We start from the raw sequence: 45,724 nt of genomic DNA, 5'->3' as shown, positions 1-45,724 counted from the left end.
TTGCCGCGCGCGGGCACGTCCACGCGGTACAGAGGCGGGCGCGCCACGTACACATGCCCGGCCTCGATGAGCCTGGGAAAGTGGCGAAAAAACAGCGTGAGCAACAGCACCTGGATGTGCGAGCCGTCCACGTCGGCGTCGCTCAGGATGCAAATCTTGCCGTAACGCAGGCCCGACAGATCCGGCGAATCGTGGGGGCCGTGCGGATCGACGCCGATGGCCACCGAAATGTCATGCACCTCGGTGTTGGCAAACAGCCGGTCGCGATCCACCTCCCAGGTGTTGAGCACCTTGCCGCGCAGTGGCAGCACGGCCTGGTTTTCCTTGTCGCGGCCCATCTTGGCGCTGCCGCCGGCCGAGTCGCCCTCGACCAGAAAGACCTCGTTGTAGGCGGTGTCGCGGCTTTCGCAGTCGGTCAGCTTGCCAGGCAGCACGGCCACACCCGAGCCCTTGCGCTTTTCGACCTTCTGGCCGGCCCGTTGGCGCGTCTGCGCGGCCTTGATGGCCAGTTCGGCCAGCTTTTTGCCGAAGTCCACATGCTGGTTGAGCCAAAGTTCGAGCGCCGGGCGCACGAAGCCTGACACCAGCCGCACCGCGTCGCGCGAGTTCAGCCGCTCTTTGATCTGCCCCTGGAACTGCGGGTCCAGCACCTTGGCGGCCAGCACATAGCTGGCGCGTGCGAACACGTCCTCGGGCATCAGCTTCACACCCTTGGGCAGCAGGCTGTGCAGCTCGATAAAGCTCTTCACGGCCTGGAACAGTCCGTCACGCAGGCCGCTTTCATGGGTGCCGCCGGCGCTGGTGGGGATCAGGTTGACGTAGCTCTCGCGCACCGGGGCGCCCTCTTCGGTGAAGCCCACACACCACGCTGCGCCCTCGCCTTCGGCAAAGCTCTCGTGGTGACGGTCGGCAAAGCCTTCGCCTTCGAATAGCGGGATCACCGGATCGGCATTCAGGGTCTGCGCCAGGTAGTCGCGCAGGCCGCCCTTGTACTGCCAGGTCTGGGTGTCGCGGGTTTTCTCTTGGACCAGCTGCACCGTGACGCCCGGCATCAGCACCGCCTTGCTGCGCAGCAGGTGGGTGAGTTCCGTCAGCGGCAGCTGGCTGGATTCAAAGTATTTGGCGTCGGGCCACACGCGCACGGTAGTGCCCTGCTTGCGCTCGCCCGTCTGCAGGGGGCGGGCCGCCAGAGGCTCGATCACATCGCCGCCCGCGAACACCAGGCGCGCCACCTGGCCCTCGCGGTGGGTGGTCACCTCCAGGCGCGTGGCCAGGGCGTTGGTCACGCTCACGCCCACGCCGTGCAGGCCGCCCGAGAAGCTGTAGGCCCCGCCCTTGCCCTTGTCGAACTTGCCGCCCGCGTGCAGCCGGGTGAACACCAGCTCAACCACCGGCGCGTTCTCCTCGGGGTGCAGGCCGAAGGGAATGCCGCGGCCGTCGTCCTCGACGCTGACCGAGCCGTCGGCATGCAGGATGACCTTGATCTTCTTGCCAAAGCCCGCCAGCGCCTCGTCGGCGGCGTTGTCCAGCACCTCCTGGATGATGTGCAGGGGGTTGTCGGTGCGGGTGTACATGCCGGGCCGCTGCTTGACGGGCTCCAGGCCCTTGAGGACGCGGATCGAGCCTTCTGAATAGTCGCTGGCCGGAGTGGATGCGGGTTTGACTGCCATGGCGGCGCATTGTAGGGCTGGATATAAAGCCAGGATAAAGACCGACGGACGTCGTTTTTTGGCTGACACGAGGCCTCGAGCAGGTGTCACCGGTTTTTCGCTACAGTCGCCGGATGCACGATGCCACCCGAAAACTGTCCATGGCCCAGGTCTTGATCTGCGGCGCCGCCATCGTCACCCTGTCCATGGGTATTCGCCACGGCTTCGGCCTATGGCTGCAACCCGTCACCCAGGACATGGGCTGGACGCGCCAGACTTTTGCGCTGGCCATGGCCATCCAGAACCTGTCGTGGGGGCTGTTTGGCATTGTCGGCGGCATGCTGGCTGATCGGCTGGGCGCCTTTCGCGTGCTGATCGGCGGTGCGGGGCTTTATGCGCTGGGGCTGGCCGGCATGGCGCTGTCGCCCACGCCGCTGCTGTTTGCGCTGACCACGGGCGTGCTGATCGGCGCGGCGCAGGCGGGCACCACCTACGCCATCATCTACGGCGTGCTGGGCCGGCAGATTGCGGCCGACAAGCGCTCATGGGCCATGGGCGTGGCTGCGGCGGCGGGTTCGTTCGGGCAGTTTCTGATGGTGCCGCTGGAGGGCCTGCTGATCTTGCGCCTGGGCTGGCAGGAGGCACTGCTGGTGCTCTCGGCCATGGTGCTCTTGATCGTGCCCCTGGCCTTCGGCCTGCGCGAGCCCGGCTTTCACGGCAGCGCGCCCCTCAAACGCACCCAGTCCGTGCGCGAGGCTTTTGCCGAGGCGCTGCGCTACCGCAGCTTTTTGCTGCTCACCGCGGGTTACTTTGTTTGCGGCTTTCAGGTGGTTTTCATCGGCGTGCACATGCCCAGCTATCTGCGCGATCAGGGTCTGACGCCCCAGGTGGCCAGCTATGCGCTGGCGCTGATCGGGCTGTTCAACGTGTTTGGCACCTACATTGCGGGGTCGCTGGGCCAGCGCATGCCCAAGCGCCACATACTGGCCTTCATTTACTTTGCGCGCGCCGTGGCCATCAGTGTGTTTTTGCTGGTGCCGCTGTCGCCCATGTCGGTCTATGTGTTCTCGGCCGTGATCGGCGCGCTGTGGTTGTCCACGGTGCCGCCCACCAACGCCCTGGTGGCGCAGATTTTCGGCGTGCAGCACCTGTCCATGCTCAGCGGCTTCGTGTTCTTCAGCCACCAGCTAGGCAGCTTCATGGGGGTGTGGCTGGGCGGCTACCTGTATGACCGCACGGGCAGCTACGACATCGTGTGGTGCCTGGCCATCGCGCTGGGGGTCTTGGCAGCGCTGGTCAACATGCCGGTGCGCGAGGGCGCCATAGCGCGCACCGTACCGCATGGGGCCGGGGCATGAAAGCGCGCGCCACCGCCTTGAAATGGCTGGGCGCCGCCACTGCCCTGCTGGTGTTGCTGGCGGTATTCATGCTGTATCTGCAGCCAGACTTCATGCTCACGCTGGCCGACCAGGTCTGGGCGTGCTTCTGACTATGCAAGTCACCGCCACGCCCGCGCACCACGGCGCACAAGCCCCGTCCGACTGGATACAGCGCTGGTCGCACCTGGTGCCGCCGGGCGGCGCCGTGCTGGATGTGGCCTGCGGACTTGGGCGCCACATGCGCTGGTTTTATGAGCGGAATCACCCTGTAACCGGCGTAGATAAATCGCAAGAAGCTATTAATTCAATAGCACATCTGGGCGAAGCCATTGCAGCCGACATCGAGGCCGGCCCCTGGCCCCTGCCCGGGCGCCACTTTGCCGGCGTGGTGGTCACCAATTACCTGTGGCGGCCGCTGCTGCCCACCCTCGTGGACAGCGTGGCGCCCGGCGGCGTGCTGCTGTACGAAACCTTTGCGCAAGGCAACGAGACCGTCGGCCGGCCCGCGCGGGCCGATTTTTTGCTGCAACCGGGCGAGTTGCTGCAGGTCTGCCGGGACTTGCGCGTGGTTGCCTACGAAGACGGCTATCTGGACAACCCCGCACGCTTCGTGCAGCGCATCGCCGCCGTGCGCGAACCAGCATCGCACCATGGCCCCATTCGCTTGCCGCTGCACGGCGCTCCCTAGTTAGAATGCCCTTTTACCGTTTTTGAACACGGACATGACCTCTTCCAGCGCCACCCTTACGGGCAGCATCGTCGCCCTCGTCACCCCCATGCATGACGACGGCAGCGTGGACTACCCCACGCTTCGCAAACTCATCGACTGGCATATCCAGGAAGGCACGAACTGCATCGGCGTCGTGGGCACCACGGGCGAGTCCCCCACGGTGAATGTGGACGAACACTGCGAAATCATCCGCGTAGCCGTCGAGCAGGCTGCAGGGCGCGTGCCGGTCATGGCGGGCTGCGGTGCCAACTCCACGCACGAAGCCATCGAGCTGGCGCGCTTTGCCAAGAAGGTGGGCGCAGACAGCCAGCTGCAGGTCGTGCCCTACTACAACAAACCCACGCAGGAAGGCCAGTACCGCCACTTCAGATCAATAGCCGAGGCCGTGGGCGACCTGCCCATGGTGCTGTACAACGTGCCTGGCCGCTCGGTGGCCGACATGCATCACGAGACCGTGCTGCGCCTGACCCAGGTGCCTGGCATCGTGGGTATCAAGGAAGCCACCGGCAACATCGAACGCGCGCAGTGGCTCATCCGCGACGTGCCCAAGGGCTTTGCCGTGTATTCCGGCGACGACCCCACGGCAGTGGCGCTGATGCTGTGCGGCGGCCAGGGCAACATCAGCGTGACGGCCAACGTAGCACCGCGCCTGATGAGTGAGTTGTGCGTGGCGGCGCTTGCCGGTGACACCCGGCGCGCCATGGAGATCCAGTTTCGCCTGATGCCGGTGCACAAGCACCTGTTTGTCGAAGCCAACCCCATTCCCGTCAAATGGGCCATGCAGCGCATGGGCCTGTGCGGCGGCACCCTGCGCCTGCCCATGACACCCCTGAGCCAGGGCAACGAAGCCGTTGTCGAGGCGGCCCTGCGCGCCGCAGGCCTGCTCTGAGGGCCCGCTCCAATTCACCCAGCCTGACGCCAGACCGCAGCGGTTTTCGACGCACCCTGGCCGCACTTGGATCAATGAGGATTTTCGCGTGAACGCTACCACCCGCCTGGGCCTGCTGGGCCTTGCCATGACCCTGTCCGCCTGCTCCGTGCTGGAGACCGACAAGATCGACTACAAAAGCGCCACCAAGGGCGCCACGCTGGAGGTCCCTCCGGATCTGCGCCAGCTCTCGCGCGACACGCGCTACGCCGTGCCCGGCGGCGTGGTGTCGGCGGCGGCCTTCGAAGCCGGCCAGGCGCAGCAGCCACGCGGCTCGGCCAATGCAGCGCCCAAGTCCATCGGTGACGTGCGCATTGAACGCGACGGCAACCAGCGCTGGCTGGTGGTGGACCGCCCCGCTGACCAGCTCTGGGATCCGGTGCGCGACTTCTGGCTGGAAAACGGCTTCGTCTATACCCTGGAGCAGCCCAATCTGGGCATCCTCGAAACCGATTGGGCAGAAAACCGCGCCAAGCTGCCGCAAGACATCATCCGCTCGACCATCGGCAAGGTCTTCGACTCGCTGTATTCCACGGGCGAGCGCGACAAATTCCGCACCCGCCTGGAACGCGGCGCCACCGGCAGCACAGAAATCTACGTCAGCCACCGCGGCATGGTCGAGGTCTATACCAGCAGCCAGAAGGACAGCACGGTCTGGCAGCCGCGCCCGTCCGACCCCGAACTGGAAACCGAATTCCTGCGCCGCCTGATGGTGAAACTCGGCGTGAGCGAAGAGCAATCCAAAGCCGCCACAGCCGCTCCCCTTCCCGCCACGCCTGCCGCACGCATGGCCACGGTCAACAACGTGCCGGTGGTGCAGCTGGATGAAGGTTTCGACCGCGCATGGCGACGGGTTGGCGTGTCGCTGGATCGCACAGGCTTCACCGTGGAAGACCGCGACCGCAGCCAGGGTGTTTACTTCGTGCGTTACGTGGCCCCGGCAGAAAAGAAAGAAAAGGGCTTTTTCGGCAAACTCTTCAGTCGCTCTGCCGACACCGCATCGCCACTCAAATACCGCATCGTGGTGCGCAGCGAGGACAACCTGAGCACGGTTTCGGTATTGAACGCAGCCGGCACCCCCGAATCTTCCGCCGACGCCCAGCGCATCCTGCGTGTGCTGGCCGACGATCTGAAGTAACCTCCCATCACCGCCGCACCAGAAACCCTCAAGGAACTGGTGTGGTTTTGCGGCCGGTTCAGACCGGCCTCAGAACATGTCAGCGCCCCCATGTACGTGCTGCGCTGAACGAGAAAAAGACAATCCAAAAATAAAAAGCCCCGGCCGTCAGGCTGGGGCTTTTTACGCTTGCGTGCCAGGCCATCCAGCCCGGCAACAGCGGGCCAATTACTTGGCAACAGCAGATGCAGCGCCAGCGGCAGCAGCAGCGGCAGCGGCAGCGTCCGCGGCGGCCTTGGCTGCGTCAACAACGTCGCTGGCCGCGCCAGCAGCTGCCTGTGCAGCCTCGGAAGCGGCTTCGACCGCTGCAGAAGCGGCAGCTTCTACAGGAGCGGGGGCGGGAGCGGCAGCAGGAGCTTCCACAGGAGCCGGCGCCGGTGCGGGCTCTTCTTTTTTGCCGCAAGCGGCCAGGGCAGCAGCAGCGATCAGAGCAGCCAGGACGACAGAGTTCTTCATTTGGATTTCCTATAAGGACAAAAGATTGTTGTGAAATGCCACGACACCCGCATTTTGCGGCGGTAGCCCTCGCAATAACGCACGACCCGATCAACAGGCCTACATCAAGGGCGGTACCAGCCGGAAATTATAGGAAGTTTTCGTCAATAGTGGATAACGCCAAATGCTGACCTGGCCTTTACCAGGATTGCAATAAAACACAGACTCCCCGAAGGTACCTGACGGCCGTCGGATCTGACGCAGCGATTAGCGAAAAGCATCTGCATCAAAGACGGTTTCCGCCGCATTTGCGGCCCCTGTCACCCTCATAGCCCCAGCACCGAAGCCGGAAAGGCCGGGGTGCTCTTGCGATCCAGCCACTCATCCAGAGATTCACGCATCAGCACGCATCGCTCGGGCTCGCTGCTCGTCACCCCGTTGCAGCGCAGCGGGTCAAGGCGCTGCAGCACCCAGCGCTGCGACCAGAGGGCACTGGGCAACTCTTGCGGGTCGGCCACGCTGGCCTTGCGGCAAACGATGATGTGGTCCCAGCGCACGCGCCATTGCACAAAACGGGCATGCCTGCGAACGATCGCGTTGAAATCCGCCGCAATCATGACGAAATGCCGGCCGGTGCGCGCCCATTGCTGCAGCGACTCGGTCACCGCCCGCTCACCCAGTGGCCAGTCATGGAAATTGGGGTCGCACAGCAGCAATGCAGGCCAGTCTTCGGCTGCAGCGCAGGCGATGGCGTCGCGCACCAATTGCTGAAACGCCTCACGCCCCTCGAATCGCCCCGAGGGCAAGGGCTGCGGCTGCGCAGCTGCGCTGTGTTCATCCATGTTCGTCACACCCCCTGGCCTGCATCGTCAACACCTTACCAGGCCGTCGTGCGGGCCAGATCAACCCGACAGACCGGCGTGCGCCCAGCCTGACTCACACCACGACGACAACAGCTCCAGCGCATCATCGCTGGCCTTTGCCAGATCACCCGGCATCAACCGCCGCTCATCGGCCAGGCGCCGCATCAGCGCGGCATCCGGCCCCGACGCCAGGTAACTTTCGCCATTGATAAACACATGCTGGTCGTCATACATCATGCAGGTGCGCCGGTCCAGCACCACGCTCTCCAGCATGCCCGCAGCCTCTGCGGGCTCGAACCACACATTGGGCTTGGGCTCGGTCAGCGCCTCGCCCAGGGCGCACTCCAGCGCCAGGGGCTGCTGCAGCGCGTGCTGCACGGCCTGCCTTGCAAAATCCTGCAACTCAGCAGGAATGGCGCCGGGGCCTGCAACGGCCTGCTGCCCGGGGTCGCGGTAGATGGGCGACGCCTCCTCGTCCACTGCAGCGTCAGCCAACCGCAGCAGTACTTCGTGGGCCAGCCCCGCGCGGTTGGGCGAGCGAAAACCAATGGAATAAGTCATGCACGCGCCCTCTGCGATACCGTCGTGCGCCCAGCGCGGCGGCAGATACAGCATGTCGCCTGGCTCCAGCACGTACTCCTCTTCGGGCTCGAAGCTGGCCAGTATCTTGAGCGGCAGCCCCTCGCGCAGTGCCAGGTTCTTTTGCCGGCCGATGCGCCAGCGCCGTTTGCCATGGGCCTGCAGCAAAAACACGTCGTAGCTGTCAAAGTGCGGCCCCACGCCGCCTCCGTCGCTGGCGAAGCTGATCATCAGGTCATCCAGCCGCGCCTCAGGCACAAAGCGAAACTGCTGCATCAAGGCGTGCGTGGCATCGTCATGCAGGTCCACGCCCTGCACCAGCACAGTCCACTCAGGCGTAGTCAGCGAGGGCAACGAACGCCGCGCCAAAGGCCCGTGGCGCAGCAGCCATTGCCCTTCCTTGTGCTGGATGAAGCGGGACTCGACCTCTTCGCGACCGGCCAGCTCGAACAGCGCCGCACGGCCCACCGTCGGTTTGAAACCCGGGATGGCCTGCCGCACCAGCAAGGGCTTCTTGTGCCAGTGACGACGCATGAATTGCGCCGGGCTCAGGCCCCCGAGCAAGGCCAGCGGTTGTTGAACGTCCATGAAATTGAATAGCCGCGCGCGCGGCAAGGCAGTGAACTGCGACAATTCTCCTATGGAAATTACCGAACAATGTGTGGTCGCTTTGACCTGGGTCCTGAAAGACACGCTGGACGAAGAGCTGGACGTGCTCGACGATCCCGTCGAATTCCTGGTGGGCGGCGACGACCTGCTGGCGCGCATCGAGCAGGCGCTGCAAGGCCACGGTGTGGGCGCCACACTGTCGCTGCACCTGGAGCCCGAGGAGGCTTTTGGCGACTACCAGGACAAGCTGCTGTTTCTGGAGCCGCGCCATTTCTTTCCTGCGGACATCGAAGAAGGCATGACCTTCGAAGGCACGTCCCTGCCTGCCGGCATCAACCCCGAGGCGCCCCGCGATGCGCTCTACACCATCGCGCAAATCTACCCGGAGCATGTGGTGCTGGATGGCAATCACCCCCTGGCGGGCATTGCGCTGCGCCTGCAGCTCAAGGTGCACGCCGTGCGCGAAGCCACTGAAGAAGAAATCGGCCGCGGCACGGCAGGCACGGGCTTCTTTCGCGTGCAACCGCAAGCGCCCGGCAGCGACCTGATTCACTGAAACCCGCACTAGAGCCGCCACCGCGTTGGTAGCGGCGAGTCTGCATGGGCTTCAATGCTTGCCCGTGGAGCCGTATCCGCCCTCGCCGCGCTCGCTGGCCGGAAAGTCGGTCACCACGTTGAACTGCGCCTGCACCACGGGCACGATGACCAGCTGCGCCAGGCGCTCCATGGGCTGCAGGGTGAAGGCCTGGTCGCTGCGGTTCCAGGCGCTGACCATGAGCTGGCCCTGGTAATCGCTGTCGATCAACCCCACTAGGTTGCCCAGCACGATGCCGTGCTTGTGACCCAGGCCCGAGCGCGGCAAGATCAGTGCAGCGTAGCCGGGGTCTTTAAGGTAGATGGCAATCCCGGTGGGCACCAGTTGCCATGCGTTGGGCTGCAGCGTGAGCGGCGCGTCCAGGCAGGCACGCAGATCCAGCCCCGCGCTGCCGGGCGTAGCGTAAGCAGGCAGCTGATCCGCCATGCGCGGATCGAGAATTTTGACGTCGATTTTCATGATGGGGTTTGCAGTCGCCGCGCGATCTCGGTGACGAGCTGCCGGCCCAGTTCGGCCTTGCTCGCGCGCGGCAGTTCATGGCTGCCATGCTCGTCGATGAGCAGCAGTGCGTTGTCGTCCTGGCCGAAGGTCGCAGGACCGATGTTGCCCACCAGCAGTGGCACGCCCTTGCGCTCGCGCTTGGCGCTGGCGTGCTGCAGCAGGTTTTCGCTTTCGGCGGCAAAGCCCACGCAGTACAGCTGGCCGGCGCGCGCGCGCTGCGACTGCGCGACGGTGGCGAGGATGTCGGGGTTCTCCACAAAGGACAGCGCGGGCACCTGACCCGATCCGTCCTTCTTGATCTTCTGGTCGGCAGCCCTGGCAGGTCGCCAGTCGGCAACGGCTGCTGTCGCTATAAATACAGTAGCTTCCTGCGTCTGTCCGACAATGGCTTCAAGCATATCTTGCGCAGAAATCACATCGATGCGCCGCACGCCCCGCGGCGTGGGCAGGTGCACCGGCCCGGCCACTAGCGTGACCTCGGCGCCCGCCTCGCGCGCAGCGCGCGCAATGGCAAAGCCCATCTTGCCGCTGGACAGGTTGGTGATGCCGCGCACCGGGTCAATCGCCTCGAAGGTAGGCCCTGCCGTGATCAGTACCCGCTCGCCCGCGAGCCGTTTGGGGGCAAAAAAGGCCGCCAGCTCTTCCATGAGCTCCTCGGCCTCCAACATACGGCCGTCGCCCGTCTCGCCGCAGGCCTGATCGCCATTGCCCACACCCAGCACGAAAGCCCCGTCCTGCTCCACCTGGGCCAGGTTGCGCCGTGTGGCGGGGTGGGCCCACATCTCGCGGTTCATGGCGGGTGCGACGAGCAGCGGCACGCGGTCAATGGGCCGCGCCAGGCACATCAGGCTCAGCAACTCATCGGCCCGCCCCTGCACCAGCCGCGCGATGAAGTCAGCGCTGCAGGGCGCGATCAGGATGGCGTCGGCCTCGCGGCTCAGGTTGATGTGGGGCATGTTGTTGGCCTCACGCGTATCCCACTGCGACGCGTACACCGCCCGCCCCGACAGCGCCTGCATGGTCACGGGCGTGATGAACTGCTCCGCCGCCTCGGTCATCACCACCTGCACGCTGGCACCGGCCTTCACCAGCAGGCGGCACAGCTGCGCAGATTTGTAGCAGGCCACGCCGCCGCTCAGGCCCAGAACAATGTGTTTGCCAGCAAGTGCATTCATGGGGGCGCAATTTAGCAGACAGAAAGGCGGGGCAAGGCCACGGCACGGCAGGACGCAAGCGGGCTCAACTCTATAATTCCGATTTCCCACCACCATCAAAGACATGACCAAATTCGTCTTCGTCACCGGCGGTGTGGTGTCTTCCCTGGGCAAGGGAATCGCCTCAGCCTCCCTTGCCGCGATCCTCGAATCGCGGGGTCTCAAAGTCACCCTCATCAAGCTCGACCCCTACATCAACGTGGACCCGGGCACCATGTCGCCCTTCCAGCATGGTGAGGTCTTCGTGACCGACGACGGGGCCGAAACCGACCTGGACCTGGGCCACTACGAGCGTTTCATCGAAACGCGCATGAAGCAGGCCAACAACTTCACCACTGGCCGCATCTACCAAAGCGTGCTCGAAAAAGAACGCCGCGGCGACTACCTGGGCAAGACGGTGCAGGTGATCCCGCACGTGACCAATGAAATCCAGGAGTTCATCAAGCGCGGCGCCGGCATCGGCACGCCTGACGCGGTGGATGTAGCCATCTGCGAGGTTGGGGGCACGGTGGGCGACATCGAGTCGCTGCCTTTCCTGGAGGCCGTGCGCCAGCTGTCGTTGAAGCTGGGGCCCAACAACTCGGCCTTCGTGCACCTGACGTACCTGCCGTGGATTGCCGCGGCCGGCGAACTCAAGACCAAGCCTACACAGCACACGGTGCAAAAGCTGCGCGAAATCGGCATACAGCCCGACGCGCTGCTGTGCCGCGCCCTGCACGCGGTGCCCGACGAAGAGCGCGAGAAGATTTCGCTCTTCACCAACGTGCCCGCCTGGGGCGTGATCTCCATGTGGGATGTGGACACCATCTACAAGGTGCCGCGCATGCTGCACGAGCAGGGCCTGGACGGGCTGATCTGCGACAAGCTGCGCCTGAACACGCCGCCCGCCCAGCTCAAGCGCTGGGACGACCTGGTTCACGAGACTGAGCACCCGCAGGGCGAGGTGCAAATTGCCATGGTGGGCAAGTACGTGGAACTGTCGGACGCGTACAAGTCCGTCAACGAAGCGCTCAAGCACGCCGGCATGCAAAGCCATGTGCGCGTGAAGATCACCCATGTCGATTCGGAGACCATCACCGACGACAACGCCGCGCAGCAGCTGGCAGCGTATGACGCCATCCTGGTGCCAGGCGGCTTTGGCAGCCGCGGCGTGGAAGGCAAGATCTCCGCCGCCCGGTATGCGCGGGAGCACAAGGTGCCCTACCTGGGCATCTGCCTGGGTATGCAGGTGGCCACCATTGAATATGCGCGCCATGTGGCGGGCCTGACGGGCGCCAACTCCACCGAGTTCGATGCGCACTGCAAGCACCCGGTGATCGCCCTCATCACCGAGTGGCAGGACGAGGACGGCACCATCAAGACACGCGATGCCAACTCCGACCTGGGCGGCACCATGCGCCTGGGCGCGCAGTCCTCCGACGTGCAGCCGGGCACACTGGCCCACCGCATCTATGGCGAAGTGGTGACCGAGCGCCACCGCCACCGCTACGAAGCCAACGTGCAGTATCTGGACAAGCTGCGCGCGGCCGGCCTGGTGATATCGGCGCTGACGCAGCGCGAGCACCTGACCGAGATCGTCGAGCTGCCGCAAAGCGTACACCCCTGGTACATCGGCGTGCAGTTTCACCCCGAGTTCAAGTCCACGCCCTGGAACGGCCACCCGCTGTTCAATGCCTTCGTCAAGGCGGCTGTGGATCACCAAAAGCAAGCGAAAGTCTGAGGCAGGCCCCTATGCAACTGTGCGGATTCAACGTCGGCCTGGACCAGCGCTTCTTCCTGATTGCGGGCACCTGCTCCATCGAAAGCCTGCAGATGTCGCTGGACGTCGCGGGGCACCTGAAAGAGATTTGCTCGGCGCTGGACATTGCGCTGATCTACAAAGGCTCTTTCGACAAGGCCAACCGGTCGTCGGGCACCAGCCAGCGCGGCGTGGGGCTTGAGGCCGGGCTGAAGATCCTCGATGAAGTGCGCCGCCAGCTGCAGCTGCCTATCCTGACCGATGTGCACGAAGTCTCCCAGGTGCCTGAGGTGGCCAGCGTGGTCGATGTGCTGCAAACCCCTGCCTTTTTGTGCCGTCAGACCGACTTCATCCGCGCTGTGGCCCAAAGCGGCAAGCCGGTGAACATCAAAAAGGGCCAGTTTCTGGCACCCTGGGACATGAAGAACGTCATCGACAAAGCGCGCGCTGCCGCCGCCGAGGCGGGCCTGTCGCAAGACCGCTTCCTGGCCTGCGAGCGCGGCGTGAGCTTTGGCTACAACAACCTGGTCGCCGACATGACCAGCCTGGCCGAGATGCGCAAAAGCGGCGCGCCCGTGGTGTTCGACGTGACCCATTCGGTGCAAAAGCCCGGCGGCCTGGGCGCCGTGAGTGGCGGCGCGCGCGAGATGGTGCCTGTGCTGGCCCGCGCTGGCGTGGCCGTGGGCGTGGCGGGCCTGTTCATGGAAACCCATCCCAAGCCCGCAGAGGCCTGGTCGGACGGGCCCAACGCCGTGCCGCTCAGGCACATGAAGGCCTTGCTGGAGACGCTGGTGCAGCTGGACACCGTCACCAAGCAGCACGGCTTTCTCGAAAACGACTTCAGCGCCTGATCCGCGGTATATTTTTGATAGCTGGCAGCGCTTATTAGATAAGCGCTACAGGCCAAAATGGCCTGAGAAATTTAAAACTTCCCATCAAAGGAAAACCATGAGTGCCATTGTTGACATCGTAGGCCGTGAAGTATTGGACAGCCGCGGCAACCCCACCGTCGAGTGCGACGTGCTGCTGGAATCGGGCGTGATGGGCCGCGCCGCCGTGCCGTCGGGCGCCTCCACCGGCAGCCGCGAGGCCATCGAACTGCGCGACGGCGACAAGAGCCGCTACCTGGGCAAGGGCGTGCTCAAGGCCGTGGAACACATCAACACCGAAATCAGCGAAGCCGTTCTGGGCCTGGATGCATCGGAACAAGCCTTCCTGGACAAGACCCTGATCGACCTGGACGGCACCGACAACAAGAGCCGCCTGGGCGCCAACGCGATGCTGGCGGTATCGATGGCCGTGGCCCGCGCCGCCGCCGAAGAATCCGGCCTGCCGCTGTACCGCTACCTGGGCGGCATGGGCGGCATGCAGTTGCCCGTACCGATGATGAACGTCATCAACGGCGGCGCGCACGCCAACAACAGCCTGGATCTGCAAGAGTTCATGATCATCCCCGTGGGCGCCCCCTCTTTCCGCGAAGCCGTGCGCTGGGGCGCCGAGGTGTTCCATGCGCTGAAAAAAATCATCCACGACAAGGGCATGAGCACGGCAGTGGGCGACGAAGGCGGCTTTGCTCCCAGCGTCGAGAACCACGAAGCCGCGCTGCGCCTGATTCTGCAGGCCATCCAGGATGCGGGTTACACCCCCGGCGAGCAGATCGCCCTGGGCCTGGACTGCGCCGCCAGCGAATTCTTCAAGGACGGCCACTACGTGCTGGAAGGCGAAGGCGACCTGAAGCTCACGGCCCAGCAGTGGACCGACATGCTGGCCACCTGGGTGGACAAGTACCCCATCATTTCCATCGAAGACGGCATGGCCGAGGGCGACTGGGATGGCTGGAAGCTGCTGACCGAGCGCCTGGGCCAGAACGTGCAACTGGTGGGCGACGACCTGTTCGTCACCAACACCAAGATCCTGAAGGAAGGCATCGACAAGCAGATCGCCAACTCGATCCTCATCAAGATCAACCAGATCGGCACGCTGACCGAGACCTTCGCCGCCATCGAGATGGCCAAGCGCGCCGGCTATACCGCCGTGATCAGCCACCGCTCGGGCGAGACGGAAGACAGCACCATTGCCGACATTGCCGTGGGCACCAATGCTGGTCAGATCAAGACCGGCTCGCTGTCGCGCTCGGACCGCATCGCCAAGTACAACCAGCTGCTGCGCATCGAGGAAGACCTGGGCGACATCGCCCACTACCCCGGCCGCGCTGCGTTCTACAACCTGCGCTAAGCCCCGGCTCCGCCACCGGCGTGCTCTGACATGGGCCCACGCATCGTTCCGATCGCCCTGCTGGTGCTGCTCGTGGGCATTCACGCGCAGCTGTGGACGGGGCGTGGCAGCGTCGGCCACGTCGAAGAGCTGCGCCGCCAGATCGCCGCACAGCAGGCCGCCAATGACCGGGCCATGCTGGCCAACGAGCGCCTGGCCGCCGAAGTGCAAGACCTGAAAGACGGCCTGGAGATGGTCGAAGAAAAAGCGCGCAGCGAGCTGGGCATGGTCAAGCCCGGCGAGATTTATGTGCATGTCACCCCGGCCCGCAAGTGAGCACCGCACACGGCCTGGCCGCGGTGCGTGTCGCCATCCTGGGCTCGGACGCGGACGCCTGTACCGCCTTGGAGCGTGCCCTTGCGCTGCAGCGCCCCAGCCTTTGTGTCACCGCGACCGGCCCTGACCTGCCGGGATCGCTGCCAGACCTGACACTGCTGTGCGCCCGCGACATCCCCGACGCGCAGGAGTTGCAACTGCGCGCCGCCCTGGCCAGTGTCGGCACGGCCTACCAGGTGCTTTATGGGCCTGCCCCGACGCAGTTGCGCAATGCCTTGCAAGCTACTGATTTAATAGCTGGCAGCGCTGGTATTACAAGGGCTAGAGCCACTTTTGACCACAAACCCATCGGCCAGCAGCAAGACCGCCTGACGGACGAATGCAATGACCGTCACAGACTGCGCGTACGGGGCTGCGAGGACTGCGTGCAACCACAGTGCGAGCACCGACTGTTCACCGCACTGCGCGGCCTGGAGCCCGCCGTCTGAGGCGGCGGCAGACCGGCTGCTCACCCGCCCTTACTGCACGCGCGATGGCGCAGGCGGCTGCTTGCCCGGTTCGGTGAACAGCTGCGCCGCATCCACCGCATCAAAGTGGTACTGCTGGCCGCAGTATTCACAGCCCACATCGACGGCGCCGCGCTCGGCCAGGATGCTGTCGATTTCCTCGGCACCCAGGCTGCGCAGCATGTTGCCCACACGCTCGCGGCTGCACGAGCACGCAAAGCGGGGACCGCTGTCGCCCTGCTGGGGCGCAAAGCGCAGCAGTTTCTCCTCCCAGAACAGGCGGCGCAGGATGGTGTCCACGTCCAGCGTCAGCAGCTCGCTGCGCGTCAGGCTGGCTGCCAGCGTGGCAATGCGGTTGTAGTCCTCGCTCAGGCCAATCTGGTCCTCGTCGCCGCGGCTGCGGCCACCGGCCAGGTTGGCCTCGCCCTTGATCGGCATGCGCTGAATCAACAGGCCCGCGGCCACCTGGTCGTTGGCGGCCAGCACCAGCGTGGTGTCCAGTTGCTCGGACTGCAGCATGTAGTGCTGCAGCACGTCGCTGAGTTTGTGCAGTTTCTCACCCCGGTCGCCGTGCAACGGCACCACACCCTGGTAGGGCTGCTGGCCGGGCAGGCGGTTCTTGGGGTCCAGCGTGATGGCGCAGCGCCCGCCGCCGCCCACGTTGACCATGTCGGACAGGCTGGCACCGGCAGGCAGCTCGCCCTGGATCGATGCGGTGGCGCGCAGGCTGAGGTCTGACTGCACCTCGGCCACGGCCAGCTTGACCGGCCCGTCGCCAAACACCTGCAGTACTAGCGCGCCGTTGAACTTGATGTTGGACTGCATCAGCACGCCAGCGGCGGCCATCTCGCCCAGCAGCTCGCTCACGGGCTGGGGGTACGGGCCCGTTTCGGTGTTGTCCGCGCGGCGGCGCAGCAGCTCGGTCCAGGCGCCGGTCAGGCGCACGATCATGCCCCGCACGGGCAGGCCATCGAACAAAAACTTGTGCAGTTCAGACACGCGGTGTTTCCAGTCAGTCAATTGCCAGGCGCTCAACCCAGCTTGCGCAGACCCGCCTTGAAGCGGTGCGCGTTGTCAATGTAGTGCTGCGCGCTGCGGCGCAGCCCCTCGATCTGCTCGGGCGTGAGCTGGCGCACCACGCGCGCCGGGCTGCCCAGGATCATGGAGCCGTCAGGGAACTCCTTGCCCTCGGTGACCAGGGCTCCAGCGCCAACCAGGCAATTGCGGCCGATGCGGGCGCCGTTGAGCACGATGGCACCGATGCCGATCAGCGACTCGTCGCCAATCGTGCAGCCATGCAGCATGACCTGGTGGCCCACGGTGACGCGCTCGCCAATCACCAGCGGCTGGCCCAGGTCGGCGTGCAGCACGCTGGCATCCTGCACATTGGTGCCGGCGCCAATGCTGATGCGCGCCGTGTCGCCGCGCACCACAGTGCCAAACCACACGCTGGCATCGCCCGCCAGTTGCACGTCGCCGATCACCTGGGCACTGTCGGCCACCCAGGCCGATGCAGCCACCTGCGGCGCCACGCCATCCAGTTCATATATCGCCATCGTGTTGATGTCTCCGTTGGTTACGCCTTGGTTACGCGTTAAGTATGTACGTCACCCTAGAATTGTAGGGATGGAGCTTCGCCAACGTGCCCTGGAGGTCTTGCATCTCACCAGTCCTGAGGAAAAATCGTCTGCAGCCCTTGATATGCAAGCGCAATCAGCTATTTTTTCAATAGCAAACCAGGCAACCATCACACCGCCGCACGCGCACACCCTGCCCGGCCGGCCCGCCCGGCCCGAGCTGCTGCACCACACCGCCGTGGCACGCCGCTCGCCTGCCACGGCGGGTGGCCGTGCGGTGCTGATTCACGCAATCGCGCACATCGAGTTCAACGCCATCAACCTGGCTCTTGACGCCATCTGGCGCTTTGCCGGCATGCCCGATCAGTTCTACCGCGACTGGCTGCGCGTGGCAGCCGAGGAAGCCAAGCACTTTCGCCTGCTGCGTGACCATCTGCGCCAGCACCTGGGCCATGACTACGGGGATTTTCCCGCGCACCAGGGTCTGTGGAGCATGTGCGAGAAAACCGCCCATGACATCGTGGCGCGCATGGCGCTGGTGCCGCGCACGCTGGAGGCGCGCGGGCTGGACGCCACGCCACTGATCCAGCACAAGCTGCGCCAGGTGGGCACGCCCGACGCGCTGGCAGCGGTGGACATTCTGGACATCATCTTGCGCGAGGAAGTCGGCCATGTCGCCATCGGCAACCACTGGTACGGCTGGCTGTGCGCCCGCCAGGGGCTTGACCCGGTTGCGCACTACGCCACGCTGGTAGAGCGCCACGAGGCGCCGCGCCCCAAGCCGCCGCTGAATGGCGCAGCACGGCGCGCCGCGGGTTTCACCGAAGCGGAAATGCTTTGGCTGCAACAAGCTTGATCGATCGCCGACAGCCGGGGTTCTTCCCTACAATCAATGCACTGCCATGTCCCAACTGTCCCCCGCATCTCCACCACCCGGCCCCGCGCCGAGCAGCAACATCAGCGCGATGATCGCGCGCCAGGCCATCATGAACGGCCAGCAGGCGGTCGTCGGCTATGAACTGTTCAACCGCTCTCGCTCGCATGTGGGGCACACCGCCGCCAGCGACGTGGTGCTGGTGTTCACCGCGCTGTCGCACGCAGGTACCGAAGAGCTCGTGGGGCGCTTTCTGATCTTCGTGAACTGTACCCACGAAAGCCTCACGGCCGGCCACCTGGAACTGGTGAACCCCGACAAGCTGGTACTGGAAGTCCCCCCCCTGGGCCATGCGGCAGCCGACGAGGTGCAGGCGCGCCTGCCGATTCTGACCAGCCTGCGCGAGCGCGGCTTTCACCTGGCCTTCAACCACACGGTGCTGGAATCCATCTACGCGCCCTGGCTGCCGTTGGCCGACTACATCAAGCTGGACATGTCAGTGCTTGCGCGTGACCAGGTGGCCGTGCTGGTGAACTACGCCGGGCGCCACTGCCAGGCCGAACTGATCGCCGAGAAGATCGAGTCCGCTCAGCAATACGACATGGTGTCTTCACTGGGGGTGGAGCTATTTCAGGGGTTTTGGTTCTCGCGCCCCACGCTGGTCGAGGCCCGGCTGCTCACGCCCGGGCAGACCCATGTGGTTCAGCTGATCAACCTGGTGCGCAAACAGGCCAGCACCGACGAGATCGAAGAGGTGCTCAAGAAAGACGCGGGTCTGGCTTTCAACCTCATGCGCCTGATCAACTCCGCTGGCCTGGGCCTCACGCGCGAGATCACCTCAGTGCGCCAGGCGGTGTTGCTGCTGGGCCTGAAGAAGCTGTTTCGCTGGGCGGCGCTGTTGCTTACGATGACGCGCTTTGGCGGTACACCTCCGGTTGTAGGACACACGGCTGTCGTGCGCGGTCGGCTCATGGAACTGCTGGCCCTGGAAATACTGCCCCCCGAGCAGGCTGATCAGGCGTTTGTGATCGGCATCTTTTCCATGCTTGACCAGATGCTGGGCATCCCGCTGGAGGCCGCTGTCGGTCTGCTACACCTGCCTGAAGACCTGCGCGCCGCGCTGCTGCAGCACAGCAATGTGTACGGCCAGCTGCTGACGCTGGCCGAGGCCTGCGAAAGCAGCGACGACGACACCTTTGACCAACTGGCGCACTCGCTCAATCTGACAAGTCAGCAGATCAACTGGGCCCACCTGCAAGCACTGGCCTGGGCCGACGAGATCCAGCAAGACTGACCGCAGGCCAGCCTGCCAATGCAGTGCACCCTTTGAACCCCGTAAACATCCCCAGACCCATGTCGAGCCCACCAGACACAGCCCTTCAGCAGCCACCCAACGCCACCGCGCAACCCGCTCAAGATGATGCTGACAACCAGGTGGTCATCGCGCGCCAGGCCATCCTGGACGAGCATCGCGCGGTGTTCGGCTACGAACTGTTCGACCGGACCACGTCCGCTGACTCGCATACCGCGTCCAGCGACGCGGCGTTGCTGTTCAACGCTTTGTCCTATGCCGGCTCGGAGGCGCTGGTCGGCAAGAAGCTCGTCTTCATCAACTGCACACACGCCAGCCTGGCAGGCGGCCACCTGGAGCTGATCCATCCAGAGAAAGTGGTGCTGGAAGTCCCCACGCTGCCTGCAGACGCCGCGCCCGAGCAGATCGAACAGATGGTGCACACGCTGCAGGCGTTGCGCACGCGCGGCTTTCGCATCGCCTTCAGCCAGGACGTGCTGCGGCGTGCCTACGCCAGCTGGCTGCCGCTGGCCTCGTTCATCAAGCTGGACATGCAGGCCTTCAAGCCCGAACTGGCCGGCCCCCTCGTGAAATTTGCACAAACCAATTCCCAGGCGGCCGTGGTTGCCGAAAAAGTGGAAACTGCCGAGCAGCACGCGATGATGGCGTCTCTGGGGGTGAAGCTGTTCCAGGGCTACTGGTTCGCCAAGCCATCGCTGGTCAAAGCGCAGACCATCCGGCCGTCGCAGGCCACCATCATTCAGCTGATCAACCTGGTGCGCCAGCAGGCAAGTACGGCCGAGATCGAAGACCTGCTCAAGAAAGACCCCACCCTGTCTTTCAACCTCCTGCGTTTCATCAACTCGTCGGGCTTCGGGCTGTCGTGCGAGATCACATCGTTTCGCCACGCGGTGATGATCCTGGGACTCAAGAAACTGTTTCGCTGGGCTGCGCTGCTGCTGACCACTTCGCGCAAAGACGGCGCTCCGCCAGCCGTCGGCCAGACGGCCGTTGTGCGCGGCCGCCTGATGGAACTGCTGGCCGCCGAACTGCTGCCCCCCGAGGAGTGCGACAACGCCTTTGTGGTGGGGGTGTTCTCGCTGCTGGACGCCATGCTGGGCATTCCGCTGGAGCGCGCGCTGGAGACCGTCGCCCTGCCCCAGCCGGTGCTCGATGCCCTGCTGCACAAAAGCGGCGTGTTCGCCCCATTCCTGGAGCTCACACGCGCTTGCGAAAGCGGCGACGACGAGGCCTTTGCGCGCACGGCCGAGGCGCTGCACCTGTCCAACCGCCAGGTGAACTGGGCTCACCTGCAGGCACTGGCCTGGGCCGAAAGCATCAACGACGCCTGACAGCCTTTACGCCTCGGGCCACCCCTGTGGCCGCCCCCTTCAGCCGCGCGGATGGTGCGCCGCGTGCAACGCCTTGAGCCGTTCTCGCGCCACATGGGTGTAGATCGTGGTGGTGGAAATATCCGCATGCCCCAGCAGCAGCTGCACCACGCGCAGATCCGCCCCGTGGTTGAGCAAATGCGTGGCAAACGCATGGCGCAGCGTGTGGGGCGACAGCGGTGCGGTAATGCCCGCAGCCCTTGCGCACTTCTTGACGATCACCCAGAACATCACGCGCGACATGGCCGCGCCCCTCTGGGTGACGAACAAATCCTGCGTCTGCTGCCCGCCCAGGATGGCGCTGCGACCCTGTTCCAGATAGCGCTCCAGCCAGCGCCGCGCCTCGTCCCCAAAGGGCACCAGCCGCTCCTTGCCGCCCTTGCCCATGATGCGCAGCACCCCTTCGCCCAGCCCCAGGTGGAAGGTCTTGAGGGTGACCAGCTCGCTCACGCGCAGGCCGCTGGCATACATCAGCTCCAGCATGGCACGGTCGCGCAGGCCCAGCGCGGTGGAGTCGTCGGGCGCGTGCAGCAAGGCTTCGACCTGCGCCTGCGACAGCGTGCCCGGCACGCGCAGGGGCTGCCGTGCAGCCTGCAGGCGCACGGTGGGGTCGGCGGTGATGCGCCGCTCGCGCAGCGCCCAGTGAAAATAGCGCCGCAGCACCGTCAGGCGCCGATTGGCGGAGGTGGCGCGCGTCTGCGCATGACGGGCTGCGAAGTAAGCCTGCAAGTGATGCTCTTCCGTGGCATCCAGAGATAACGCTGGCGCCTGCTGCGCCAGCCATCGCGCGTACAGCGTGAGGTCGCGCCGGTAAGCTGCCAGCGTATTGCGCGACAGCCCGTCCTCCAGCCACAGCGCATCGATGAACTGGTCTATGGCGTTCTGGTTGTCGGGCGGGCAATCGGACGGGCTGTCGGCAAGCATGTGGAAAACCATAGCACCAAAAAAGCCCGGCCAGGGCCGGGCGGTGGCTGGCGGATGATTACAGGCTCAGTCCAGCGAAAGCTTTTGTTTTTGCACCACGCCTTTGTACACGTCGAACTCGGCCTTGATCTGATCGGCAAATTGCTCGGGCGTGTTGGCGATGATGATCGAGCCGGTATCCTCGATGCGCTTGCGCACGGCAGGCTCTTCCAGCGCTTTTTTCACCCCGGCGCTGATCTTGTCCACCACGTCTTTGGACAAGCCCTTGGGGCCAACGATGCCGTAGTAGGCCATGCGGTTCACGGGCTCCAGGCCCATTTCCTTGAAAGTGGGCACATTGGGCAGGGCCGCCACGCGCTGCGGTGCGGCCACCACGATGGGCACGAGACGGCCATCCTTGATGAAAGGCAGCGCCGAAGGCAGGTTGTCAAAGATGATCGGCACCTGGCCGGCCACGGTGTCGTTCAGCGCCGGGCCCGCGCCGCGATAGGGGATGTGCGTGACGAAGAGGCTGGTCAGCCCCTTGTACAACTCCATTTGCAGGTGTCCGATGCCGCCCGTGCCCGACGACGCGTATGAATATTTGCCCGGTGATCTCTGCACCTCGGCCACGAAAGACTTGTAGTCCTTGGCCGGAAAGCTGGGGTGCACCGCGATGATGTTGGGCGTGGCCGCGATGTTGACGATGGGCGTGAAGTCGGTCAGCGGGTTGTACGGCGTCTTGGGGTTGATGGCCGGGTTGGCCGCCGTGGTGGACACCGTGGCCATGCCCAGGTTGTAGCCATCGGATGCGGCGCGCGCCGTTTCCTGCGCTCCAATCACACCGCCCCCGCCGCCACGGTTTTCCACTACCACCGACTGCCCCAGCGCGCGCGCAAGCGGGTCGGAAATTACCCGGGCAATGATGTCGGTGGTGCCGCCCGGAGCAAAAGGCACCAGCAGCTTGACGGGCTTGACGGGATAGGCCTGGGCAAAAGCCGTTCCCGCAGCGGCCGCCAATACCAGTGCCAGACAGTTGCGACGTTGCATGCAAAAGCTCCTTATCGATGCGCGTTGGACAGGAAATGCGTGGGTAGGCGTTGATCCTACGGCGCAAGGCCCCTTTGACCAACCCGCGCCAGCGTGGATTTGCCAGTGTTTTCCCCAATAAGCGCAGCTGTCAGCCCGTGTCCGCTGCTGGCCCCGTCGGGCACGGCAACGTCATGACAGGCAGGGGCGATGACGGCGCCGTGGGTCGCTTTGTGCCGTTGGACAATAACGCTGCGCACAAGCACCTAGCGCAGCTATCACGCTGCCCCCCGCACGGGCGCCGCCGGGCGCTGTGCGCCGTCCACCTGGCCGCCGCAAAAGCGTGTCTGGGATTTGCTCATGGCCCTTTTCAGCTCAGGGCCCGGCAGTGCTACAAAGGCCAGCCTGACCCGCAATGAGGCGGCGTATCCGCGGGCTCGGGGGGTGGCGCTGGTATGTCGGGCTCTGCGGGCTGCCGGGCAGGGTCGCGGGGGATGGATGCCATGCATGCAATCATGATCCGGGTTCTCCTGGTACAGGCCAGGGCCATGGCGATGGCAGCGCCAAGGCCGCCATGCTTCAGTTGTCTTGCCGGCGAATGAGCTTGCGACCTGTCTCGGTGATGACGTACTCGCCTGACTGCGACTTGCTGATGTAGCCCCACTCCAGCAACCGGCCGGACAGGTGCTGCTTGAGCGCTTCGGGCACGCGGATGACTTCGCCCAATTCAAGCTGTTTGAGGGTGGCGATCTCGTCCACGGTGGGGTCGAACGTGGGTGCGTGGTACTGGGGTTGGACGGTGGCCATGGCTGGTTCTCCTGGTTCGGTCGGATTGCATGGTGCCATGTCCGTTTGAAGATGGCCTGGCGGGCACAGTCACCACGCATGCGCAAGGGTATTGCGCCCAGGCCGATTGCGCAATTGCCCAGACACCGGACAGCATTCATCACCGCGTACGGGCACACGCGCCACACCGCCTCAGATCGTGAGCACGGTCTCAGGCGGACGGCGTGGGCGTTGCGCCGGTGCCGGCCGTTTCAGCGCCCGCTACTGCCTGCAGCCAGCGCGCAAATGCGGCCAGCACCGGGGGCTGGGGCTGGGCTGGGCTGACCAGGTAATAACCGCGCTCGCCGCGCAGTGGCCGGGCGCAGGCGATGACGAGGTCGCCACGCGCGATCTCGGCGTCGATCAGCATGGGCGGCATCAGCGCCACGCCCAGCCCGTGCGCGGCGGCAGCAGCCGTCATCGAAAAAAGCTCATAGCGCGGGCCATCCAGCGCGCGCGGCGCGTCGTGCACGCCCACGGCGTCAAACCACTGCTGCCAGGCGTAGGGCCGCGTGCTTTGCTGCAGCAGCGGCAGGCGGGCCAGCACTTGCGGCGGCAGGCCCTGGTGAGCGCGCCCGGTGCCGCGCGGCATGCCCGACTGCTGCGCGGCCATCTCCAGCAGGCGCGGGCTGCACACCGGCACCACGTCCTCATGCATCAGCAACTGCGCCTGCACGCCGGGCCAGTTGGCCACCTGCTCGGGCGTGCCGGCATACAGCGCAGCATCAAAAGCCGTGTCAGAAAACAAAAAAGGACGGGTGCGCGTTTCGATGTGGACGATGATTTCCGGGTGCTTTTGCGCCAGCAGCGGCAGGCGCGGAATCAGCCAGCGTGTGGCAAAAGTGGCCACCGCCGCCAGCGACAGCGCGCCGCCGTGCCCCTGATGCGCCATCACGTCCAGCGTGCCCTGCTCCAGCGCCTGCAGCCACCGCGCCACCTGGCGCCCGTAGTGCTGCCCCGCGGGGGTCAGCACCACGCCATGGCGCGTACGGCGAAACAGCTGCACGCCCAGCTGATCCTCCAGCGCCAATATCTGGCGCGAAACGGCGCTTTGCGTCAGCGCCAGCTCTTGCGCGGCGCGGGTGTAGCTCTCGTGGCGCGCAGCGGCTTCAAAGCAGGCCAGGGCCTGGGTGGAGGGCAGGTTTCGTCGCATGGCCTCATATTACCCAGATATTCATCATGCGCATTTCTGGATGCAAAGAACTCGCTTGCCAGCTTTTGTGCTGTACCAATACCATCGGGCCCAGCACTCTTTTCATGCCTTCAACGCATGTTTAGGGTTTACCCGACCACCTCTTCACCCGCATCGGAGATATCCATGACCCGCACCGCCTTCCAATGGGACGACCCCTTCCAGCTCGACCAGCAGCTCACCGATGACGAGCGCGCCATCCGTGACGCCGCGCGCGCTTACTGCCAGGACAAGCTGGCGCCGCGCGTGCTGGAGATGTTCCGCCACGAAAAGACCGACGTGAGCATCTTTCGCGAGATGGGCGAGCTGGGCCTGCTGGGCCCCACCATTCCCAGCGAGTACGGCGGCGCCGGCCTGAACTACGTGAGCTACGGCCTGGTGGCGCGCGAGATCGAGCGCGTGGACTCGGGCTACCGCTCCATGGCATCTGTGCAGTCGTCGCTGGTGATGGTGCCGATCAACGAATTTGGCTCCGAAGCGCAAAAGCAAAAGTACCTGCCCAGGCTGGCCAGCGGCGAGTTCATCGGCTGCTTCGGCCTGACCGAGCCCGACCACGGCTCCGACCCCGGCAGCATGGTCACCCGCGCCCAGAAGGTCGCTGGTGGCTACAAGCTCAGCGGCGCCAAGATGTGGATCACCAACAGCCCCGTGGCCGACGTGTTCGTGGTGTGGGCCAAAGAGGTGTCTGAAGGCGGCAACGTGGGCCAGATCCGCGGCTTCATCCTGGACAAGGGCATGAAGGGCCTGACGGCGCCCGCCATCCACGGCAAGGTGGGCCTTCGCGCCTCCATCACCGGCGAAATCGTCATGGACGAAGTGTTCGTGCCCGAAGAAAACGCCTTCCCCGAAGTGCGTGGCCTCAAGGGCCCCTTCACCTGCCTGAACAGCGCGCGCTTTGGCATTGCATGGGGCGCCATGGGCGCGGCCGAGTTCTGCTGGCACACCGCCCGCCAGTACACGCTGGACCGCAAGCAGTTTGGCCGCCCCCTGGCCGCCAACCAGCTGGTCCAGAAAAAGCTGGCCGACATGCAGACCGAAATCACCCTGGGCCTGCAAGCCGCCCTGCGCGTGGGCCGCATGAAGGATGAGCACCAGAACGTGGTCGAGATCACGTCCCTCATCAAGCGCAACAACTGCGGCAAGGCCCTGGACGTGGCCCGCCTGGCGCGCGACATGATGGGCGGCAACGGCATCAGCGACGAGTTCGGCGTGGCGCGTCACCTGGTGAACCTGGAGGTGGTCAACACCTACGAGGGCACGCACGACGTGCACGCCCTCATCCTGGGCCGCGCGCAGACCGGCATCGCGGCATTCGCCAACTGATAAAAACCATAGCTGCCAGCGCTTGATGGATATGGGCTGGCAGCGTTTTTGATCTAAAAAACCACCGCAAGCCCCACAGCCAACCCGGTCAGGCGCAGACGGCACGCCTTGGCACACATCAGCACGTGCCAGCCAATGCACTGCAAGCCCCGCCCGCCTCGCGCCGGCGGGGCTTTTTTGTCATGGCCGCACCGCGAAACAACCCGACACAACGATGAAGCCCCGGCAAAGCCTGACGAAGCCCGCAGCGCCTGGTCAACCACCATGTCGGCAGCCGCGTCACAGACTGGCACCCCCATTGCACGTGAAGCGCAGCCCTTACCATCTCCACGCCGCGGGGCCCTGCCCGGCGGGCCCACCACGAAAGCCACCATCATGCCCCTGACCCGCTGGACCCCATTGCGCATCGTTGCCGCAGGCCTGATCGGCGCGCTGGCGGCAGGCTGCGTAGCCGTGCCGGGCGACCCCTACTACGACACGGGCAGCAGCAGCTACCCGTACTACTCCACACAGCCATCGGTCACCATTTACGAGCAGCCCGGCGTGATCTACACCGCGCCGCCCATCGGCTGGCGCAACTACCCGCCCGCCCCACCCGGCTGGCGCGAAAATGCCTGGCGCGAGCGCCAGTGGCACCTGGCCCGCGAACGCGAGCGTGAAATGCGTGAACGCGAATCGCGCGAGCGCGAAGCCCGCGAACGCGAACGCCGCCTGGCCGATCAGCGCCGCGAAGCCGACCGGCGTGAATTGGAACGCCGTGAATTTGAACGCCGTGATGCCGAGCGCCGCCGTGATGCCGAGCGCAGAGACATCGACCAGCGGCGCGAATGGGATCGCCGCCGCAACGAAGAGCGTCTGCAGCAACACCCCAACCCCGACGTGGCGCGCGAGCGCCAGCAACAGTTCGATCGCGACCGCCGCGCCGAACGACGGGCCGAACGTGAACGCGGCGACCACGGCGACCGCGGCGCGCAACAGCCGCCGGGCGAGCGGCAAGGCAATCGGCCCGGCCAACGCCCCGACTGGCGCTAAGCTACCGCCACCGCCCGTCCACCACACCCCCTGAAGACCCGCACATGCCCGCTGCCCTGCCTGCCCCTGCCCTCGCCGCCCTGGTGCTGACGATCACCGCCGCGTGTCTGCCCTTGCCTTCAACTGCGCAGGTGGTGCGCTGCACCGACCCGGCCACGGGCAAGGTGACCTACACCGACGGCGACTGCGGCCGCGGACAGGCCGCGCGCGAGGTAGAGGCGCGCAAAACACCGCAAGAGATACAGCAAGAGCGCGAACAGGCCGCCCAGGCCCTGCAACGCAAACAAGACCGGCAACAGCAAGCGCTGCAGCAGCGCCAGAGCACCGCGCCGGCCCCGACCGCCGACCCGCCCCGCGCCGCAGCCCCTGCTGCCGACCCGGCGCAATCCGCCGACTGCCAGCGCGCGCGCAAAAATCTGCAAGACGTACTGGCCACCCTGGGCCGCGGCATGTATGACGAGCAAACGCGCCTGGACGCCGCGCAGCGCCAGGCCGACCTGGCGTGTCTGAGCCCCGCAGACTACGCCCGCGCAGAAAGCGCCCGCACCAGCAGCCAGGCCAGCCCTGTGCCTTATGCCGTGCCTTATCCGGCTCCCTATCCGGCGCCTCATTGGGGGGCCTATCCGCACCCACCGCGCCCTCACCCTGCCCCGCCGCCAGCGGCTGCGCCCGGCCGGCCCGCGCCGCCGCCCGGACGCGACATCACCCACTGCAACGTGTTTCGCTGCTACGACAGGCAGGGCAACACCTACCCCCGCTGATCAGGGCTGCAGCCCCTCGCGCACCGTGGGGTAGCGCAGGCGCAGGCGCAGCTCGCGCCGCATGCGGGTGGTGAGCAGCCGCCGCGACTCGCCCATGAAACTCAGCAGCGACACGGGCAATTGCTGCTGCGCGGTGCTGCGCGGCACGCGCGGCGGGCGCGGCAGGTCGAACAGGTCGGCCGCCAGGTCAAAGTAGTCCCCCATCTTCAACTGGCTGTCGTCGGCCAGGTTGTACGTGCGCTGCGCGCGCCCGCGCCATAGCGCCAGCGCGCAGGCGCGTGCCAGGTCGTCGGCGTGGATGTGGTTGGTATAGACGTCATCGGGCGCAGCCAGCACCGGCGTGCCGCGGCGCAGCCGCGCTTCGGGCGTGCCGCCCTCGCGATCAGGCGCATAGATGCCGGGCACCCGCAAGATGCTGGCACGCACGCCCGCACGCCCCAGGTGACGCACCACGCGCTCGGCATTCACCCGGCGCTGCGCGCGCGGCGTGGCCGGTGCCACCGGGCGCGACTCAGGCACCCACGCGCCCGCACAGTCGCCGTACACCCCGCTGGTGGACGCATACACCAGCGCCTGCGGCAGCGTGCGCCGGCGCAGCGCCCGCGCCAGGGCCGCGCTGCGCGGGTCCAGCCACCACTGCGGCCCCACTTCACGCTCGCCCGGCGGGGGCGCCAGGTGCAGCACGCGCGTGGCCAGGCCCGCCAGGCGCGCCAGCGTGGCTGGCCGGTCCAGGTTGCCCACCAGCGGTGTGACGCCCGCGGCGCGCAGCAGCGGCACGCGCGCGGGCGAAGAAGTCAGCGCGAGAACACGCGGGCGGCCGCTGCCGGACTGGAGCGCGCCCAGACTGCGCGCCACGCGCAGGCCGACGTCACCGCAGCCGATGATGAGCACGCGCTCGCGCCTGAAACGCGCTGGCAAGGCGCCAAGGGGGTTTTGGTTTGAGGGCAAAATCGACCGTTTTGCTTGGCTAAAGACGACCCCGAGGATACCCACAGAAATGACCCGCGCCGACACCGCATTCCAGATCACCGTGCAGCCCAGCGGCCGCGCCTTTGAGGCGCAGGCCGGCGACACCATCCTGGCCGCCGCCATACGTGCCGGCGTGGGCTTGCCCTATGGCTGCAAGGACGGCGCCTGCGGCTCGTGCAAGTGCAAAAAGCTCAGCGGATCGGTGCAGCACGGCGAGCACCAGCACAAGGCGCTGAGCACCGGGGAAGAAGAAGCCGGCTTCGTGCTCACCTGCTGCGCCCAGCCTTTGACCGACGTGGTGCTGGAGTCGCGCCAGGTGACCGACGAGAGCGCCTACCCCATCAAAAAGCTGCCGGTGCGCGTGGCCTCACTCACGCGCGCATCGCACGACGTGATGCAGGTGCGCCTGCAACTGCCCGCAGCCGACACCTTCCGCTACCACGCGGGCCAGTACATCGAATTCATCCTCCGCGATGGCTCCCGCCGCGCCTACTCCCTGGCCAATGCGCCGCACACGCAAGAGGGCGCACCGGCAGCAGAGCTGCACATCCGCCACATGCCCGGCGGGCGTTTTACCGACCATGTGTTCGGCGCCATGAAAGAAAAAGAAATCCTGCGCGTCGAAGGCCCCTTCGGCAGCTTCTTCCTGCGTGAAGACTCCGACAAACCCATCGTGCTGCTGGCCTCGGGCACGGGCTTTGCGCCCATCAAGGCGATGATCGAACACATGCAGTTCAAGGGCATCACCCGACCGGCCACGCTGTACTGGGGCGGGCGGCGCCCTGCCGACCTGTACATGCACGGCTGGCTGCAAGAGCGCGTGGCCGAAATGCCCCACCTGCGCTACGTGCCCGTGGTGTCCGATGCGCTGCCTGAAGACGGCTGGAGCGGCCGCACGGGCTTTGTGCACCAGGCCGTGCTGGACGACTTTGCCGACCTGTCGGGCCACCAGGTCTATGCCTGCGGCGCGCCCATCGTGGTGGACTCGGCCCGCGCCGCCTACGTGGATCAGCGCGGCCTGCCGGCCGACCAGTTCTACGCCGACGCGTTCACGTCAGAGGCCGACAAGCACGCCGGCTGATGCGCGCCGGGCTGCGCCGCGGCAGGCCGATCTGGTTTTTTTGCACAATGGGGGGCTATGAACCGCAGAAACCTGATCCTTTCGGCCGCCGCCCTTGGTGCGGCACTCGCAACCCCCTTCGGTCATGCACAGGATGGACCGATCCGCCTGGTTGTGCCCTACGCGCCCGGCGGCCCGCTGGACGTGACGGCCCGCGCACTGGCCGAGCGCGTGCGCGACAGCCTGGGCGTGGTGATCGTGGACAACAAAGCCGGCGCGGGCGGCAACATTGGCGCCGACCTGATCGCCAAGTCCGCGCCGGACGGGTTCACCATCGGCATCGCCGCTACCGCCACCCACGCCGTGAACCCCTGGCTGTACAGCCGCATGGCCTATGACGCTGCCAAGGACTTTGCCGGCATCACACAGATGGTGCGCGTGCCCAATGTGCTGGTGGTGAACGCCGCGCGGGCCGAGCAGCTCAAGATCAACAACGTGCAAGACCTGATCGCCTACGCCCGCGCCAACCCGGGCAAGCTCAACTACGGCAGCGGCGGCAACGGCAGCGCCGGCCACCTGGCGGGCGAGATGTTCAAGCAAAAAGCCGGCATCTTCGCGCTGCACATCCCCTATCGCGGCGCCAGCCCTGCGCAGCTGGCACTGCTGGCCGGCGAGGTGGACTTCAACATCGACAACCTGGCTGCCGCGGCGCCCAATATCCGCGCAGGCAAGCTCAAGGCACTGGCCGTCACGTCGCTGCAGGCCAGCCCCATGCTGCCCGGCGTGCCCCCGCTGTCGCAGACCTTCAAGGGCTTCGCCATCGACACCTGGTGGGGCCTGGTGGCGCCAGCCGGCACACCCAAGCCCGTGATCGCCAGGCTCAACAAGGCGTTCACCGACGCGCTGCGGGCGCCCGAGACCAAGACCCGCTTTGAAGCACTGATGGCCGAGCCCGTGCCCACCACGCCCGAGCAGTTCGACGCCTTCATGGCCGCCGAGCGCGCCAAGTACCAGCACCTGGTGAAGGCCTCGGGCGCCAAGGTTGATTGAAAACCCGCAAAAATGATAGCTGTCAGCGCTTGCTTTATAAGCGCTGCAGCCTGATTTGATACCCAAAAAACTGCCCAAAGGCTTGCGCTGACACCCCTGGGCAGGTCAAAGCGGCGCATGCGGCGCCCTGGGCCACCCTGCAGCCCGTTTTTTTCAAGTCAAATCAGCCACAAACCCAGGTAAATCAAGCGCTTGCAGCTATGAATTCAGGAGTCAATCCGTAAGCCAGTCCTGGGCGCCCTGCAGGCGCTCGATGCGCTGGCTGGCCGCCTGGGCGCGCTGGCTGGCCGTACCGATCGACTGCGCCAGTTGCGGCGCCAGCTCGGCCAGCGGCATGAGCACGAAGGCGCGCTCGCCCATGCGCGGGTGGGGCAGCGTGAGGTCGGGGCTGTGCAGTTGCACGTCGCCATAGACCAGCAGATCCAGATCCAGCGTGCGCGGGGCGTTGCGGTAGGGGCGCTGGCGGCCTGCGGCCTGCTCGATGGCCTGCAGCGCGTGCAGCAGCGCCAGCGGCGCCAGCGTGGTCTGCAGCCGGACCACGGCGTTGAGGTAGTCGGGCCCGCCCGCATCCACCGGCGCGCTGCGGTACAGCGACGAGACTTGCGCCAGCTGAGTGCCGGGCAGCGCCGCCAGGGCATGCACGGCCGCGCGCAAAGCAGCCCGCGCGTCACCCAGGTTGGCCCCCAGGCCGATCCAGGCGGTGGCGGGCTGGCCGGGGGGTGGCGCTGCGCTCACTGCTGGCTGGCGCCCGGGGCACCGGTCAGCGCATCACCGCCGCTGTTGCCGCCATCAGGAGCGCTGCCGCCTGCAGGTTTGCGGCGACGGCGGCGGCGTTTTTTGGGGGCGGCCTCGTCCACTGCTGCCTGCGCTGCATCGTCGGCGTCATTGGCAAGCTGGGGCGCTTGGCCGGTGCTGGCGCCGGCCTCTGCGGGCGCGGCCTTGGGCACGCGCCGGGCCGTGGGTTGCGCCTTGCGCTGGCGGGCGCGCTGCTCTTCGCGCACCTGCTCGATCATGTCGTCGCGGCGCGCGTCGTCGGCCAGCGAGAACTCTTGCCACCACTCGGCCAGTTCTTCGCCCACTTCGCCGATGTCGGCGCGCAGGCGCAAGAAGTCAAAGCCTGCGCGAAAGCGGATGTGGGCGATCATGCTGAAGGGCGTGCTGCCCATGCGCTTTTCAAAGCGCGGCTGCATGACCCAGATCTCGCGCATGTCCGCCGCCAGCTTGCCGCGGCCAGACACATCGCCAATGCGCTGGTCAAACACATCGTCGATGGCGTCCTGCAGCGCCGGGAAGGGCTGCTGGCGCGCCAGGCGCTGCTCCCAGCCGGCCTTGACGTCCTGCCACAGCACGCAAGCCAGCAAGAAGCTGGGCGCCACGGTCTTGCCCTCGCCCACGCGGCGGTCGGTGTCGGCCAGCGCGGCCTGCACGAAGGGGGTGTCCGCACGCTCCACCACCACGTCCAGCAGCGGGTAGATGCCTTTTTGCAGGCCCAGCTTTTGCAGTTGCGCCACCGAGGCCAGCGCGTGGCCGGTCTGCAGCAGCTTGAGCATTTCGTCGAACAAACGGCTTTGTGGCACCTCCTGGAGCAGCGTCTTGCACTCCGTGAGGGGCTTGGCGGTCTTGGGCTCCAGCGCAAAGCCCAACTGGCTGAGCTTGGCGGCAAAGCGCACGGCGCGGATGATGCGCACCGGGTCTTCGCGGTAGCGCGTGGCGGGGTCGCCGATCATGCGCAGCACGCGCTTGCCGGCGTCCTGGATGCCCTTGTGAAAGTCCACCACCACCTCGGTCTCGGGGTCGTAGTACATGGCGTTGACGGTGAAGTCGCGCCGCGTGGCGTCTTCGTCCTGCGGGCCCCAGACGTTGTCGCGCAGCACGCGGCCGCTGGCGTCAACGGCGTGCTGCATGCCGGCCAGTTGCGCCTTGCTGGTCTTTTCGTTGCCGCCCACCTGCTCGGCAGCGGCGTTGTCCATGTAGGCACGGAAGGTGGAGACCTCGATCACCTCATGCTCGCGCCCGCGGCCGTGCACCACGTGCACGATGCGAAAGCGCTTGCCGATGATGAAGGCGCGCCGGAACAGGCCCTTGACCTGCTCGGGCGTGGCGTTGGTGGCCACGTCAAAATCTTTGGGCTTGAGGCCCAGCAGCAGGTCGCGCACGGCGCCGCCGACGATGTAGGCCTCAAAGCCGGCCTGCTTGAGCGTGCGCACCACGTCCGTGGCGCGGCGGTCCACCAGGTCAGGGTTGATGCGGTGTACCGAGGCGGGTACCTCTTCGCGCTTGCCAAAGCGGTTGCGGGCGCTGCGGCCCGCGCCGGCGGTGCCCTTGCCCAGCAGTTTGTCGATGAATTGTTTGATCATGGGTGTGAGGGAAACAGGTCCAGAATGCGCCAGCCGCGCTGCGAAGCCAGCGTGCGCAGGCGCGGGTCGGGGTTGGTGGCCACGGGGTGATCCACCTTTTCGAGCAGCGGCACGTCGTTCATGGAGTCGCTGTAGAAGGTGCTCTCCACGTCAGTCCAGTCAAGCTGGCGCTCGGTCAGCCACTGCTGCAGGCGCAGCACCTTGCCCTCGCGCATGGAGGGCACGCCGCGAATGCCGCCGGTGATCCAGCCGTCGTCGCCGCGCTCGAGCTCCACGGCCAGCAGTTGCTCCACCCCCAGCGCCTGGGCGATGGGACGGGTGACGAACTCGTTGGTGGCGGTGATGATGAGCAGCTCGTCGCCCGCATCGCGGTGGCGCTGCACCAGCGCGCGGGCCTCTTCGCGCAGCGCGGGCTGGATCACTTCGCGCATGAACTGCGCGTGGGCCTGCGCCGCCGCCTGGGCGCCGCGCTGGCGGATGGCTTCGGTGGCAAAGCGCACGTAGTCGTGCACGTTGAGACGGCCGGCCACGTAGTCGTCATAAAAGGCCTTATTGCGCCGGCCGAACTCATCGCGGTCGGCCCAGCCAATGCGGATGGTGAACTCGCCCCACTCGTAGTCAGAGTCAAGGGGCAGCAAGGTGTGGTCCAGGTCAAACAGGGCCAGTCGGCGGCGTTGTACCTGTGGGTCAAATGTCATGCGTGGCTTGCAATGGGTGGATGGAATGCGCCTGGCACTGCAGGCGCGCTACTCGGTCTGCAACATGGTCTTGAGCAGCGGGACTGTGACGGCGCGCTGCGTGCGCAGCGCGAAACTGTCGAGCCGGTCCAGCAGCTGCATGAGGCTGCCCAGGTCGCGCGAGAAGCGGCCCAGCATGTAGTTCATGACGTCGTCGGTCAGAAAGATGCCGCGCGCCTGTGCCTGCTGGCGCAGCACGGCGCGGCGCTGCGGCTCGTCCAGCAGATGCAACTGGAACACATGGCCCCAGCCCAGCCGCGTGCGCAGGTCGTCGCGCAGCGGCAGGTCGGCGGGCGGCAGGTCGCCTGCGGCCAGTACCCAGCGCGGCGCGCCCTCGGCAGGGTTGAGGGCGTTGACGAACCAGTTGAACGCCGCGGCCTGTTGCGCCGTGGAATACAGGTGCACCTCATCGAGCAGCACCGCGCTCCAGCGATCGTCAAACTCTGCGGGCAGCGCCACGCCGGCATCCAGCCAGCCCACGCTGGCGCCCTGCCCGCGCAGCGCCTCGTAGGCGGCCCGCAGCAGGTGTGACTTGCCGGTGCCGGTATCGCCCCACAGGTAGGTGGGCACGGGGGGGCGCAACGCCGCTCCGCCGCCCACCGCCAGACGCAGGTGCTGCAGGGCCTGGGCGTTGGGGCCTGCGTAAAAGTTGTCGAGCGTGGGGCCGGGAACCAGGCCGATGTCCAGGGCCAGCTGTTTCATTGCAAGCGCCACCTGCCGCCCCCCTGCGCCCGCGGCCCAGCCAGCGCATCGCGGTACCTGGCCGGGTCAAAACAGGAAGAAGTGAAGTGCATGAAAGGCAATGTGTGAGGCCCCGCCGTCGCCGCCGCCGCAATCGCCCGGGGCAGCCCGGGCTGGTAGGGACAAATATTGGGAGACGCGCGGGCGCGAAGGCGTTGATTTTAGTGCGCCCACCCGGGTCTGTGCCGCAAACAGACAGGCGCGCCGTGCAAGGGATTCGCTGCGCACCTGGGGGGCGCCTTAAAATCGCCCGTTCCCGGACCGCCAAGCGCGGCCCTCAGCATTGACGCATATCCCATGAGCTCTTCTGCCCCCACCTCCCCCATTTCCTACAAAGACGCCGGCGTTGACATCGACGCGGGCGACGCGCTGGTCGAGCGCATCAAGCCGCTGGCCAAGAAAACCCTGCGTGAGGGGGTGATGGCTGGCATCGGCGGCTTTGGCGCGCTGTTCGAGGTGCCCAAGCGCTATCACGAACCCGTGCTGGTCAGTGGCACCGACGGCGTGGGCACCAAGCTCAAGCTGGCGTTTGAATGGAACATGCACGACACCGTCGGTATCGACCTGGTGGCCATGAGCGTCAACGACGTGCTGGTGCAAGGCGCCGAGCCGCTGTTCTTTCTGGACTACTTCGCCTGCGGCAAGCTGGACGTGGACACCGCCGCTGCCGTGGTGGGCGGCATCGCCCGTGGCTGCGAGCTGTCGGGCTGCGCGCTGATCGGCGGCGAAACCGCCGAGATGCCGGGCATGTACCCCGACGGCGAGTACGACCTGGCCGGCTTTGCCGTGGGTGCCGTTGAAAAAACGAAGATCCTGACCGGCCAGAGCGTCAAGCCCGGCGACGTGGTGCTGGGCCTGGCGTCCAGCGGCGTGCATTCCAACGGCTTCAGCCTGGTGCGCAAATGCATCGAGCGCGCAGGCGACAACCTGCCGGCCACCCTGGACGGCAAGCCCTTCAGGCAAGCCATCATGGAGCCCACCCGCCTGTACGTGAAGAACGTGCTGGCCGCGCTGGCGCAACACCCGCACAGCCAGGACGCCGCCGCGCCCGGCGGCATCAAGGCACTGGCCCACATCACCGGCGGCGGCCTGCTGGAGAACATTCCGCGCGTGCTGCCTGACGGCACCGCCGCCCACCTGCAAAAAGGCAGCTGGCCACAAACCGAGCTGTTCGCCTGGCTGCAAAAGACCGCCGGCATCGATGACATCGAGATGAATCGCACCTTCAACAACGGCATCGGCATGGTGCTGGTGGTGAGCGCCGATGCCGCCGAGGCCGTCGCCGCCACGCTGCGCACGCTGGGCGAGGCGGTGTACACCATCGGCACGATTGCCGATCGCGGCACCGGCGCCGCCGTCGTCGTGGCCTGATCTGGCGCCTCAGGCACCATGTCCACGCACCAGCGGCCGCAAGGCACTTCGGACTTTGCGCTGCAGTCCTTGCCCTCCCCGCCCCCCTTTGCGCCCGCCACGCGCGGTGTGGTGATTGCCAGCTATGTGCTGATGGGCGCAACGCTGCTGCTGGTGATGTTGCGCGGCCTGCTGCCCGGGCTGCTGTGCGTGTGCCTGGGCTTTTTGCTCACACGCTGGCTGGCGCCCCGCCTGGACTGGCTGCGCCGCCTGATCCCCTGGGGCCGCGGCATCGGCAACAGTGGCCAGACGCTCGCTGCAGCCGTGGTGATGTTGTCGCCGCTGCTGTTGCTGGCGCTGGCGCTGTCGCACTCTCGCAGCTACATCGTTGATGCACCTCAGCAGTACCGCGAGCTGCTCGACTTTCTGGCCCGCACCGTGCTGGAATTACGCCTGAAGCTGCCATCCGACATCGCTGCCCAGCTGCCCGAGGGCGCGGCCGAAGTGCAACGCACCATCGCTGCCTACCTGGCAGCCAAGTCCGGTGCGCTGGCCACGGCAGGGCGCGTCTGGCTCACGGGGCTGCTGTATGCGTACGTGGGTCTGTTGATCGGCGCGCTGGCCGCCGTGCGCAGCGTGGGCGCCTCGCGCGGGCCGCTGGTGCAAGAGCTGGTGCTGCGCATCGCACGCATGGGAGACGCTTTCCGTCAAATCGTGGCGGCGCAATTCTGGATCGCAGCCTTCAACACCTTGCTGACCGCACTTTTCCTGCTGCTGGTGTTGCCGTTTTGGGAGCTGCAGCTGCCCTACACGCCGGCGCTCATCACGTTGACCTTTGTGGCCGGGCTGGTTCCCATCGTGGGCAACCTGCTGTGCAACGCCGTGATCACGCTGGTCGGGCTGTCGGTTTCACCCATGGCGGCGGTAGCCTGCCTGGGCTTCCTGATACTGATCCACAAGGCCGAGTACGTGATCAACGCCAAGGTGGTGGGCCGGCGCACCCACATGGGCGTGTGGGAACTGCTGTCGGTGATGTTCGTGGCCGAGGCCGTGTTCGGGCCCGCCGGACTGGTGGCGGCGCCGTTGTTCTATGCCTACCTCAAGAAAGAGCTGCAGGCTGCGCGGCTGGTTTAGCCACTTCTGAATCAATAGCTGTCATCGCCCTGGCTACGGGGGCTTATGGCATTTGCACCACATAGACTGTTGTCGCTGCACAGTCAGTGAACACACGTAGCCACGAGCGCAACGCTCGCAAAAGCACAGACGTTGGGCTATTCTGCCGACCGGCGCCAAAGCGCCGCTTCATACACTTCGTCAACACTACACAAGGGAGACTTTGCATGACCATTCTTGTCGCCTATGTTCCTCGTCCCGAAGGCCGGGCCGCGCTGGACAAGGGTATCGAAATTGCCACCCGGCGCAACGAACGCCTGCTGGTTGTCAACGCCGGCCCCGGCGGTCGCCAGGAAGACCCCAGCATCATCAACGGCTACGAAGCCGAGCGCGTCGAGGAACACCTGGCAACGCTGCCAATCGAGGCGGAATTCAAGCAGTTCGTGCGCGGCAAGGGCACGATCGAAGAGATCGAGGACATCGTGGCGACGCAACAGGTGTCCGTGCTGGTGATCGGCCTGCGCAAGCGCTCGCCCGTGGGCAAGCTGCTGCTGGGCAGCATGGCCCAGGAAATTTTGCTGAACGTCGATTGCCCGGTGCTGGCCGTCAAGGCCCCCTGACCGCAGCCCTATCCTTCACGGACTGTTGGTGCTTGCGCCCCGCCTGGGGCGGGCACCGCCCCAGGCGGGGCCCAGGGCGCTTGCGAGCACTGCGTCAAAGCACACGGCGGTCAATACAGCTCCGGCACGATCATGCTTTCAGGCACCGGCTGGCGGAAGTAGTCCGGATTGCGCACTCGCGCGGGAAGCACCACGGTGGGGTGCTCCACCTCTTCGTAGGGCAATTGCTTGAGCAGGTGGGCGATGCAATTGAGTCGCGCCTTTTTCTTGTCCACCGCCTGCACTACCCACCAGGGGGCCTCGGGAATGTGCGTACGCTCCAGCATCACTTCCTTGGCCTTGGTGTATTCCTCCCACCGCACGCGGCTCTCCAGGTCCATGGGGCTCAGCTTCCACTGTTTGAGCGGGTCATGGATGCGGCTCAGAAAGCGCAAGTGCTGTTCATCGTCGGAGATGGAGAACCAGTACTTGATCAGGCGGATGCCTGAGCGCACCAGCATTTTTTCAAACTCTGGCACGCTGCGGAAGAACTCCTCGTATTCGTCTTCGGTGCAAAAGCCCATCACGCGCTCAACGCCCGCGCGGTTGTACCAGCTGCGGTCAAAAAGCACGATCTCGCCCGCCGCGGGCAGGTGCGCCACGTAGCGCTGAAAGTACCACTGCGTGCGCTCCCGGTCGTTGGGAGCCGGCAGCGCCGCCACACGCACCACCCGCGGGTTGAGCCGCTGGGTGATGCGCTTGATCACGCCGCCCTTGCCTGCGGCATCACGCCCCTCGAAGATGATGACCACCTTCTGCCGCGTGTGCTGCACCCAGTCTTGCAGCTTGACCAGTTCGCCCTGCAGCCGGAACAGCTCGCGAAAGTACTGCTGACGCGCCAGCCGTTCCTCAATCGGGTTCAGGTTGCTTTCGTCGAAATGACGATCTTCGATTTCAAGTTCAAGCTCCTCGTCATACCCATCCGCCAGCTCGTCGGCGATGCGCTGCATGAGATCCTGTGAGTTGATTCCAGATTGGTGCACCATGGTGAGAAACTCTTGAAAATAAGCAAATTGGGGTTTGGATAGCGTACGTCACGCCGCGTGACATTGCGCTTGCCTGTGAGTTTGACACACGCATCTGAGCATGTGGTGACACCTGGCCCTGGCGAGAAGGTGTCCGCGGTTGCGTAAGCGCATCAGCGCATCAGGCGCGTCGCAACCCACCGATGCGCCGCGCAATCGTCGGCGCATCGTCTGCATCACCTGCGTGCGTCAGGTAAGTGTGCAGATCCTCGATCGCCTGCTGCGACTGGCCCAGCTCGGCATGCGCAAGACCGCGATCGCGCCACTCGCTCCAGGCGTTTGGCAACAGCACGATCAGTCGATTGAGCACCGCCAGCAGGCGTCGCCAGTCCTGGCGCGAGCGGTGAATCTCCTTGAGGTTGCGCAGCATGCGCGCAAGGATGTCACGCGCAGGCGCAGCCTGCAGGTACAGGCCCAGAGGCGCCTCATCCTCCAACGCAGCCTGCGGGGAGCGAAAAGGCTGCAACCTTTCGGCAAGCGCCTCGCGCGACAGCGAATGCCCCGTCATCGGATCCAGCACCACCTGGCCGCGAGGCAGCAGCACCTTGACCAGAAAATGCCCCGGAAAAGAAACTCCGTACGCCCTCAGACCCAGCCCTTGCGCCAGCTCCAGCCACAACACGGCCAACGAGATCGGTATGCCGCGACGCGTGCGCAGCACCAGGTGCAGATAGCTGTTGCAGGGCGCGTAATAGTCGTTGAGGTTGCCGCTGAAGCCCAGGTCGCCAAAAAAGAACCGATTGAGCAAGTTGAGCCGATGCAGCGGCGCGGCATCTGCCGGCACGCGGCGCGCCAGGCGCTCCTGCAAGGCATCCACTTCGTCCAGAAACTGCTGCACGTCCAGGTCAGGGTGCTCGTCATGCGCGATGCAGGCCGCGGCCTCCAGCAAGGCGATGTCCTCACCCGGGCCCACGGCCACCAGGGATGCGAAATACTCCAGCGGAGTCGGTACGGCGTAGCTCAGTGGCATAAGACAGTCGTCAAGGCGCTACGGGGTCTATCGGCGCAGAAACTGGCGCAACTTCAGCCGGCAGGCCCACAGCGCACCAAAGTACAGAAGGGCCGACGCGCACAGCAGCAGCGCCAGCAGTGCGGCGCGCTGCGCGCTGTGCGCACGCATCGCCAGCCAGTCGAAGTGCTGCGACGCCCAGACCAGAAATACCGCCAGCACCGCACCGGCGCACATCACCTGCAGCACAAACCGGCCCCAGCCGGCTTGCGGCACAAAGCTGCCACGGCGCACCAGTCCCACCAGCAGCCACAGCGCGTTGACCAGCGCGCCCAGGCCAATCGATAGCGCCAGCCCGGCATGCGCCAGCAGAGGCACCAGCGCGGCATTCATGACCTGCGTGGCCAGCAGCACCACGATGGCGATGCGCACTGGCGTGCGTATGTCCTGGCTGGCGTAATAGCCCGGCGCCAGCACCTTGATGGCCACCAGGCCCAGCAGGCCCACGCCGTAGCCCACGAGCGCCACGGCAATCTGGCCCACGTCACGGTCGTGCAGAGCACCGTGGTGGAAAAGCGTGGCCACCAGTGGCGTGGCAAAGGTCAGCAATCCCACGGCGCAGGGCACGGCCAGCAGCACCACGATACGCAGTCCCCAATCCAGCATGGCCGAATACCGCTGCGCGTCGCCCGCGGCCTTGGCCGCCGACAGCTGCGGCGTGAGCACCACGCCCAGCGCCACGCCAAGCAGCGCGGTAGGAAACTCCATCAGCCGGTCCGCGTAGAACAGCCAGGTCACGCTGCCCGGCGTGAGATAGGACGCGATCTGCGTATTGATCATCAGCGAAATTTGCGCCACCCCCACGCCCAGCAGCGCTGGCGCCATCAGCGTGAGGATGCGGCGCACGCCCGCGTCCTGCCAGGCGCTGCGCACCCTGCTCCAGGTCATGCCGATGCGCGGCAGCAGGCCCAGTCGGTACAGCGCGGGGATCTGCACCGCCAGCTGCAGCACGCCGCCAGCCATGACGCCGCCCACCATGGCAAAGATCGGCTCAATGCCAAGCCGCGCCAGCTGTGGCGCCCCCAGCCAGGCGGCGGCGATCATGCAAACATTCAGCAGCACCGGCGTTGCCGCCGGCACGGCAAAGCGCCGCCAGGTATTGAGCACCCCGGCCGACAGAGCCACCAGGGACATGAAGCCGATGTAGGGGAACATCCAGCGCGTCATGAAGACGGCGGCATCAAAGCCCTCAGGGTGCTGGCGCAGCCCGCTGGCCAGCGCCCAAACCAACACAGGCGCCCCTGCCACACCCAGCGCGCAAGTCAACAGCAACGCCCAGAACAAGGCGGTAGCCACCGCATCCACCAGGTCGCGCGTGGCCTCTTCGCCATGCTGCACCTTGTGCGCAGCCAGCACTGGCACGAAAGCCTGACTGAAAGCGCCTTCGGCAAACAGGCGCCTAAACAGGTTGGGAATGCGAAAGGCTACGTTGAACGCGTCCGTGAGGACATTGGCCCCGAACATGGAGGCCATAAGCAAATCACGCACCAGACCCGTGACACGGGATGCCAGGGTCAACAGCGATACGGTGGAGGCGGCTTTGAACAGAGACACCGGGGCAAGTGTATTCGCTGGGGCCGCCTGCACCCCACATGCGGGTCATGCGCTACAATCGCGGGCTTTGCTGACAACATCCTCAGACACAAGGAACACATATCATGGCATCTGGAAAGCCGAAGAAAAAGAACCCCCGCCTGGCATCTGGCCGCAAGCGCGCGCGCCAAGGCCTCAAGCTGAACGCTGCGAACAGCTCGCTGCGCTCCAAGTACCGCACCGCCGTGAAGAACGTCGAAAAGGCCGTTCTGGCTGGTGACAAGACCAAGGCAACCGAGCTGTTTGCCAAGGCACAGTCCGTGCTCGACACCATTGCCGACAAGGGCATCTTCCACAAGAACAAGGCTGCTCGCGACAAGAGCCGCCTGTCCGCCAAGGTGAAAACCCTGGCACTCGCGGCAGCGTAAATGCATCGTCTGACACTGTCAGACAACCAGCCCGGGTGGCCCGCCACCCGCCGTTTGTAACGGGTGCGCTGTCAGCAAAGCAAATCAACCGCCTCCGGGCGGTTTTTTTGTGCCTCAAGGATGCCGAAGGCGCTGGCGCGGTGATGTTTGCGGCTTGCGCCAGCTCAACCTGGCGAACAGATTTGGGCTTCAGGCTTTGGAATCCACGAGGTCGGGAAGAAAGCAAGCCTCGACGACTTGCAGGTTGTTGTCGTGTGCAAAATTGATCACGAAATCCCAAGCCATGGGCTCGTAGGCCTGCAGTTCACGATTGACCACCACGCATTTCACGCCATTCATGGCCGTGGGCACGCACCAGGGGGAGTAGCTCAGATGACTGCCAGGCCGCGCGCCACCCGGGCGAAACTGGCTCATGACCCCGGCCAGCCGCTCGGCCCAGTCGCTGGGACGAAAGGTTTTTCCCTCGTGGGTTATGCCTTGAATGAAGACTTCTTGGGTGGTGGGAGCAACCATTGGGTTCTGGTGGTGTGAGGACTGCAGGCCTTGTGCGCCGCGTGGATTCATTCTAACTCTTATATAAGAGCTGGGCAGCTGATGCACAGGTAATGCCCTGACCGGCCATACCCACATTGCCCGCAGCACCCCAGCGGCATTCCACGCGAAGTCTGGGTTCAACGCCGGATACAAAGCCTGCCCCTAAAATCGTGCTTCCAACTTCACGGCCCGCCAGGGCCGTGTCCGTCTTGTCCCCCTGTCTGGAGAAGTCCGCATGACCGCATTTGTCGAGGCTGCCTCGCCCCACGTGATGAACACCTATGGCCGCGTGCCCATCGCGCTCGATCGAGGCCAGGGCGTGCGCGTGTGGGACATCAACGGCAAGCAATACCTTGACGGACTGGGCGGCATCGCAGTCAACACACTGGGCCACAACCACCCCAAGCTGGTGCCTGCCCTGCAAGAGCAGATCGCCCGGCTGATCCACACCTCCAACTACTACCATGTGCCGGGCCAGGAAGCGCTGGCCCAGTTACTGACCGAACGCGCGCGCATGACCAACGCGTTCTTTTGCAACACCGGGCTGGAAGCCAACGAGGCCGCCATCAAGATCGCGCGCAAATACGGCGTGGACAAGGGCATCGACAAGCCCGTCATCGTGGTCTATGACCACGCCTTCCATGGCCGCTCCATCGCCACCATGACGGCCACCGGCAACCCCAAAGTACGCAACGGCTTTGGCCCCTTGCTGGACGGCTTCATCCGCGTGGCGCCCAACGATATCGAGACGCTGCAGGAAGCTACCGAGGGCAACCCCAACGTCGTCGCCGTGATGATGGAGCCCATCCAGGGCGAAGGCGGCCTGCACCCCATGCGCGCCGAATACCTACAGCAGGTGCGCCGCCTGTGCGACGCCAACGGCTGGCTGCTGATCCTCGACGAAGTGCAGGCCGGCATGGGCCGCACCGGCAAGTGGTTTGCCCACCAGTGGGCGGGCGTCGTGCCCGACGTGATGACCCTGGCCAAGGGCCTGGGCTCGGGCGTGCCGGTGGGCGCTGTGCTGGCGCACGGTGCGGCAGCCGAGGTGCTCAAGCCGGGCAACCACGGCTCCACCTTTGGCGGCAACCCGCTGGCCATGCGCGCCGGTGTGGAGACCATCCGCATCATGGAAGAAGACGGCCTGCTGCACAACGCAGCGGACGTGGGCACCCACCTGATGGCCGCGCTGCGCCAGGCGCTGGGCCAGACCGCGGGCGTGGTGGAGGTGCGCGGCCAGGGTCTGATGATCGGCGTGGAGCTGGATCGCCCCTGCGGCGTGCTGGTGGAGCGCGCGGCCGAGGCCGGCCTGCTGTTGTCGGTGACCGCCGAACGCGTCATCCGCCTGGTGCCCGCGCTCATCCTGACGCGCGCCGAGGCCGACGAAATCGTGGCACGGCTCACCCCCCTGGTGCAGGCCTTCCTGGCCGAATGAAGAAGGCCGACCCCTTATGAAACATTACCTGCAGTTCAGCGACTTCACTGCCGACGAGTACAACTACCTTTTCTCGCGCGCCGCCATCATCAAGGGCAAGTTCAAAAGCTACGAGAAATACCACCCGCTCGCCGACCGCACCATGGCCATGATCTTCGAGAAGGCCAGCACGCGCACGCGCGTGAGCTTCGAGGCGGGCATGTACCAGCTGGGCGGCAGCGTGGTGCACCTGACCACCGGCGACAGCCAGCTGGGCCGCGCCGAGCCGATTGAAGACAGCGCCCGCGTCATCAGCCGCATGACCGACCTGGTGATGATCCGCACCTTTGGGCAGGTCAAGATCGAGCGCTTTGCGCAGTATTCGCGCGTGCCCGTCATCAACGGGCTGACCAACGAGTTCCACCCCTGCCAGATCATGGCGGACATCTTCACCTACATCGAACACCGCGGCACCATCACCGGCAAGACCGTGGCCTGGGTGGGCGACGGCAACAACATGGCCAACACCTGGCTGCAGGCCGCTGACCTGCTGGGCTTCACCGTGCATGTGAGCACACCCGGCGGCTACGAGGTCGATGAAGCGCTGGCCTTCGGCGGCAAGCCCCACCGCCCCGGCTGCTACAAGGTGTTTGCCAGCCCCATGGACGCCTGCCGCGGCGCCGACCTGGTGACCACCGACGTGTGGACCAGCATGGGCTACGAGGCCGAGAACGAAGCGCGCCGCAAAGCCTTTGCCGACTGGTGCGTGGACGCGGAGATGATGGCCGTGGCCAAGCCCGACGCGCTGTTCATGCACTGCCTGCCCGCGCACCGCGGCGAGGAAGTGATGGCCGACGTGATCGACGGCCCGCAGTCCGTCGTCTGGGACGAGGCAGAAAACCGAATGCACGTGCAAAAGGCGCTCATGGAGTACCTGGTGCTCGGCCGCGTCTGAGCCCCTTCGCCACACACCCATCATGGCCCTGGCGCGACTGCATCCCCCGCCCCCAGGCCACCCGCCCTGCCCCCTGGGGCCGCACCCGCAGGCATCCCGGCTGCATCTGCTGGCGCCTGAGCTGCACGCCGCCGCGCGGCGTGCAGCCGCCCATGTCCACGCGCTGCAGGTGCGCATCCACACTTTCTATCTGAAGTTCCTCCAGGGCCACACCTAGCGGCCCGGCTTCGGGGCGACCCGCCCATGCGCGGGGTCGCCTTCATCGCTCCCTGATCCCTGCTGATCACCCCGACTGGCTGTGCGGTGCACCTGCCAGCCGGGGTGCGTTGCCGATGCCCTGAACCGGAGGAACCCGAATGTCCACCCCCGTCCACCCCTGCCTGCGCTGCGGCATGTGCTGCCAGAACTACCGCGTGGAGTTTTCCGTGTATGAGCTGCAATCCATGGGAGGCCGCGTGCCCGACGCCCTGGCCCACGAGGCCGGCGGCAACCGCTACCGCATGAACGGCACCGAACGCCACCCCGTGCGCTGCGTGGCCCTGGCCGATCTGGGCAATGGCTGCATCGGTTGCAGCATCTACGAGCAGCGACCCCAGCCCTGCCGCGACTTTCCATTTGCGTCCTACGGCTGCCATGACGTGCGGGCGAAATTCGGCCTGCCACCACTGATGGACGACGATGCCCCCGACTGGCCGCAAGCCGCCTGAAGTGATGCACAAGAACACGGCAATGGCAGTGGCATGCGCTCCTGAATCAATAGCTGCTAGCGCTTATAAAACAAGGGCTAGGCGCCAAAAATACCAAAACACATCACCCTAAGCCCTCACCATGAGCACCCACCCCTGCCTGAGCTGCGGCGCCTGCTGCGCCAGTTTTCGTGTCGATTTCTCGGCGCACGAGACCGAAGACCTGGGCGGCAGCGTGCCCCAGGGCCTGACCGTGCCCGTCACGCAGCACACCGCCCGCATGCGCGGCACCGACCACGCCCAGCCGCGCTGCGCCGCGCTCACCGGCCCGGTGGGCCAGCGCGCGGCCTGCGGCATTTATGAGTGGCGGCCCTCGCCCTGCCGCGAGTTCGAGGCGGGCAGCGACGCCTGCAACCGCGCCCGCCAGCGCCACCGACTGGCGCCACTGGACGGCCC

At 65.8% G+C, this 45,724-nt stretch carries 49 protein-coding genes; 28 read left to right on the top strand and 21 right to left on the bottom strand.

What is annotated here, in order from left to right; translation table 11 throughout:
• Nucleotides 1–1,670: DNA topoisomerase IV subunit B (locus tag AB7E35_RS01485; protein WP_428166935.1), on the bottom strand; the 1,670-nt coding region annotated here is incomplete at its 3' end.
• A gap of 113 nt (nucleotides 1,671–1,783) precedes the next feature.
• Here AB7E35_RS01485 and AB7E35_RS01480 point away from each other — a divergent pair.
• The 5 genes from AB7E35_RS01480 (at nucleotide 1,784) to bamC (ending at nucleotide 5,824) form a co-directional block, all read left to right on the top strand.
• Complete coding sequence (locus tag AB7E35_RS01480; protein ID WP_428162019.1) at nucleotides 1,784–3,007, top strand: MFS transporter; 1,224 nt, start codon at nucleotides 1,784–1,786, stop codon at nucleotides 3,005–3,007.
• Nucleotides 3,004–3,138 carry a hypothetical protein gene (locus tag AB7E35_RS01475; RefSeq protein WP_428162020.1) on the top strand — a complete coding sequence of 45 codons (135 nt, stop codon included), beginning with the start codon at nucleotides 3,004–3,006 and terminating at the stop codon, nucleotides 3,136–3,138. Before AB7E35_RS01480 ends, AB7E35_RS01475 begins: the two co-directional genes overlap by 4 nt.
• Before the next feature lie 2 nt (nucleotides 3,139–3,140).
• Nucleotides 3,141–3,716, top strand: coding sequence for a class I SAM-dependent methyltransferase (locus tag AB7E35_RS01470; protein WP_428162021.1), 576 nt, complete (start codon nucleotides 3,141–3,143; stop codon nucleotides 3,714–3,716).
• Between the two features lie 34 nt (nucleotides 3,717–3,750).
• Complete coding sequence (gene dapA, locus AB7E35_RS01465) at nucleotides 3,751–4,647, top strand: 4-hydroxy-tetrahydrodipicolinate synthase (protein ID WP_428162022.1); 897 nt, start codon at nucleotides 3,751–3,753, stop codon at nucleotides 4,645–4,647.
• A gap of 88 nt (nucleotides 4,648–4,735) precedes the next feature.
• Nucleotides 4,736–5,824, top strand: a complete 1,089-nt coding sequence (bamC, locus tag AB7E35_RS01460; RefSeq protein ID WP_428162023.1) for an outer membrane protein assembly factor BamC — start codon at nucleotides 4,736–4,738, stop codon at nucleotides 5,822–5,824.
• 207 nt (nucleotides 5,825–6,031) lie between these two features.
• Here the strand turns inward: bamC and AB7E35_RS01455 are convergent, their stop codons facing one another.
• The 3 genes from AB7E35_RS01455 to AB7E35_RS01445 all read right to left on the bottom strand — a co-directional run bounded on the left by AB7E35_RS01455 (nucleotide 6,032) and on the right by AB7E35_RS01445 (nucleotide 8,328).
• On the bottom strand, nucleotides 6,032–6,319 hold the full coding sequence (locus tag AB7E35_RS01455; protein WP_428162024.1) for a hypothetical protein: 288 nt from the start codon (nucleotides 6,317–6,319) through the stop codon (nucleotides 6,032–6,034).
• Between the two features lie 305 nt (nucleotides 6,320–6,624).
• On the bottom strand, nucleotides 6,625–7,140 hold the full coding sequence (locus AB7E35_RS01450; RefSeq protein WP_428162025.1) for a hypothetical protein: 516 nt from the start codon (nucleotides 7,138–7,140) through the stop codon (nucleotides 6,625–6,627).
• A 60-nt stretch (nucleotides 7,141–7,200) separates the two neighbouring features.
• Nucleotides 7,201–8,328, bottom strand: a complete 1,128-nt coding sequence (locus AB7E35_RS01445; RefSeq protein WP_428162026.1) for a JmjC domain-containing protein — start codon at nucleotides 8,326–8,328, stop codon at nucleotides 7,201–7,203.
• Nucleotides 8,329–8,380: 52 nt separating this feature from the next.
• Here AB7E35_RS01445 and AB7E35_RS01440 point away from each other — a divergent pair, with 52 nt between their 5' ends.
• On the top strand, nucleotides 8,381–8,905 hold the full coding sequence (locus AB7E35_RS01440) for an FKBP-type peptidyl-prolyl cis-trans isomerase (RefSeq protein WP_428162027.1): 525 nt from the start codon (nucleotides 8,381–8,383) through the stop codon (nucleotides 8,903–8,905).
• A 51-nt stretch (nucleotides 8,906–8,956) separates the two neighbouring features.
• Here AB7E35_RS01440 and dut read toward each other — a convergent pair whose 3' ends face one another.
• Both dut and coaBC read right to left on the bottom strand, forming a co-directional pair.
• The gene (gene dut, locus AB7E35_RS01435) at nucleotides 8,957–9,403 is read right to left on the bottom strand and encodes a dUTP diphosphatase (RefSeq protein WP_428162028.1); all 447 of its coding nucleotides are present in this window, start codon (nucleotides 9,401–9,403) and stop codon (nucleotides 8,957–8,959) included.
• The gene (gene coaBC, locus AB7E35_RS01430; RefSeq protein WP_428162029.1) at nucleotides 9,400–10,620 is read right to left on the bottom strand and encodes a bifunctional phosphopantothenoylcysteine decarboxylase/phosphopantothenate--cysteine ligase CoaBC; all 1,221 of its coding nucleotides are present in this window, start codon (nucleotides 10,618–10,620) and stop codon (nucleotides 9,400–9,402) included. The genes dut and coaBC overlap by 4 nt, the downstream gene beginning before the upstream one ends.
• Before the next feature lie 103 nt (nucleotides 10,621–10,723).
• On the opposite strand from coaBC, the gene AB7E35_RS01425 reads away from it, so the two are divergent.
• From AB7E35_RS01425 to AB7E35_RS01405, 5 genes are all read left to right on the top strand, one after another.
• Nucleotides 10,724–12,379 carry a CTP synthase gene (locus AB7E35_RS01425; protein ID WP_428162030.1) on the top strand — a complete coding sequence of 552 codons (1,656 nt, stop codon included), beginning with the start codon at nucleotides 10,724–10,726 and terminating at the stop codon, nucleotides 12,377–12,379.
• Nucleotides 12,380–12,390: 11 nt separating this feature from the next.
• Nucleotides 12,391–13,248: a 3-deoxy-8-phosphooctulonate synthase gene (gene kdsA, locus AB7E35_RS01420; protein WP_428162031.1), complete on the top strand. Its 858-nt coding sequence runs from the start codon at nucleotides 12,391–12,393 to the stop codon at nucleotides 13,246–13,248.
• A 97-nt stretch (nucleotides 13,249–13,345) separates the two neighbouring features.
• Nucleotides 13,346–14,632, top strand: a complete 1,287-nt coding sequence (eno, locus tag AB7E35_RS01415) for a phosphopyruvate hydratase (protein ID WP_428162032.1) — start codon at nucleotides 13,346–13,348, stop codon at nucleotides 14,630–14,632.
• Nucleotides 14,633–14,662: 30 nt separating this feature from the next.
• Nucleotides 14,663–14,947 carry a septum formation initiator family protein gene (locus AB7E35_RS01410; RefSeq protein ID WP_428162033.1) on the top strand — a complete coding sequence of 95 codons (285 nt, stop codon included), beginning with the start codon at nucleotides 14,663–14,665 and terminating at the stop codon, nucleotides 14,945–14,947.
• Nucleotides 14,944–15,435 carry a hypothetical protein gene (locus AB7E35_RS01405; protein ID WP_428162034.1) on the top strand — a complete coding sequence of 164 codons (492 nt, stop codon included), beginning with the start codon at nucleotides 14,944–14,946 and terminating at the stop codon, nucleotides 15,433–15,435. Before AB7E35_RS01410 ends, AB7E35_RS01405 begins: the two co-directional genes overlap by 4 nt.
• Before the next feature lie 30 nt (nucleotides 15,436–15,465).
• On the opposite strand, the gene AB7E35_RS01400 is transcribed toward AB7E35_RS01405, so the two are convergent.
• Nucleotides 15,466–16,452, bottom strand: a complete 987-nt coding sequence (locus tag AB7E35_RS01400; protein WP_428166934.1) for an Hsp33 family molecular chaperone HslO — start codon at nucleotides 16,450–16,452, stop codon at nucleotides 15,466–15,468.
• Nucleotides 16,453–16,484: 32 nt separating this feature from the next.
• Nucleotides 16,485–17,009, bottom strand: a complete 525-nt coding sequence (locus AB7E35_RS01395) for a gamma carbonic anhydrase family protein (RefSeq protein WP_428166933.1) — start codon at nucleotides 17,007–17,009, stop codon at nucleotides 16,485–16,487.
• Between the two features lie 70 nt (nucleotides 17,010–17,079).
• On the opposite strand from AB7E35_RS01395, the gene AB7E35_RS01390 reads away from it, so the two are divergent.
• From AB7E35_RS01390 to AB7E35_RS01380, 3 genes are read left to right on the top strand one after another with little or no spacing between them, the layout of a single operon-like run.
• Complete coding sequence (locus AB7E35_RS01390; RefSeq protein ID WP_428162037.1) at nucleotides 17,080–17,886, top strand: ferritin-like domain-containing protein; 807 nt, start codon at nucleotides 17,080–17,082, stop codon at nucleotides 17,884–17,886.
• A 46-nt stretch (nucleotides 17,887–17,932) separates the two neighbouring features.
• Nucleotides 17,933–19,198 (top strand): EAL and HDOD domain-containing protein, encoded by a 1,266-nt coding sequence (locus AB7E35_RS01385; RefSeq protein WP_428166932.1) that lies wholly within the window; start codon nucleotides 17,933–17,935, stop codon nucleotides 19,196–19,198.
• A gap of 59 nt (nucleotides 19,199–19,257) precedes the next feature.
• Nucleotides 19,258–20,547 carry an EAL and HDOD domain-containing protein gene (locus AB7E35_RS01380; protein ID WP_428162039.1) on the top strand — a complete coding sequence of 430 codons (1,290 nt, stop codon included), beginning with the start codon at nucleotides 19,258–19,260 and terminating at the stop codon, nucleotides 20,545–20,547.
• A 39-nt stretch (nucleotides 20,548–20,586) separates the two neighbouring features.
• Here the strand turns inward: AB7E35_RS01380 and xerD are convergent, their stop codons facing one another.
• The 4 genes from xerD to AB7E35_RS01360 all read right to left on the bottom strand — a co-directional run bounded on the left by xerD (nucleotide 20,587) and on the right by AB7E35_RS01360 (nucleotide 24,496).
• The gene (gene xerD, locus AB7E35_RS01375) at nucleotides 20,587–21,522 is read right to left on the bottom strand and encodes a site-specific tyrosine recombinase XerD (protein WP_428166931.1); all 936 of its coding nucleotides are present in this window, start codon (nucleotides 21,520–21,522) and stop codon (nucleotides 20,587–20,589) included.
• 54 nt (nucleotides 21,523–21,576) lie between these two features.
• Nucleotides 21,577–22,539, bottom strand: a complete 963-nt coding sequence (locus tag AB7E35_RS01370) for a tripartite tricarboxylate transporter substrate binding protein BugE (RefSeq protein WP_428162041.1) — start codon at nucleotides 22,537–22,539, stop codon at nucleotides 21,577–21,579.
• Between the two features lie 558 nt (nucleotides 22,540–23,097).
• Nucleotides 23,098–23,325, bottom strand: coding sequence for a hypothetical protein (locus AB7E35_RS01365; protein ID WP_428162042.1), 228 nt, complete (start codon nucleotides 23,323–23,325; stop codon nucleotides 23,098–23,100).
• 190 nt (nucleotides 23,326–23,515) lie between these two features.
• Nucleotides 23,516–24,496, bottom strand: a complete 981-nt coding sequence (locus tag AB7E35_RS01360; RefSeq protein ID WP_428162043.1) for a LysR substrate-binding domain-containing protein — start codon at nucleotides 24,494–24,496, stop codon at nucleotides 23,516–23,518.
• Nucleotides 24,497–24,661: 165 nt separating this feature from the next.
• Here AB7E35_RS01360 and AB7E35_RS01355 point away from each other — a divergent pair, with 165 nt between their 5' ends.
• The 3 genes from AB7E35_RS01355 to AB7E35_RS01345 all read left to right on the top strand — a co-directional run bounded on the left by AB7E35_RS01355 (nucleotide 24,662) and on the right by AB7E35_RS01345 (nucleotide 27,651).
• A complete protein-coding gene (locus AB7E35_RS01355; RefSeq protein WP_428162044.1) occupies nucleotides 24,662–25,858 on the top strand; it encodes an acyl-CoA dehydrogenase in 1,197 nt (398 codons plus the stop codon).
• 375 nt (nucleotides 25,859–26,233) lie between these two features.
• Nucleotides 26,234–26,890 carry a hypothetical protein gene (locus AB7E35_RS01350; protein WP_428162045.1) on the top strand — a complete coding sequence of 219 codons (657 nt, stop codon included), beginning with the start codon at nucleotides 26,234–26,236 and terminating at the stop codon, nucleotides 26,888–26,890.
• A gap of 44 nt (nucleotides 26,891–26,934) precedes the next feature.
• Complete coding sequence (locus tag AB7E35_RS01345; RefSeq protein WP_428162046.1) at nucleotides 26,935–27,651, top strand: DUF4124 domain-containing protein; 717 nt, start codon at nucleotides 26,935–26,937, stop codon at nucleotides 27,649–27,651.
• Here AB7E35_RS01345 and AB7E35_RS01340 read toward each other — a convergent pair whose 3' ends face one another.
• The gene (locus AB7E35_RS01340; protein ID WP_428166930.1) at nucleotides 27,652–28,599 is read right to left on the bottom strand and encodes an NAD-dependent epimerase/dehydratase family protein; all 948 of its coding nucleotides are present in this window, start codon (nucleotides 28,597–28,599) and stop codon (nucleotides 27,652–27,654) included. It abuts the gene before it with no gap.
• Nucleotides 28,600–28,648: 49 nt separating this feature from the next.
• On the opposite strand from AB7E35_RS01340, the gene AB7E35_RS01335 reads away from it, so the two are divergent.
• Nucleotides 28,649–29,701, top strand: coding sequence for a CDP-6-deoxy-delta-3,4-glucoseen reductase (locus AB7E35_RS01335; RefSeq protein ID WP_428166929.1), 1,053 nt, complete (start codon nucleotides 28,649–28,651; stop codon nucleotides 29,699–29,701).
• Between the two features lie 57 nt (nucleotides 29,702–29,758).
• Nucleotides 29,759–30,730 carry a tripartite tricarboxylate transporter substrate binding protein gene (locus tag AB7E35_RS01330; RefSeq protein WP_428162049.1) on the top strand — a complete coding sequence of 324 codons (972 nt, stop codon included), beginning with the start codon at nucleotides 29,759–29,761 and terminating at the stop codon, nucleotides 30,728–30,730.
• A 213-nt stretch (nucleotides 30,731–30,943) separates the two neighbouring features.
• On the opposite strand, the gene folK is transcribed toward AB7E35_RS01330, so the two are convergent.
• Genes folK through hda form a run of 4 tightly spaced genes read right to left on the bottom strand, consistent with a single transcriptional unit; the run spans nucleotide 30,944 to nucleotide 34,526 of the window.
• Nucleotides 30,944–31,465, bottom strand: coding sequence for a 2-amino-4-hydroxy-6-hydroxymethyldihydropteridine diphosphokinase (folK, locus tag AB7E35_RS01325; protein WP_428166928.1), 522 nt, complete (start codon nucleotides 31,463–31,465; stop codon nucleotides 30,944–30,946).
• Nucleotides 31,462–33,087: a polynucleotide adenylyltransferase PcnB gene (pcnB, locus tag AB7E35_RS01320; RefSeq protein WP_428162051.1), complete on the bottom strand. Its 1,626-nt coding sequence runs from the start codon at nucleotides 33,085–33,087 to the stop codon at nucleotides 31,462–31,464. The genes folK and pcnB overlap by 4 nt, the downstream gene beginning before the upstream one ends.
• The gene (locus tag AB7E35_RS01315; protein WP_428162052.1) at nucleotides 33,084–33,785 is read right to left on the bottom strand and encodes an HAD family hydrolase; all 702 of its coding nucleotides are present in this window, start codon (nucleotides 33,783–33,785) and stop codon (nucleotides 33,084–33,086) included. The genes pcnB and AB7E35_RS01315 overlap by 4 nt, the downstream gene beginning before the upstream one ends.
• Nucleotides 33,786–33,833: 48 nt before the next feature.
• Nucleotides 33,834–34,526: a DnaA regulatory inactivator Hda gene (hda, locus tag AB7E35_RS01310; RefSeq protein WP_428162053.1), complete on the bottom strand. Its 693-nt coding sequence runs from the start codon at nucleotides 34,524–34,526 to the stop codon at nucleotides 33,834–33,836.
• 336 nt (nucleotides 34,527–34,862) lie between these two features.
• On the opposite strand from hda, the gene purM reads away from it, so the two are divergent.
• The 3 genes from purM to AB7E35_RS01295 all read left to right on the top strand — a co-directional run bounded on the left by purM (nucleotide 34,863) and on the right by AB7E35_RS01295 (nucleotide 37,648).
• Nucleotides 34,863–35,936, top strand: coding sequence for a phosphoribosylformylglycinamidine cyclo-ligase (gene purM / locus AB7E35_RS01305; RefSeq protein ID WP_428162054.1), 1,074 nt, complete (start codon nucleotides 34,863–34,865; stop codon nucleotides 35,934–35,936).
• An 18-nt stretch (nucleotides 35,937–35,954) separates the two neighbouring features.
• Nucleotides 35,955–37,049 (top strand): AI-2E family transporter, encoded by a 1,095-nt coding sequence (locus AB7E35_RS01300; RefSeq protein ID WP_428162055.1) that lies wholly within the window; start codon nucleotides 35,955–35,957, stop codon nucleotides 37,047–37,049.
• 206 nt (nucleotides 37,050–37,255) lie between these two features.
• Nucleotides 37,256–37,648 carry a universal stress protein gene (locus tag AB7E35_RS01295; RefSeq protein WP_428162056.1) on the top strand — a complete coding sequence of 131 codons (393 nt, stop codon included), beginning with the start codon at nucleotides 37,256–37,258 and terminating at the stop codon, nucleotides 37,646–37,648.
• A gap of 110 nt (nucleotides 37,649–37,758) precedes the next feature.
• Here the strand turns inward: AB7E35_RS01295 and ppk2 are convergent, their stop codons facing one another.
• From ppk2 to murJ, 3 genes are all read right to left on the bottom strand, one after another.
• Nucleotides 37,759–38,673, bottom strand: a complete 915-nt coding sequence (gene ppk2 / locus AB7E35_RS01290; protein WP_428166927.1) for a polyphosphate kinase 2 — start codon at nucleotides 38,671–38,673, stop codon at nucleotides 37,759–37,761.
• Between the two features lie 160 nt (nucleotides 38,674–38,833).
• Nucleotides 38,834–39,682: a SirB1 family protein gene (locus AB7E35_RS01285; RefSeq protein WP_428162058.1), complete on the bottom strand. Its 849-nt coding sequence runs from the start codon at nucleotides 39,680–39,682 to the stop codon at nucleotides 38,834–38,836.
• A 27-nt stretch (nucleotides 39,683–39,709) separates the two neighbouring features.
• Nucleotides 39,710–41,275: a murein biosynthesis integral membrane protein MurJ gene (murJ, locus tag AB7E35_RS01280; RefSeq protein ID WP_428162059.1), complete on the bottom strand. Its 1,566-nt coding sequence runs from the start codon at nucleotides 41,273–41,275 to the stop codon at nucleotides 39,710–39,712.
• 104 nt (nucleotides 41,276–41,379) lie between these two features.
• On the opposite strand from murJ, the gene rpsT reads away from it, so the two are divergent.
• Nucleotides 41,380–41,682: a 30S ribosomal protein S20 gene (gene rpsT / locus AB7E35_RS01275; RefSeq protein ID WP_428162060.1), complete on the top strand. Its 303-nt coding sequence runs from the start codon at nucleotides 41,380–41,382 to the stop codon at nucleotides 41,680–41,682.
• Nucleotides 41,683–41,871: 189 nt separating this feature from the next.
• Here rpsT and AB7E35_RS01270 read toward each other — a convergent pair whose 3' ends face one another.
• Nucleotides 41,872–42,195: a DUF3579 domain-containing protein gene (locus AB7E35_RS01270; RefSeq protein WP_428162129.1), complete on the bottom strand. Its 324-nt coding sequence runs from the start codon at nucleotides 42,193–42,195 to the stop codon at nucleotides 41,872–41,874.
• 256 nt (nucleotides 42,196–42,451) lie between these two features.
• On the opposite strand from AB7E35_RS01270, the gene AB7E35_RS01265 reads away from it, so the two are divergent.
• From AB7E35_RS01265 to AB7E35_RS01245, 5 genes are all read left to right on the top strand, one after another.
• On the top strand, nucleotides 42,452–43,648 hold the full coding sequence (locus AB7E35_RS01265) for an aspartate aminotransferase family protein (RefSeq protein WP_428166926.1): 1,197 nt from the start codon (nucleotides 42,452–42,454) through the stop codon (nucleotides 43,646–43,648).
• Nucleotides 43,649–43,664: 16 nt separating this feature from the next.
• Nucleotides 43,665–44,582, top strand: coding sequence for an ornithine carbamoyltransferase (gene argF, locus AB7E35_RS01260; RefSeq protein ID WP_428166925.1), 918 nt, complete (start codon nucleotides 43,665–43,667; stop codon nucleotides 44,580–44,582).
• 22 nt (nucleotides 44,583–44,604) lie between these two features.
• Entirely contained in the window at nucleotides 44,605–44,799 is a 195-nt protein-coding gene (locus tag AB7E35_RS01255; protein WP_428162063.1) for a hypothetical protein, read from the top strand.
• A gap of 139 nt (nucleotides 44,800–44,938) precedes the next feature.
• Nucleotides 44,939–45,289 carry a YkgJ family cysteine cluster protein gene (locus tag AB7E35_RS01250; RefSeq protein WP_428162064.1) on the top strand — a complete coding sequence of 117 codons (351 nt, stop codon included), beginning with the start codon at nucleotides 44,939–44,941 and terminating at the stop codon, nucleotides 45,287–45,289.
• A 121-nt stretch (nucleotides 45,290–45,410) separates the two neighbouring features.
• A partial coding sequence (locus AB7E35_RS01245; RefSeq protein ID WP_428162065.1) for a YkgJ family cysteine cluster protein occupies nucleotides 45,411–45,724 on the top strand: 314 nt, incomplete at its 3' end.

This window comes from Diaphorobacter sp. (genome assembly GCF_050251835.1).
In the GTDB taxonomy this organism is placed as follows: domain Bacteria; phylum Pseudomonadota; class Gammaproteobacteria; order Burkholderiales; family Burkholderiaceae_C; genus JBFXIE01.
The sequence above is the reverse complement of the archived record's forward strand: the minus strand, read 5'-3'. Positions and strand labels throughout refer to the sequence as shown.

Bases quoted from the DNA above. Each gene is read 5' to 3' on its own strand.
- AB7E35_RS01335 (WP_428166929.1), top strand. From the start codon at position 28,649: ATGACCCGCGCCGACACCGCATTCCAGATCACCGTGCAGCCCAGCGGC.
- AB7E35_RS01270 (WP_428162129.1), bottom strand. From the start codon at position 42,195: ATGGTTGCTCCCACCACCCAAGAAGTCTTCATTCAAGGCATAACCCAC.
- AB7E35_RS01350 (WP_428162045.1), top strand. From the start codon at position 26,234: ATGCCCCTGACCCGCTGGACCCCATTGCGCATCGTTGCCGCAGGCCTG.
- coaBC (WP_428162029.1), bottom strand. From the start codon at position 10,620: ATGAATGCACTTGCTGGCAAACACATTGTTCTGGGCCTGAGCGGCGGC.
- AB7E35_RS01385 (WP_428166932.1), top strand. From the start codon at position 17,933: ATGTCCCAACTGTCCCCCGCATCTCCACCACCCGGCCCCGCGCCGAGC.
- AB7E35_RS01315 (WP_428162052.1), bottom strand. From the start codon at position 33,785: ATGACATTTGACCCACAGGTACAACGCCGCCGACTGGCCCTGTTTGAC.
- AB7E35_RS01380 (WP_428162039.1), top strand. From the start codon at position 19,258: ATGTCGAGCCCACCAGACACAGCCCTTCAGCAGCCACCCAACGCCACC.
- purM (WP_428162054.1), top strand. From the start codon at position 34,863: ATGAGCTCTTCTGCCCCCACCTCCCCCATTTCCTACAAAGACGCCGGC.
- AB7E35_RS01425 (WP_428162030.1), top strand. From the start codon at position 10,724: ATGACCAAATTCGTCTTCGTCACCGGCGGTGTGGTGTCTTCCCTGGGC.
- AB7E35_RS01365 (WP_428162042.1), bottom strand. From the start codon at position 23,325: ATGGCCACCGTCCAACCCCAGTACCACGCACCCACGTTCGACCCCACC.
- AB7E35_RS01250 (WP_428162064.1), top strand. From the start codon at position 44,939: ATGTCCACCCCCGTCCACCCCTGCCTGCGCTGCGGCATGTGCTGCCAG.
- AB7E35_RS01345 (WP_428162046.1), top strand. From the start codon at position 26,935: ATGCCCGCTGCCCTGCCTGCCCCTGCCCTCGCCGCCCTGGTGCTGACG.
- AB7E35_RS01445 (WP_428162026.1), bottom strand. From the start codon at position 8,328: ATGGACGTTCAACAACCGCTGGCCTTGCTCGGGGGCCTGAGCCCGGCG.
- AB7E35_RS01410 (WP_428162033.1), top strand. From the start codon at position 14,663: ATGGGCCCACGCATCGTTCCGATCGCCCTGCTGGTGCTGCTCGTGGGC.
- dapA (WP_428162022.1), top strand. From the start codon at position 3,751: ATGACCTCTTCCAGCGCCACCCTTACGGGCAGCATCGTCGCCCTCGTC.
- rpsT (WP_428162060.1), top strand. From the start codon at position 41,380: ATGGCATCTGGAAAGCCGAAGAAAAAGAACCCCCGCCTGGCATCTGGC.
- AB7E35_RS01450 (WP_428162025.1), bottom strand. From the start codon at position 7,140: ATGGATGAACACAGCGCAGCTGCGCAGCCGCAGCCCTTGCCCTCGGGG.
- AB7E35_RS01330 (WP_428162049.1), top strand. From the start codon at position 29,759: ATGAACCGCAGAAACCTGATCCTTTCGGCCGCCGCCCTTGGTGCGGCA.
- AB7E35_RS01285 (WP_428162058.1), bottom strand. From the start codon at position 39,682: ATGCCACTGAGCTACGCCGTACCGACTCCGCTGGAGTATTTCGCATCC.
- AB7E35_RS01370 (WP_428162041.1), bottom strand. From the start codon at position 22,539: ATGCAACGTCGCAACTGTCTGGCACTGGTATTGGCGGCCGCTGCGGGA.
- AB7E35_RS01355 (WP_428162044.1), top strand. From the start codon at position 24,662: ATGACCCGCACCGCCTTCCAATGGGACGACCCCTTCCAGCTCGACCAG.
- pcnB (WP_428162051.1), bottom strand. From the start codon at position 33,087: ATGATCAAACAATTCATCGACAAACTGCTGGGCAAGGGCACCGCCGGC.
- AB7E35_RS01295 (WP_428162056.1), top strand. From the start codon at position 37,256: ATGACCATTCTTGTCGCCTATGTTCCTCGTCCCGAAGGCCGGGCCGCG.
- kdsA (WP_428162031.1), top strand. From the start codon at position 12,391: ATGCAACTGTGCGGATTCAACGTCGGCCTGGACCAGCGCTTCTTCCTG.
- AB7E35_RS01265 (WP_428166926.1), top strand. From the start codon at position 42,452: ATGACCGCATTTGTCGAGGCTGCCTCGCCCCACGTGATGAACACCTAT.
- AB7E35_RS01360 (WP_428162043.1), bottom strand. From the start codon at position 24,496: ATGCGACGAAACCTGCCCTCCACCCAGGCCCTGGCCTGCTTTGAAGCC.
- argF (WP_428166925.1), top strand. From the start codon at position 43,665: ATGAAACATTACCTGCAGTTCAGCGACTTCACTGCCGACGAGTACAAC.
- AB7E35_RS01390 (WP_428162037.1), top strand. From the start codon at position 17,080: ATGGAGCTTCGCCAACGTGCCCTGGAGGTCTTGCATCTCACCAGTCCT.
- AB7E35_RS01480 (WP_428162019.1), top strand. From the start codon at position 1,784: ATGCACGATGCCACCCGAAAACTGTCCATGGCCCAGGTCTTGATCTGC.
- dut (WP_428162028.1), bottom strand. From the start codon at position 9,403: ATGAAAATCGACGTCAAAATTCTCGATCCGCGCATGGCGGATCAGCTG.
- AB7E35_RS01455 (WP_428162024.1), bottom strand. From the start codon at position 6,319: ATGAAGAACTCTGTCGTCCTGGCTGCTCTGATCGCTGCTGCTGCCCTG.
- AB7E35_RS01475 (WP_428162020.1), top strand. From the start codon at position 3,004: ATGAAAGCGCGCGCCACCGCCTTGAAATGGCTGGGCGCCGCCACTGCC.
- ppk2 (WP_428166927.1), bottom strand. From the start codon at position 38,673: ATGGTGCACCAATCTGGAATCAACTCACAGGATCTCATGCAGCGCATC.
- xerD (WP_428166931.1), bottom strand. From the start codon at position 21,522: ATGGTTTTCCACATGCTTGCCGACAGCCCGTCCGATTGCCCGCCCGAC.
- AB7E35_RS01440 (WP_428162027.1), top strand. From the start codon at position 8,381: ATGGAAATTACCGAACAATGTGTGGTCGCTTTGACCTGGGTCCTGAAA.
- eno (WP_428162032.1), top strand. From the start codon at position 13,346: ATGAGTGCCATTGTTGACATCGTAGGCCGTGAAGTATTGGACAGCCGC.
- AB7E35_RS01395 (WP_428166933.1), bottom strand. From the start codon at position 17,009: ATGGCGATATATGAACTGGATGGCGTGGCGCCGCAGGTGGCTGCATCG.
- AB7E35_RS01300 (WP_428162055.1), top strand. From the start codon at position 35,955: ATGTCCACGCACCAGCGGCCGCAAGGCACTTCGGACTTTGCGCTGCAG.
- AB7E35_RS01470 (WP_428162021.1), top strand. From the start codon at position 3,141: ATGCAAGTCACCGCCACGCCCGCGCACCACGGCGCACAAGCCCCGTCC.
- AB7E35_RS01255 (WP_428162063.1), top strand. From the start codon at position 44,605: ATGGCCCTGGCGCGACTGCATCCCCCGCCCCCAGGCCACCCGCCCTGC.
- hda (WP_428162053.1), bottom strand. From the start codon at position 34,526: ATGAAACAGCTGGCCCTGGACATCGGCCTGGTTCCCGGCCCCACGCTC.